We start from the raw sequence: 57,671 nt of genomic DNA, 5'->3' as shown, positions 1-57,671 counted from the left end.
GCCGGCCTTGACGACCTGACCACCGAACCGCTTGACGCCGAGTCGCTGTGCTGCAGACTCACGACCGTTGCGTGAGCTGGAAGCGCCCTTCTTGTGTGCCATTAGTTCGCTCCCTCGCTACTTGATGCCGGTGACCTTGAGCACTGTCAGCTGCTGACGGTGCCCCTGGCGCTTGTGGTAGCCGGTCTTGTTCTTGAACTTGTGGATGCGGATCTTGGGACCCTTGGTGTGCTCCAGCACCTCGCCGGTCACGGCGACCTTGGCCAGGTCGTCGGACTTGCTGGTGACCTTGGCACCGTCGACCACGAGGGCGACGGGCAGTGATACCGACGCGCCAGGCTCGGAGTCGAGCTTCTCAACCTTCACCACGTCACCGACGGCAACCTTGTACTGCTTGCCGCCGGTCTTGACGATTGCGTATGTCGCCATCGTGTCCTCTGCTCTGCTGCTCTCTGCGGGCGCGCGCTACCGGTCGGTGCGTGCGCGGGTCTTGGGTGGCGGGATGCCCCGCCGTCACCGGCCTGCGACTACTACAGGCACTGGAGACAACTGGTCAAGGGTACTTGACCAGCGGGTAGAGGGTCAAACCGCCCTCTACTCGTGGGTGGGCGGCCCTGCGGGCCTGGCTGCGGCGCGTCGACGAGTACGGCCGCGACTGGGCTGCACCTCGGCCACAACGGGCTCCGGTGCCTGGTAGACGTCCTCTTCCGACTCGTCGGAGTCGTCTGAGTCGTCGGAATCCTCGGAGTCGTCGAACTCGTCCGAGTCATCCTCATCCGAGTCATCCTCATCCGAGTCATCCTCATCCGAGTCATCGTCGTCCGACTCATCGTCGATGTCGTCCAGATCATCGTCGTCGTCGTCGAGGTCCTCGTCGTCGAGGTCGATCTCGTCCTCGTCGTCGTCCGATTCCTCGTCAGAATCCTCGTCCGATTCATCCGATTCATCGGGCTCGTCTTCGTCGGACTCGTCGACGTCCTGCGCGTCGAACTCACCGTCGGGAGATTCGTCGGTCACTTCCACGTCCTCGGGCGTGACCTGCTCGTCGCCTTCGCCGTCGGCAGTCTCGGCGACAGCGTGCTCGCCGAACTCTTCGTGGCCCTCATGACCTTCGTGATCTTCGTCGTGGCGACCGTTCGCCGCAGCCATCGCCTTGAACATCGGGTGTTCGCCGGCCGGATGGTCGGGCACCTTGACGACTGGCACCTCTTCGGGCTCGGGACGGGCATTACCCCTCTTGCCCCGCTTGCTGCGGCGGCCGCCGCCACCGCCACCGCCGCCACTGGATTCGGCCTTGCGGCCCGCGTTCGATGACGAGGCCGTGTCGACCGGGTCGCCGTGCAGCACGATGCCGCGGCCGGCGCAGTGCGTGCAGGTGGTCGAGAACGCCTCGACCAGACCGGTTCCCAGCCTCTTCCGGGTCAGCTGCACGAGGCCCAGTGAGGTCACCTCGGACACCTGATGGCGGGTGCGGTCCCGGCCCAGCGCCTCGGTCAGCCGGCGCAGAACCAGATCCCGGTTGGACTCGAGCACCATGTCGATGAAGTCGATGACCACGATGCCGCCGATATCGCGCAACCGCAGTTGCCGCACGATTTCCTCGGCAGCTTCCAGGTTGTTGCGGGTGACGGTCTGCTCGAGGTTGCCGCCGGCACCGGTGAACTTGCCGGTGTTGACGTCGACGACGGTCATCGCCTCGGTGCGGTCGATGACCAGGGTTCCGCCCGAGGGCAGCCACACCTTGCGGTCCAGCGCCTTGGCCAGCTGCTCGTCGATGCGGTGTACGGCGAACACGTCGGGAGCGTCGGCGCCGCCTGCGGGTTCGTACTTGGTGAGCCGGCCCACCAGATCGGGGGCGACGGTGTTCACGTACGAGTTGATCGTGGCCCAGGCCTCGTCACCGGAGACGATCAGACCCGAGAAATCTTCGTTGAACAGGTCGCGGATGACCTTGACCAGCACGTCGGGCTCTTCGTAGAGCGCGACGGCGGCGCCGGCCTTCTTCCCGGTGACCTCCTTGGCCTTGGCCTCGATCTCGGTCCAGCGCTGCTGCAGCCGCTCGACGTCGGAGCGGATGTCCTCTTCCTTGACGCCCTCCGAGGCGGTGCGGATGATCACGCCCGCATCGGCAGGCACGACCTCTTTGAGGATTTCCTTGAGCCGTTGGCGTTCGGTGTCGGGCAGCTTGCGGCTGATCCCGGTCGACGACGCGCCCGGCACGTAGACCAGATAGCGGCCGGCCAGCGAGACCTGCGTGGTGAGTCGGGCACCCTTGTGCCCCACCGGGTCCTTGCTGACCTGGACCAGCACATAGTCGCCCGGCTTGAGCGCCTGCTCGATCTTGCGGTTCGACCCGCCGAGCCCGGCGGCCTCCCAGTTCACCTCACCGGCGTAGAGCACACCGTTGCGGCCGCGGCCGATGTCGACGAAGGCGGCTTCCATCGAAGGGAGCACGTTCTGCACGATGCCCAGATAGATATTGCCGACCAGTGACGCCGACGCCGCTGAAGTGACAAAGTGCTCGACCACGACGCCGTCTTCCAGAACGGCGATCTGGGTGTAGCGGGCGCCCTCGTGCGGCGGCTCGGTGCGGACCTTGTCGCGGACGATCATCGTGCGCTCGACGGCCTCGCGACGGGCCAGGAACTCTGCCTCGCTCAGGATCGGCGGGCGCCGGCGGCCCGCATCGCGGCCGTCGCGGCGGCGCTGACGCTTGGCCTCCAGGCGGGTCGATCCGCTGATCCCCTGGATCTCCGAATCATCGCTGCCCTTGCCGGACCGCTCGGGGCGCGGGGCGCGCTCGTGCACGACGGTGTTGGGCGGGTCATCCGGGGAGCCCGCGTCATCGTTGTCACCCGCGCCGGACTTGCGCCGGCGGCGGCGACGCCTGCGACGGTTGCTGCCATCGCCGCCCGCGGTGTCCTCGTCGTTGCCCTCGTCCGACTCGTCGGAGTCGTCATCGGAATCCTGGTCCGACTCGCCCTGGTCGTCGTCGGCATCGGAATCGGGGCCCGAGTCAGAGCCGTTCTCGTCACTTTGTTCACCGCGGCCACGGCCCCGGCCCCGGCGGCCCCGGCGACGCCGACGCGCGGCGGGGCGATCCGCCTGCTCGTCGTCCGTCTCGGAGTCGGTATCGCTGTCGGTGTCGCTGTCGTCGTCTTCGTCCTCGTCGTCGACATCTTCTTCGACGCGCACCGGCACGAAGCTGACGGGCTGCGGTGCGACGAACAGCGGAAGGTAATCGGCCCGCTCGGTGTGGGCTTCGCGGGCCGCGGGGATGTTCGCGGTCTCCAGGATCAACCGGGATTCGGGCTCATCGCCCACCAGTACGGCGTCCGCCTCGGACACCGGTTCCGCCCCGGCGGCGGGCGCCGTGGCTGGTCCGGGGGCATCGACCGGGGTCTCGACCGGAGCCGCGACAGGCTCGGTCACAGCCACCGTGACGGCCTCGACCTGCGCCGGAGCCGCTTGATCGATCGGATCCGGTTCTGTCGAGCCCAGGGCCAGTGCGTCACGGACCCGCTCAGCGTCGACCTTCTCGATGGTGGAATGCGCACTGCGCTGACGACCGTCGAACTCGGCCAGGGCATCGAGCACGCGCCTGCTGGTGGTGCCGAGTACCCGCGCCAGGGAGTGGACTCTCAGCCGCTCGGGCAGTCCCTCCTGTTGCGGAGTCTGGGTTGATAGGTCTTCATTCTGGGCATCTTCGGCCACGAATTCTCCTCAAGCCCCCGGGCGCGTCGTATCGACGCGGCCACGCGAGGGCTTCCGCTATTGGCCCGGGACACTTTCCCCGGGCTTGTTGTGGTCTCGCTCCGGGCGGTTCGCTACCGAACCCACCCGGTGCCTGGCTGAATGATGGCTGGACGGCCCGCGCCGCACCGGATTGCGGTGGTCGCGCTCGTCGAAGTCTTCATTCGGGTGTTCAACCTCGGTTGAGGCTGAACACCCGAAGCCAGTATCCCACATCACTGACGCGGTACAGACCAGACTGCGAGAAGGTTTATCCGGCGGAGGCTTCGCCAGGGAACCACAGGGCGATCTCACGGGCCGCCGACTCCGGCGAATCCGATCCGTGCACGAGGTTGTCCTGGGTCACAAGCGCCAGGTCACCGCGGATGGTGCCGGGCACAGCCTTCTCCACCGGGTCGGTCCCACCGGCGATCTGGCGGAACGCCGCGATGGCACGCGGGCCCTCCACGATGGCGGCGACGACGGGCCCAGAGGTGATGAACTCCAGCAGCGAGTCGAAGAACGGCTTGCCGTCATGCTCGGCGTAGTGCTGCTTGGCCAGCTCGACGCTGACGTTCTTCAGTTCCAGCGCGGCGAGGGTCAGGCCCTTGCGCTCGATCCGGGAGAGGATCTCCCCGACCAGGTGGCGCTGCATGCCGTCGGGCTTGATCAAGACAAGGGTCTGCTCAGTCACGAGCAGAGAGCGTACCGGTCGGTAACCGCGCGGCGCCATTTCGGGCCCTCGACCGAGCCCGGACTGCGGCACAGCTACGACGCGGCTATTCGCTGGGCGACTGCTGGCCGGGCAGCAGGCCACGGTCCTGCCTGCGTTTGACCTCGCGCCGCAAGTACACGATCAACAGCCAGACCACGGCGAAGATCACGCCGATGAAGCCGATCGCCCCATGGATCAGCGCCCCGGCGATCACCACGAGCTGGATGCCGAGGTTCGCCCAGATGGCCCACGGCCGGCCCTGGATCCCTGACATCAGGATCAACACGATGGCCAGCCCGATCACGAAGCCGCCCGACGCCCAGGTCAGGCCCGCCGCGCTGGTACCCACCACCGGCAGGGCCAGCAGCACGACGATGGCTTCTAGGATCAGCGTCCCCGCCATCACCCCGCGGAAACTCTTCCATGGGTCCGGCGGAGCCGGCTTGTCACTCGGCGTCTGATCACCGGGGGTCTGATTGCTCACTGCGGGTCCCGTCCGAACAGGGTCCGGGCCACGCCGGCGGTCACCACCGAACCGGTGATCACCATGCCGGACCCGGACAGTCCTTCGTCTGCCCCGGCCTCCTCGACCAGGGCGGTGGCGGTCTCGATCGCATCCGGCAGCGTCGAGGCGGTGATCACCCGATCCTGCCCGAACCGCTCTTCGGCCAGCGACGCCAGCGACTCGACGTCCATCGCCCGCGGAGAACCGTTATGGGTGACCACGATCTGATCGAAGACCGGCTCCAGAGCGCTCAGGATGCCGCCGGCGTCCTTGTCCCCCATCACCGACACGACCCCTACCAGGTAGCGGAAGTCGAACTCCTGTTGCAGGGTCTGCGTCAGCGCCGTCGCTCCGGCAGGATTGTGCGCCGCGTCGATGAAAACCGTTGGCGCACTTCGCATGCGTTCCATACGGCCCGGGCTGTGCACCGCCGCGAAGCCGGCCCGGATCGCGTCGACATCGAGCTGACGGTCCGCGCCGGCACCGAAGAACGCCTCGACCGCGGCCAACGCGAGAACGGCGTTGTGGGCCTGATGCTCACCGTGCAGCGGCAGGAAGATGTCGGAGTACACACCGCTCAGGCCCTGCAGCTCCAGCACCTGCCCGCCGATGGCAACCTGCCTGCTCAGCACTGCGAACTCGGAATCCTCGCGGGCCACAGCCGCGTCGGCGCGCACCGCCTCGGCCAGCAGCACCTCCATGGCCTCGGGAACCTGCTTGCCGATCACCGCGACGGTGTCGGTCTGCACCAGGTCTTCCGGCTGCCGGGTGATGATTCCCGCCTTCTCCCCCGCGATCTCGGCGATCGTGTCACCGAGATAGTCGGTGTGATCGATGCCGATCGGGGTGATCACCGCGACCGGGGCGTTGACGACGTTGGTGGCGTCCCAGCGTCCGCCCATTCCGACCTCGATGACCGCGACGTCGATGGGCACGTCGGCGAAGGCCGCGAACGCCATCGCGGTGAGGACCTCGAACTTGCTCATCTTGGGGCCACCGGCAGCCTCGGACTGCCGGTCCACCAGTTCCACGAACGGTTCGATCTCGGTATACGTGTTCACGTATTGCGCTGGGGTGATCGGCTTTCCGTCGATCGAGATGCGCTCCACCGCGGACTGCAGATGCGGACTCGTGGTGCGCCCGGTGCGCCGGTGCAGGGCGACCAGCAACGCATCGACGATGCGGGCCACCGACGTCTTGCCGTTGGTCCCCGCGACATGGATAGACGGATAGGCCCGCTGCGGCGAGCCCAACAACTCCAGCAGGGCAGAGATTCGTGCCGTGCTGGGGTCCAGCTTGGTCTCGGGCCACCGCTGATCGAGCAGATGCTCGACCTGCAGGAGCGCGGCGATCTCGTCCGGGGAAGGAATCGGGTCGGTCACCGGGCCCTCATTCGAGCCCGGCCAGGCGTGCGTTGATGCGCTCGACCTCTTCGCCGGCCAACTGCTGGCGGCCGCGGATCTTGTCGACGACGTTCTCGGGCGCCTTGGCAAGGAAGGCCTCGTTGCCCAGCTTGGCCGTCGTGGTGGCCAGTTCCTTCTGTGCCGCGGCCAGGTCCTTCTCCAGCCGGCGACGCTCGGCCGCGACATCGACGGTGCCCGAGGTGTCGACCTCGACGAGGACCGTGGCCTGCGTCAGACGCACCTCGACGGAGGCCGACGGGGTGAACCCGTCACCGGAGTCGGTCAGCCAGGCCAGCGCGGTGACCGCGGGCAGCTGCTCGGTCAGGCCGGCCTCGGTAACCGCCGACAACCGGGCCGGGACCCGCTGCCGGTCGGCCAGGCCCTGGTCGCTGCGGAAGCGACGCACCTCGGTGATCAGCTTCTGCATATCGGCAATGTGTTGTGCCGCAACCGGATCAAGCGCAATGCCGGATGCCTGCGGCCACGGCGCGATGACGATCGACTCGCCGTCGGTGAGTGCCTTCCAGAGCGTCTCGGTGACGAACGGCATGACCGGATGCAGCAGCTTGAGCAGTGCGTCGAGCACGAAGGCCAGCACCCCGGTGGTGTGAGCCACGCCCTCGCCGAGCTGCACCTTCGCCAGTTCCACGTACCAGTCGCAGAACTCGTCCCAGGCGAAGTGGTACAGCGATTCGCAGGCCCGGCTGAACTCGTAGCTGTCGAGTGCCGCATCCACTTCGGCGCGAACCTCCTCGAGGCGACCGAGGATCCAGCGGTCGGCGTCGGTCAGCTCACTCGCGGCGGGCAGCGGCGCGGGCGCCGCACCGTTCATCAGCGCGAAGCGCGTGGCATTGAACAGCTTGGTGGCGAAGTTACGCGAGGCCCTGGCGTGGTCCTCACCGATGGACAGGTCACCGCCGGGGCTGGCACCGCGGGCCAGGGTGAACCGCAGCGCATCGGCACCGAACTTCTCCACCCACTCCAGCGGGTCGATCCCGTTGCCGCGCGACTTGCTCATCTTGCGGCCGAACTCGTCGCGAATCAGCCCGTGCAGGAAGACGTTCTCGAACGGCACCTGCGGGCCGCGCTTCCCGTTGAACGTGATGGCCGGATCGTCGGCGACGAACGTGCCGAACATCATCATCCGGGCCACCCAGAAGAACAGGATGTCGTAGCCGGTGACCAGCACCGAGGTCGGATAGAACTTGGCCAGATCGGGCGTGTGGTCGGGCCAGCCCATGGTGGAGAACGGCCACAGCGCCGAGGAGAACCACGTGTCGAGCACGTCGGGGTCCTGCTCCCAGCCCTCCGGCGGGGTCTCGTCTGGGCCGACGCACATGGTCTCGCCGTTGGGACCGTGCCAGATCGGGATCCGGTGGCCCCACCAAAGCTGCCGGGAAATGCACCAGTCGTGCATGTTGTCCACCCAGGCGAACCATCGCGGCTCCAGACTCGGCGGGTGAATCACGGTGTCGCCGTTGCGCACCGCATCGCCTGCCGCCTTGGCCAGACCGTCCACCTTGACCCACCACTGCAGGGACAGGCGCGGTTCGATGGGCTCGCCGCTGCGCTCGGAGTGTCCGACGCTGTGCAGGTACGGCCGCTTCTCCGCGACGATCCGGCCCTGCTCGGCCAGCGCCTCGCGCACCTTGACCCGGGCCTCGAACCGGTCCATGCCGTCGAATTGGGTTCCGGTGTCGGCGATCCGGCCCTTGGCGTCCATGATCGTCGGCATCGGCAGCTGATGACGCAGCCCGATATCGAAGTCGTTCGGATCGTGCGCGGGGGTGACTTTGACTGCGCCGGTACCGAACTCGGGGTCGACGTGGGTGTCGGCCACGATCACCATCCCGTGCTCGACGAACGGGTGCGGCAGCGTCTTGCCGACCAGGTGGCGGTACCGCTCGTCGTCGGGATGCACCGCGATCGCGGTGTCACCGAGCATGGTCTCGACGCGGGTGGTGGCCACGATGATGTGGGGCTCGTCGTCGTTCATCGAGCCGTAGCGGAACGAGACCAGCTCGCCCTCGACGTCCTCGTACTTGACCTCCAGGTCGCTGATCGCGGTCTCCAGCACCGGTGACCAGTTGACCAACCGCTCGGCCTGATAGATCAGGCCGGCATCGAAGAGCCGCTTGAAGATGGTGCGCACCGCGCGCGACAGGCCCTCGTCCATGGTGAAACGGTCGCGGCTCCAGTCGACGCCGTCGCCGAGCCGGCGCATCTGCCCGCCGATGGTGCCGCCGGACTCACGCTTCCAGTCCCAGACCTTCTCGACGAACAGCTCGCGACCGAAGTCTTCCTTGGTCTTGCCGTCGACTGCGAGCTGTTTTTCCACCACGGTCTGGGTAGCGATGCCGGCGTGATCCATGCCGGGCAGCCACAGCACCTCATAGCCCTGCATGCGCTTGCGGCGGGTGAGGGCGTCCATCAGGGTGTGGTCGAGCGCGTGGCCCATGTGCAGGCTGCCGGTCACATTGGGCGGCGGCAGCACGATCGAATAAGGCGGCTTTTCGCTGGCCGAATCGGCGGTGAAGTATCCGGCATCCACCCAGCCCTGGTACAGGTCAGCTTCTACCGCGGCCGGATCCCAGGATTTGGGGAGGGCATCGGCACGATCGTCAGGGGTGGGGGTCACCGAGCCATTCTAAGAAGGACGTGCCCGAATACGCGAAAGCCCCCGATGCCCGGTGCGTTCGCTGGGCGTCGGAGGCTCTCGAGCCGGCTGGTGCCGGGGCTACTTCTTGCCGCCGAGCAGGCCGCCGAGGATCTCACCGATGGCATTGCCCTGGCCGCCACCGCCGCCGAGCACGCTGCCGAGGATGCTGCCCAGCGGGTTGTTGGCGGCGGCACCGCCACCGGTCGCGCCGCCCAGGATGCTGCCGAGGATGTCCCCGAGCCCGCCGCCGCCGGAAGCCTGCGCCTGCGCCTCACCGGCCGGAGCGGCGCCCTTCTGGGCGAACTGCTTGCCGATGTAGGCGAGCACGATCGGCGCCAGGATCGGCAGCAGCTTCTTGATCAGATCACCGCCACCGGCACCCGTGCCGGCCAACGCCGACGCGACCTGGTTGCTGTCGTTGCCGCCGAAGATCTTCGAGACGATCTGGTTGCCTTCGTTGGCGTCGACCTGGTCGACACTCACGCCACCGTCGAGCAGGCCGCTGGCGCCTTGCGCGGACACGGCCGACTCAAGATCGCTCGAGTCGATGTTGTCCGCCTGTACGTTCTCCGCCACACCGCCGACGAGCGCGGGCACCAGGGTCTTGATGGCGGCGCTCACCTCGCCTTCATCTGCGCCGAGCTTGCTTGCGATATCCGCCACGGGGATCTGCGCGAACAGATCATCGAGACCGGCCATTTTTCATCCCACCTTCGTTGCTGGCGTACTGGAAGTCCTCGACAACGACACTAGTCGAATCTGATCTTGCCCCACAGGTGTTCGACGCAGGCGGATCCGTTCGTGTTGCGCCAGCTCAGCTCAGTGCCGTGGTTTCCAGCAACACCCCGGCGGCCGGTAGCCGGGTGAGCAGGACATCCCCCATCGCGGCCACCGGTGTCAGCACGCCACGGCGGTCCGACAGCGCGTCACGATCGGTTGCCAGCGCGAGCCCGCACTCGCCGAGCAGCACCGCTGTCGACTTGTATCCGGGATCGCCTTGCTGAGCCATGCTCGTGACGTACCGGGCGCCCGATGTCGTCGTGGTGTAGGTCTCGACGCGGTAGTGGCCCCGCTCGCGGGCCCGCTCGCTGGGACCGGTTCCCGGCTTGGGAGCCAGCTTCGCGACCAGGCCGCCGGGCAGCCGGTTGAAGTAGCGGCCGCCCACACCGAGCGTGAAGGCGTTGGCTCCGGTCACCGCCGCGGCCGCCAGCGGCGCCGCAGGCGAGCGGCCCAGGCTCATCTGCTCGGCGTACTCGAAGCGACGTCCGTAGGCATAGTCCAGTAATGCGTTGCTGCGCCGCACGATTCGGGTGTTCGGGGCGGCCATGGCAAACGCGCCGGTCCAGTACCCGGCGAGCTCGGGAGCAATCTCGCCACCGCGGCGCCACCGCACGTCGGGCTGAGCGCCGAGTTCGGGCTCGGCCCCGCGGTCGGGGCTCAGCGTGTACGGATCGTTCATCAGCGCCCGGGCCTCCGGGTCCGACGACAGCGTGTCGAGCAGTTCCAGCATCGAGGCCACGGTGCCGCCCGACACGCCGCCGGCGAAACTGCGCACCACCAGGTTGGTGTCACCGAGTTCCCCGGCGCCGTCTGCGAGCGCCCGCTGGTACAGCGCATACACCGTGAGATCAGATGGCACCGAATCGAATCCGCACGAATGCACGATCCGGGCACCGGTGTCGACGGCCTGCTTGTGATGGAGGTCGATGCTGTCGCGGATGAATGTCGTCTCACCGGTGAGGTCGGCGTAGTCGGTGCCGGCAGCGGCACACGCCGCGACCAACGGCATGCCGTAGCGGGCGTACGGCCCCACCGTCGTCACCACCACCTGGGTGCGTGCGGCCATCGCGTCGAGGGAGGACTGAGAGGTGGCGTCGGCGGTCACCAGCGGCCACGACTGCGCGCCGGGCCCCAGGCCGTCGCGGATCGCGCGCAGGCGCTCCTCGGAACGGCCGGCCAGGGCGATCCGCGCCGATCCCGCGGCCCTGGCCAGGTACTCGGCGGTCAGTTTTCCGGCGAATCCCGTGGCGCCGTACAGCACCAGATCAAACTCACGCTGCGTCACGATCTCGACGCTACCCGAGCAGTTCGGGCAACTGCACCGGTTCGCCGCGCAGGTGATCACCCAGGAATGCGGTCACCACCTGGTACCAGATCTTGGCGTGCTGCGGCGACAGCACCCAGTGATTCTCCGTCGGGTAATACAGGAAGCGATGCGGGCTTTCACCGTTCTCGTCGGCGGGCAGCCCCGAATGGGTGAGCAGCTCGTACCACAGCCGCAGCGCCTCGCCGATCGGTACGCGGTAGTCCTTGTCGCCGTGGATGACCAGCATCGGGGTGGCGATGTCGCCGACGAACCGGTGTGGTGAATTGCGCTCGGCCATCTCGGGTGTCATCTCGCGGGCCCACCAGTACGCCCCGTCGGTGGTGGGGCCGAACTGGTCCAGCGCCCACAGGCTGGCATGGGTGACGATGGCGCCGAACCGATCGGTGTGCCCGGCGATCCAGTTGGCCATGTAGCCGCCGAACGATCCGCCCATCGCGGCCGTGCGCGTGGCGTCGACGCGCGGATGGGTACACGCGGCATCGGTCGCCGCCATCAGGTCGGTGTAGGGATCGCCGCCCCAGGAGCCCCAGCCGCGTGCGATGAAGTCCTGGCCGTAGCCGGTGGACAGGCCCGGATCCGGCATCAACACGGCATATCCCTGGGCGGTGAGCAGCCACGGGTTCCACCGCCAGTGCCAGGTGTTCCAGCTGCCCAGCGGGCCGCCGTGAACCCACAGCACCAGCGGGGCCGGCTCGTCGCCTTCGGGCAGGGTGAGCCAGGACCGGATCGGGGTGCCGTCGGCGGCGGTCGCGGTCACCTCGGTCACCGTGCCGGGCAGTTCTGGTGCCTCAAGGCACGGCAGCGTGGTGACGGTGCCATCCCGATCGATCCGGACCGGATGCGGCGGCACGGCGTAGGAGCTGCGCAGCGCATAGATGACTCCGCCGGGCGCGGGACGCACATCGGAGTAGGTGAAGTCATCATCGGTCAATTTGGTGACCGCGCCGGATACGGGGTCCACGGAGAAGATCGGACCACGGCCGCCGTCGTCGGCCGTCACGATCAGCGCCGAGGAATCCAGTGTCCAGGTCACCGAGGACGGCCAGCGATCCCAGTCGCCCGTCAGCTCCACCGGATCTTCTCCGAAACGCATGCAGCACAACGTGATCCGTGGCGGCACGGTGGGAGTGGAATGCGTTTCCCGGGTAAAGGCCACCGCGCTGCCGTCCGGCGCGATCGCGGGGCGTTCCAGGTCGACTCCGGGTTCCTGGGCGATCGTGACGCGTTCGCCGCTGACCCGGTCGATGCGCACCAGAGTCACCCGCAGGGCCGTGCCAGGACCCGGCTCCTGCCAGGACGTCACCACGAACCCGCCGTCGGCGCTGAGATCGAAGGTCGTCTCCCGCAACGCGGCGCCCGGGTCGGCGGTCAGATCCCTCGGCCCGTCGGCATCGAAGAGGTGAGGTTGGTCTGGACCCAGGTCATGATCCCAGTGCCGGACCGGGTAGCCGGTGTGCAGGATCGCCGACACCTTGGTGTCCTTACGCGCCTCGCGCTTTGCCTTGTCGTCGTCGACTCCGGCCGATGACGGCAGCAGGGATGCGGTGACGACGGTGGCGTCGGCGGCGCGGGCGCTCGCCGCACCCGCGACACCGCCGGGCATCGTCAGCACCTCGGATGCCTCACCGCCGGCCGCGGGTAGCCGCCACAGGGCCGCCGGCGGTTTGTCCTCGCCCTCCCCGGGACGCACCGCGAGGAACAACACGTCTCCGTCGGCAGTGAACACCGGAGCGGACTCCCCTTTGACCCCTTGGGTCAGCCGGCGCGCGGGTTCGACCCCAGCGGGATCCAATTCCCATATGGCGCTGAGGAATTCGGTCTTCTTCTCGTTGAGCGTGCTGACCGTCGTGACCAGCCGTGAGCCATCGGGCGACACCGCGAGACCGGACACCCGGGGAAAAGCGAGGTAGTCGTCGAGATCGTCAAACACCGTCATGACTCCCCACCGTAACGGCGCGGCCCGCACCGAAGTCCGGTACGGGCCGCGTGATGCGGGTCGGTCAGGACACCTTGATGACCTGTCCGGTGGCGTCGGTCCGCACCTGCTTGCTGCTGCGCTCCCCCTGGACGTTGATGAAGATGATGACGTTCGCGTCGAACGGGATGTTGCGCTTGATGCTCACTGTCTGGACCTTGCCGTCGGGGATCTCGCTGGCCGCCACAGCACCGTCGATCGCCGCGACGATCGCGCTGGTGGGCACGTCGGTGGTGACGAACAGATTCTGCTGGAGGGCCTCGGTGTCGTCGTCGTAGTCGATGGGACGCGACGGTCCGACCGCGCCCGACGTGTAGCTCCATTCGTTCAGCTCGGTCGGCGCGTTCGGGTCGATCGCCTCGACCTTGAGCAGGCTGGGCGTGATGACGACGTCGACCACCTGCATCGGGTTGGCACCGACCTTCCCCGCGATCGCCGCATAGGCGTTGTCGATGCCCTCAGCGGTGAACAGGTTGCCCGAGACCGCTTCGGTGATCTTCTCGGTACCCGAGGAGACGACCTTCTCGGCCGCCCCGGCGGCAGCGTCCCTGATCTCGGTCACCTTTGAGCAACCACTCAGCGCCGAGGCGGCAATCAGTGTGGCGCCGAGCGCGATACCGAAGCGGGTGAGTTTCATCGGGTCCTCTCCATCGTTGTAACCCGGCACTTTCGGCACGGGAACCTGCGTAAAGACTGTGCGAACGCTGGAAGGCTACCGACCCCGGCTCCGGCCATGGTGAGTCACCTCACCCCACCCGTTAGATTCGACCGATGGCGCAGTCCGTTCTGGTCGTCGGTGCCGGTATCACCGGCCTTGCCACCGCAGTCGCAATGCAGCAGCAGGGATTCGACGTATCCGTGGCAGAGGCACGCCGGGACGTCACCCCCGGTGCGGGAATCAGCCTGTGGCCCAACGCGCTGGCCGCACTCGATGAGATCGGTCTCGGCGATCAGGTGCGTGGTGCGGGCGGCCGGGTGACCACGGGAGCACTGCGCCGGGCCGGCGGAGCCTGGTTGCGCCGACCGGCGGCGCAACGGTTCACCCGCGCACTGGGCGAGCCTCTGGTGGTGATCAGGCGCGCCGCCCTGACCGAGATTCTCACGGATGCACTCGCGCCGGGCACGGTCCACTACGAGCTCACCGCCGACAAGATCGAGATCGGCACCTCGGATGTGCGGGTCACGTTCACCGACGGCACGGTCCGCGAGGCGGCCGGTCTGGTCGGCGCCGACGGCGTCGACTCGGTGGTGGCCCGACACCTGAATGGGCCGCTGCCCCGCCGTTACACCGGCTACACGGCGTGGCGCGCGGTGGCCGCGTGCCCGCTCGATCCCGATCTGTCGGGCGAAACGCTGGGCGCTGGTTCACAGGTGGGGCACGTGCCCCTCGGCGACGACCACACGTATTGGTTCGCCACCCAGCGCGCGCCGCGCGGCCAGACCACACCCGATGGCGAGCTGAACCACCTGAAACGGCATTTCGCGTCGTGGTCGGAGCCGATCCCCACACTGCTGGCCACGACCGATCCCGATGAGGTGCTCCGGAACGATCTCTACGATCGTGCCCCCGCCCGCATCTGGGCCCGCGGTCCCGTGGTGATCGCCGGGGACGCCGCCCATCCGATGCGCCCACATCTGGGCCAGGGCGGCTGCCAGGGACTGGAGGACGCGGCCACTCTGGCCGCCCTCGCGGCCAACGGACCCGATCTGGGCAGCGCGTTCGCCCGGTTCGCGGCGATTCGACGCAGGCGGGTCAAGACGATCGTGCGGGAGGCCGAGTTGATCGGCCGACTCGTGAACCTGCGCCCGCCGGCACTCAGCGCGGCAGCTACCCGGGCGTCGGTCCTCATACCTGAAGCTGTATTGACCCGGCACCTGGCCTCCATCGCCGGGCGCGGGGCATTCACCCCGGTGCGCTGAGCTCAGTGCGGCACGCCGAAGGCTCCGAGCGGATCCAGGAAGGTCGTGCAGATCCGGCGTAGGTCGAAGATTCCCAGCACCGAACCGGGGCGCACAGCCTGGCAGCCGGTCGGCGCACTGGGAGTCGCCCAGCCCGCCGGCGTTCCGCCCCGGACGCCGCACTTGGGCCAGGCTCCGATCCCCTGGGTCGCCAGGACGTTCTCGGCCACCCTTATCTGCTCCTCGCGGGACGCGGTGGCAGGCGATCCGATGCCGCCGTGGGAGGCCCAGGTGGCGGGTTTGAACTGCAGGCCGCCGTAGTGACCGTTGCCGGTGTCGATGGACCAGTTGCCGCCCGATTCGCAGTCGGCGATCGCATCCCAGTTCACGGTGTCCGCACCAGCGGTCGCCGTCGAGGCGAACATCGGTGCCAGCATGAGGCCCGCCGACGTCGCAGCAAGCCAGAAAGCCCTGGTCAACGCCCTTCGTATGGTCATCTCACGGCCCTTCCCCGACCTTTGACACCAAGGACCGCTGCAGATGCCGATCACGTTCGTGCAACTGTGCGGTCACTAATGGGTTCGTGTGACCAACGTCACGCGTTACAGAGGGGGCAGAAGTTTTTTCGGAGGTTGTCGAGGCTGGAGCAACCGGAGCGCCTCCTGATGAAACAGAAGCGGCGCCGGGCAGAGGCCCGGCGCCGCTTCGTATCAAGTTGTCAGTGGCTCACGTTGTGAGCAGCCCTGTACTAGCCGCGCTTGCCGCACACCGGCCAGGCGCCGATGCCCTGGGAGCGCAGCACGTTCTCAGCGACCCGGATCTGCTCGGAGCGCGAGGCCTGGTGGGGCGAACCCGAACCACCGTTGGCGCGCCAGGTGCCCATGTTGAACTGCAGGCCACCGTAGTACCCGTTACCGGTGTTGATCGCCCAGTTGCCACCCGACTCACAGGCAGCGACGGCGTCCCAGTTGACGCTGTCCGCATTGGCGGTACCGGCACCCAGTGCCACGGGAGCCACAGCGAGCGCTCCAGCAATGATGCCCAGCCCAAACGTCTTGCGGATGTTCTTCACTTCGTTCCTCTCGCCAAGCGCGCGCCAAACAGCACCCGCCAGGCGGGTGCGGAAGCCTGAATCCAGGCCGGAGGGGTTGGTTCGCGCCGTCTCGGTCAGGCACGAAAGGGAGGGCCACAGTGCCCGGCCCGGGATCAGACCCAGGCCCCCGCGTCGGGCGTAATCGCCACCGCGGCCCCACTCACACGCAGGTTCTTGGTGTTGAAATTATTTGCTCCCTGTGGAGACGCTTTGGACCGTACAAAGGTCTCGGAGAGAAGTCACCTCGATGTAGAAGCGATCGCGGAAAGATCACGGACAGATAACGAGACGCTGAACGAATCGTTTGTGCAGGTCAGCGACGGATGGCAGTCGTTACCGTTTCGTGATCGGCGCAAACGAAAAGTGAGGCAGATCACGCATTTTTTGTGAACTGGCCCACTTGATTCAACTGCGTTATCGCGGGCAAACAACGCTTGGGACAACAAAACCCCTGGTAGACGCCATCGGCGAGTGTCACAACATGCCGCACCAAGAGAATCTGTTCGCTACAGACACCCAGCTGCCCGAGTCCGGGCCGGCATCCGATCATCTTGGCACACAAGGGATATCGCCTCCGTCGGCCACCGCAGACAGGCCGCACCGTCCCGCGTCCGACATCCGCAGAGTCGGTAGCTGAATCGCCAAAAAGACTGAACTACAAGCTCTTTCATCGTTACGACTCGAATCGTCAGTCAGCCCGGCCAACCCCGCGGCACGAGCCCGAATCGCCCGGCTCCGACAAACCGAGCGGTCAGGGGTCTTTTGACACAAACTTAGACATACTGAGCATGTGCCGCAGCGAATAGCGAGCAGAGTTCCCGCACTCGGCGACAAGTCGAATGATCATGAACGCCAGTGACTTTCGCGTACACCCGCCGGCCAGCTACGGATGACGTTTTCTGAATTGATCCGACTTCCAGAGACTCGAATACGGTGAAATAACCTGTCAATTATCTCGGTACGATAAATTCAGCCCAGTTGCCCTGCTAATTCGCAATTTGCTGAGATTTGTCCGTCACACAACTCTGCTCAGGGCAGATCGGCCGCGGTGTTGACGTTGGTCAGCGCGCGCTGCGGTGCCATCACGATCCGTTGCGTATCGACGGACTCGGCGAGCGCCCGCATGCTGCGTCGGCCGTCGCGCACCAGATCAGCGATCGGCCCGGCGAGCGCACTCCGGTAGATTCCCGCCAGATAGTGGTCCCTGCCGTCCCACGGCAACACGATATCCGCAGGTGACCGCTCCGCAGAGGCCACCAGGGTGTCGATCAGCTCCGACGACAGATACGGCATGTCCACGGCGCACACGAAGGCGCGGTCCACGCCGGCCTCCGCTACGGCACGCAGTCCGCGACCCGTCGCCACCAGCGGCCCGACTCCACGCACCTCGTCACGGAGCACCTCGGCGCTCAGCGCGGGCAGTGGCTGGCCGGGCGCCGCGATCACGAAGACCGGTGAACAGCGTCTACTCACCGCGTCGACCACATGCTCGACCATCGTCGAGCCGTCGAACGGCAGCGTCGCCTTGTCGCGCCCCATACGGCGCGAAGCCCCGCCCGCCAGAACTACGGCGGCGAGCGGGGCTGTGCTCAGGTTGTTTTGGTCAGCGGGGTCAGTCGACGGTCCAGGTGTCTTTGCCACGCAGCAAGGATTGCAGAGCCGCGGTGTCATGAGGCTTGGATTCGATGGCCGTGTTGACCTGCTGGCGCGCGGCGTCGTCGTAGGTGGGCCGGCTGACCTTGCGGAAGATACCCATCACCATGTGATCGAGGTTCTGCTCGCTCAGCCGCGACAGCGCGAATGCGTAGGCAGGGTCGTCGATCTCGGCGTTGTGCACCACGATGTCGGCGGCCGCGACGTCGGCGGTCTTGGCGACCTCCAGGCCGTACCCGGACTTGACCACGCAGTACTCGCCGTCGGTACCGAACTTGATCGGCTCACCGTGGGTGACGTTGATCAGCCGTTCCTCGGCGCCTTCCTTGCGGAGCGCATCGAACGATCCGTCGTTGAAGATCGGGCAGTCCTGCATGATCTCCACGAGCGCGGCACCGCGGTGCTCGGCCGCGCCGCGCAGCACCTCGGACAGACCCTTGCGGTCGGAGTCCAGCGCGCGGCCGACGAATGTGGCCTCCGCTCCCAGCGCCAGCGACACCGGGTTGAACGGGTAGTCCAGCGAGCCCATCGGGGTCGACTTGGTCACCTTGCCGACCTCGGAGGTCGGCGAGTACTGCCCCTTGGTCAGGCCGTAGATCCGGTTGTTGAACAGCAGGATCGTGAGGTTGACGTTGCGGCGCAGCGCGTGGATCAGGTGGTTACCACCGATCGACAGGGAGTCACCGTCACCGGTGACGACCCACACCGACAGGTCCGGACGGGCCAGGGCCAGACCGGTGGCGATGGTGGGGGCGCGACCGTGGATCGAGTGGAAGCCGTAGGTCTCCAGGTAGTACGGGAACCGGCTGGAGCAGCCGATACCGCTGATGAACGCGATGTTCTCGCGCTTGAGGCCCAACTCCGGCAGGAAGTTGCGGATGGTGTTGAGGATGACGTAGTCACCGCATCCCGGGCACCAGCGGACCTCCTGGTCACTGGTGAAGTCCTTGCCCTTCTGCGGCTGGTCGGTGGTGGGCACCAGGGCGTTCTTGGTCAGTCCCGCCTCTGTCAGCCCCAGGTCTGCGCCGATCAGATCAGTCATGCGTTCGCTCCCACACCGCTCGCCTCAACCTCAATCGTGGCCGCCGCCAACCGGGCGAACTTGGCCTTGTCACTTTCCTTCTCACCGAGTGTGCCGTCCAGGGCCGCATCGATGATGCCTTCGACCTCGTCGGCGAGGAAGGCCATGCCCTCCACCTTGGTCACCGACTGGACGTCGACCAGATACTTGCCGCGCAGCAGCAGCGCCAGCTGGCCCAGGTTCATCTCCGGCACCACCACGTTCGGGTAGCGACGCAGCACCTCACCGAGGTTCGCCGGGAAGGGGTTGAGGTGGCGCAGATGGGCCTGGGCCACCTTGATGCCCTTGCGCCTGGCCCGCCGGCAGGCCTCGCCGATCGGGCCGTAGCTGCTCCCCCAGCCCAGCATCAGCAGTTCGGCGTCGCCGGTGGGGTCGTCGACCTCCAGATCGGGCACCTTGATGCCGGCGATCTTCTCCTGGCGCAACCGCACCATGAGGTCGTGGTTCTTGGGCTCGTACGAGATGTTGCCCGAGCCGTTGGCGGCCTCAAGACCACCGATCCGGTGCTCCAGGCCCGGAGTGCCGGGCACCGCGAACTGACGGGCCAGGGTCTCGGGGTCGCGCGCGTAGGGGGCGAACGGCTCGCCGGACTTGGCGAACGTGTGCTCGATCGGCGGGTAGGTGCTGATATCCGGGATCTGCCAGGGCTCAGAGCCGTTGGCGACCGCACCGTCGGACAGGATGATGACCGGGGTGTGGTAGTCGATCGCGATCCGCGAGGCCTCCACGGCGATGTCGAAGCAGTCCGACGGCGACTTCGGGGCCAGGATCGCGACCGGCGATTCCCCGTTGCGGCCGAACAGCGCCTGCAACAGGTCGGCCTGCTCGGTCTTGGTCGGCAGACCCGTCGACGGACCACCGCGCTGCACGTCGACGATGAGCAGCGGCAGTTCGGTCATCACGGCCAGGCCGATCGCCTCGGATTTGAGCGAGACGCCCGGGCCCGAGGTGCTGGTGACGCCGAGAGCGCCACCGTAGGAGGCGCCGATGGCCGCGCCGATGCCGGCGATCTCATCCTCGGCCTGGAAGGTCAGCACGTTGAAGTTCTTGTGCTTGGACAGTTCGTGGAGGATGTCCGACGCCGGGGTGATCGGGTAGGTGCCCAGCACCACCTGAATCTGGGCCAGATGTCCGGCGGCCACGATGCCGTAGGCCAGCGCGGTGTTACCCGAGATCTGACGGTATTCACCCGACTTCAGCTTGGCCGGCGACACCTCGTAGGTGGTGGCGAATGCCTCAGTGGTCTCGCCGTAGTTCCATCCGGCCTTCAACGCCAGGACGTTGGCCTCGGCCACGTCGGGCTTGCGGGAGAACTTCTCCCGGATGAATGCCTCGCTGTGCTCGAGCTCGCGGCCGTACATCCAGGACAGCAGGCCGAGGGCGAACATGTTCTTGGCGCGCTGGCCGTCCTTCTTGGTGGCGCCGATCACCTCGACGGCACCCAGGGTCAGCGTCGTCATCGCGACGGAGGTCACCACGTAGTCGGACAACGTGTCATCCTCTAGCGGATTGTTGTCGTATCCGACCTTTGCGAGGTTGCGCTTGGTGAACTCATCGGAGTTGGCGATGATCAGGCCGCCGCGGGGCAGGTCTGACACGTTGGCCTTCAGCGCGGCGGGATTCATCGCCACGAGCACGTCGGGACGGTCACCGGCGGTCAGGATGTCGTAGTCGGCGATCTGGATCTGGAACGACGACACACCGGGCAGGGTGCCCTGTGGCGCGCGGATCTCGGCCGGGTAATTCGGCTGGGTTGCCAGGTCGTTTCCGAACAGTGCAGCTTCAGAAGTGAAGCGGTCACCGGTCAGCTGCATACCGTCGCCGGAGTCGCCGGCGAAACGGATGACGACCTTCTCGAGCTTCTGCCGCGGCGCGGCGCCATTGCCGTTGCCGTTCTCACCCACGGCTACCGCCTTTCACACGTACTTTGACCATGTCTTTCCGGGCCGCTGTCATGTGACGCGCCGCCGGATCGAATGTCCACCGAATTTTGATGTCACTACCAGTACCGATTATTGCACTGCTCTTAGGCTGCGCTTCACCGCGCCGTGCCCCGACACGCGGGTGGGTTCCCGCCGAAGGTGCTGTTCGTGGGCGTGAAGGAGGCCGATTTGAGACAGAACTGTGGTTTTCGTCACGTTTAGGAGAATGTCATTCTCTAAGGAAAAAGCTACTGGCCGGTAGCTCTCCGCTAGCACCGGCAAGCACAAACTTGACACCTGTCGAGTTTAGACCCCGACCTGCGGCTACGCCAGGCCGGGTGCCCCGGTGTGAACCCGCTTGTCCAACTCCCCGGCCACCAGTTCGCTGGCCGCCTCCGCCGAGCGACGCGGATCATGGCCGGCCGCGCGATGCGCGACGTAACAGGCGGTGAACATGTCCCCCGCCCCCGTGGTCTGGACATCCAGGACCCGCCAGGCGGCCGGCACGCGCTCCACCGCACCCTCTATATAGATGTCGCATCCCTCCGAGCCGTAGGTCACCAGGATCTCCGCGACGCCGAGTCGCTCGGCGCTCGACGCGTCGAACGCACCGTCGGCGACGATCACCGCCTCGTCCTCGGCAAGCTTGAGGATGTCGACATCGGCCAGCAGGCCCGCGGGAAAGTGGCGATCCTCGATCAGCGGCCCCAATCGGTCGGCCCGCACCAGGCCCTGCCCGTCATAGGCGACCCGATGACCGCGTGCCGCGAGGGCGGCCAGCGTCTCGGCCGGGAAATCGGTGCGTAGCAGCGGGGCCAGGTGCACCCATGTCGTCGCCGGGTCGGCCGCGTCGATGTCCGCGGCGGTCCACACCGGGCCGATCGCCTGCACACCCATGTGCCGGTGATCGGTGTCGTCGTAGTCGAGGCTGAACGAACTGGTGGCGTCCGAGGGCAGGATCTGCACCAGCGACCCGAACCGCGCGCGCAACCCGTCGAACAGCGCGTGATCACGTTCGGCACCCATCGCGATGATCCGGCCGGGTCCGCCTGCCGCCTGCAGCGCCACTCCCGCGAACGATGCGCATCCCCCCGGGCTCGGCGGCGCCCCGTTGATGATGTCGATCGCGAGGTTGCCGAGCACGGTTACCCCAGGGACTAGCTCTCGTGGCATGGATGAAGTCTCCCGGTCTGGACGATCATCGCGCTCCCCGACCCCGTCCGATCCCCGACCCGACATCAAAATGTGATCCACCTCACATCGCGGACGAGGCGGAATGCCTCTCGCGGGATCCGCATTCAAATCACATAGATAGCCAATGTTGTGACGAAGGGTAGTGCGAAATGCGCATGGATTCGAGGCTGAAACTCCTCCTCTGTACCGCCGGCTTGGCAGCCGCCGCCGTGATGGCGGTACTGGGCCTCCAACCAGACCAGATCCAGAACACACCCGACATGTCCGTGCCCGCAGCCGAATCCACCATGCAGTTCGGCGAGACCGTGACCCAATCCGTACCGCCGTCGGCGCCCGACACACCCGCCGCCACACCACCGGTCAAGGCCCAGCCCGCCCCGACCGCAGAGCCCGGATAAGCCGGACGGCTCACGCCGGCAGGTTGTATGGCGTGATCACCTGAATGGGCACGGGGCGGACCGGCTCGCCCGGCAGTGCGCCGTGTTGCTGCAGGATCAGCCGCATCGCCAGTCGCGCGTCGGCCCGGAGATCGTTGTGCAGGACCACCGAAATCCTGCCTTCCCGTAGCAGTCTGCGGTTGTCCACGTCGAGATCGTGGGCGACGAACACCCGGCACTCTCGTCCGAGCTTCTCGAACGCTGCCACTGTGGCCGCGTTGCCGCCGCCCGGCGAATAGACCGCCTCCACCGACGGGTGACGCTGCAGTGCATCGAGCACCAGCCGTTCGTTCGTCGCGTCGATGCCGTCGCTGTCGGTCACCTCGACGACCGCGCGACCGGAACCGCGCAGCCCCGACCGGAATCCCACCTCACGCTCGCCCTCGCCACGAAACACCGTGCGGCTCAGGGTGATCAGCACCTCGGAGCGGGTGGGGCCCAGCCATTGCTCGATCAGGTAGGCCGCTGTCGCACCGGCGCCGTGGTTGTCGATGCCGACGTAGGCACTGCGGGCGCTGGTGGGGATGTCGGTCGTGTACGTCACCACCGGAACACCGGCGGCGACCAAGTGGTCGACGGCCTCGGCCACCTCGGGTTCGTCGGCCGCCTTGAGCACCACCCCGTGGCTGCTGCGGATGCCCGCCAGCGTATCGACCATCTGGGCAGTTGAGCCGGACTCCCAGAGATGGAAGCGCGCCCGCAACATGGCCGGGGCGAACGTGGGCAACTCGGCCTCGACAGCGGCCCGGAACGCGTCGGAGAACCGTTGTGGGGTCTGCATGACCACGTCGATCAGGTAGCGACGCCCGTTGAGCCGCAACTGCGCCCGTTGCTTGTCCAGATCGGCGATCGCCTGGCGCACCTCGGCTCGGGTGTTCTCCCGCACACCCGGGCGGTCGTTTAACACCCGGTCCACCGTTGCCTCGCTCAAACCGCACTGCTGAGCGATCTCACGGACCTTGTATCGGTGCGCCACTGCTGACCTCCGATGCCTTCTGATGGTTTTTTGATGGCTTTTTGCCGTTGATTGTGCCACAGGACACAGCAAGACTGTCAGCCATGACCACGACACTGCGGACATCGCAGACCGGGCGCCGGGCCTGGATCGAGGAGGCGGACTGCTCCCTCGACGAGTTCCGCGCCCAGGTGTCCCGTACCACCGACGCCGCCGACTACCCCCTCGCCGCCGACATCCGGCACAACGTCCCGGTGTACTCGGCCGCCACCATCGCCGACGCCGACCGCCGCGGTCTGCAGGCCGAGTTGATCGGCGCGTTGGCCGACGGCCCGGGCGTCGTGGTGTTCGAAGGTGCCTTCGATGAGGACGTCGTCGATCGGGCCGGCGCCGCGTTCGGCGCGCTGATCGAAGCCCAGCGCGCCGAAGGCGCCGCCGCCGGTGACCACTTCGGCAAGGCCGGTGCGAACGACCGCATCTGGAACGCCGCGCAGAAGCTGGCCCTGCATTCCCCCGCCGTGTACGCCGAGTACTACGCCAACGACGCGCTGGCCGTCGTGTCGCAGGCCTGGCTGGGCCCGCGCTATCAGGTCACCTCACAGGTCAACGTCGTCAATCCCGGTGGCGCAGCGCAGGTTCCGCATCGCGACTATCACCTCGGTTTCGTCGCCCCGGACCAGTTGGCCGACTACCCCGCACACCTGCACCGGCTGTCACCGGCGATGACGCTCCAGGGCGCGGTCGCGCATTGCGACATGCCGCAGGCCAGCGGCCCGACCATGCTGTTGCCGTACTCGCAGACCTTCGAGGCCGGGTACATCGCGTTCTACCGGCCCGAGTTCATCGAATTCTTCGCCGCCCACCACGTTCAGGTGCCGCTGCGCAAGGGCGATGCGGTCTTCTTCAATCCGGCGCTGTACCACGGCGCGGGCACCAACACCTCGACCGACATCCGGCGCATGGCCAACCTGCTGCAGATCTCCTCGCCGTTCGGCCGCGCGATGGAAGCACTCGATCGCACCGCCATGGTCCGGGCCGTGTACCCCGCCCTGCTGGCGATGAAGTCCGCGGGCCGCTCCGAGCGCGCTCTGGCCAACGCCGTCAACGCCACCGCCGAGGGCTACGCGTTCCCGACGAATCTCGACCGGGACCAACCCATCGGCAGTCTGGCTCCGCCCAGTCAGGTCGACACCGTGCTGGCCGCACTGGCCGGCGATCTGACCCCCGAAGAACTCGACACCATCCTCGATCAGCAGCAAGAACGGAGAATCCCATGACCACGCTCGGCGTTATCGGACTGGGCCGCATCGGCGCATTCCACACCGAAACCCTTTCCACCCTGGACGGTTTGGACGGGCTGGTGATCACCGACGAGCGCGCTGACGTGGCCGCGGCGGTCGCCGCCAAGCACGGTGCCAAAGCCGTCGACACCGTCGAGGAACTGTTGTCCTCCGGGATCGACGGCGTGGTCGTGGCCGCCGCGACACCGGCGCACGCCGAGCTGACACTGGCCGCCGTCGAGCGCGGCATCCCCACCTTCTGCGAGAAGCCGATCGCCTCCACCGCCGTGGAGAGCGCGCGGGTCGCCGAGACCATCGCACGATCCGGTGTCCCCGTGCAGGTCGGGTACCAGCGCCGGTTCGATGCCGCCTTCGCCGCTGCCAAGCGTGCGGTCGACGACGGGTCGTTGGGCATCCTGCACACGGTGCGCAGCACCACGATGGACCCTGCTCCCCCGCCGCTGGACTACATCAAGGGCTCCGGCGGCATCTTCCGTGATTGCGCCGTGCACGATTTCGACATCATCCGCTGGATCACCGGCCAGAACGCGGTCGAGGTGTACGCCACCGGATCCGTACAGGGCGACCCGCTGTTCGCCGAGTACGGCGATGTGGACACCGCCGCGGTGATCGTGCGGTTTGACGGGGGTGCGCTGGGCGTCGTGTCGAATGCCCGCTACAACGCCCGCGGATACGACTGCCGCCTTGAGGTTCACGGATTCGACGACAGTGTGGCCGCCGGCTGGGATCAGGGTGTGCCGATGCGAAATGTTGATCCGGCCAACACATTCCCGACCGGACCCGCACACAACTTCTTCATGGACCGCTTCACCGAAGCGTTCCGCACGGAGCTGGCCGGCTTCGTCGAGGTGGCCAAGGGCGCGCCGGTCTCGGGCGCCACGGTGGCCGACGCCGTCGAGGTGGCCTGGCTGGCCGAGGCCGCCACCGAATCCCTGCGCCGGGGCGCCCCGGTGCGCATCGAGGAGGTTCGCAACGCATGAGCACCAACATCAAGATCGCCGGCGCACCGATCTCGTGGGGCGTCTGCGAGGTGCCCGGCTGGGGTTATCAGCTCGACCCCGAACGCGTGCTCACCGAGATGCGTGACACCGGCCTGACCGCCACGGAGCTCGGCCCGGAGGGCTTCCTGCCCGCCGACACCGCCGAACTTCAATCCGTGCTGACCCGGCACGGGCTGGCCTGCGTAGGTGGGTTCGTCCCCGTGGTGCTGCACAGCGCCGACCACGATCCCGCCGATGACCTTGCCGGACCGCTGGATTCGCTGGTGGCAGCCGGCGCCGGGGTCGTGGTGCTGGCCGCGGCCACCGGATCCGACGGCTACGACTCCCGGCCGGTGCTCGACGACGACCAATGGGCGACACTGCTGTCCAACCTGGACCGGCTGGCCTCGATCGTCGCCGCGCGCGGCCTGCTCGCGGTGCTGCATCCGCACGTGGGAACCATGGTCGAGACTCGCGACGATGTCGACCGGGTGCTGGCCGGCTCGGCGATCCCGCTGTGCCTGGACACCGGGCACCTGTTGATCGGCGGGACCGATCCGCTCGAACTGGCCAAGGCGGTGCCGCACCGAATCGCGCACACCCATCTCAAGGATGTCGACGCGGCCCTGGCCGCCAAGGTGCAGTCCGGTGCGATCAGCTACACCGATGCAGTCAAGGCCGGGATGTACACGCCCCTGGGCACTGGTGACGTTGACATCGCGGGCATCGTCTCGGTCCTGCGGGACAACGGTTTCGACGGATGGTTCGTGATGGAGCAGGACACCATCCTGGACGGCGCACCCGCCGGTGACGGGCCGGTCGCCGACGTGCGCACCAGCGTCGCGTACCTGAGGTCCGTCACCTCGTGACCGGATTGCGCATCGGTGTACTGGGTGCTTCCCGCATCGCCGAGAAGGCCATCGTGGGGCCGGCGCAGGAACTGGGTCACCGGCTGGTGGCGGTCGCCGCGCGTGATCCTCAGCGCGCGGCGGCTTTTGCCCGCAAACACGGCGTGGAGCGCGTGCTCGGCTCGTACGCCGAGGTGATCGACGACGCCGAGGTGGATGTGGTCTACAACCCGCTGGCCAACGGATTGCACGCGCCGTGGAATCTGGCGGCGATCACCGCCGGCAAGCCCGTGCTCAGCGAGAAGCCATTCGCGCGCAACAGATCTGAGGCCGCCACAGTCGCCCGGGCCGCCGAGGCCGCGGGGGTGACGGTGCTGGAGGGGTTCCACTACTTCTTCCACCCGGTGACACGGCGGGCCTTCACTCTGGCCGCCGGCGGTGAGATCGGTCGGCTCACCCGGGTCGAGGTGCGGATGGCGATGCCCGCACCGGAGGACGATGACCCCCGCTGGTCCCTGGCACTGGCCGGCGGGGCCCTGATGGACCTCGGCTGCTACGGCATGCACGTCTTGCGGTCGTTGGGCCGTCTGGACGTCGACGGGCTCCGCGGCGCACCATCCATCGTCGCTGCCCGTGCCGAACAACGCTCGACCGATGTCGATGCGACGTGCGATGTCGAGGTCGGTTTCCCGGGCGGCGCGACGGGGCTGACCGCCAATTCGATGGTAGCGCACGAGTATTCGTTCACCATCAGGATCGTCGGCAGCGACGGCGAGGTGCTGGTTCACGATTTCATCCGGCCCAATGACGACGACCGGATCACCGCGCGGACGGCCGCCGGTGAACGCGTCGAGCGACTCGGCACCCGGGCCAGCTATACGTACCAACTGGAAGCATTCGCCGACCACGTACAGAACGGCGCGGCGCTGCCGTTCGGGCTCGCCGACGCTGTGACCAACATGGCCTACGTCGACGCTGCCTACCAGGCCGCGGGATTGCCGCCCCGGTAAAAGGTTCTAGGAGAATGACAATGACCCACACTTTCGAACTGGCCGTGTGCGCCGAGATGGTGTTCACCGATCTCGACATCGTCGAGCGGGCCCGGCGGATATCCGAACTCGGCTTCTCCGTGGAGATCTGGAGCTTCACCGACAAAGACCTCGACGCACTGGCCGCCACCGGAGCCCGGTTCTCGTCGATGACCGGGTACCTGCACGGCGATCTCTACGACCCGGCGGGTGCCCAAGAGGTGGCCCGGACCGCACAGGAGGCCATCAAAGCCGCTGAGATACTCGGGGTTCCGCGACTCGTCGTGCATCCGGGCGAGCTGATCGACGGTCAGGCCGCCCGCCCCCGCCACCGCGTCACCGGCGACATGTGGTTCTCGGCGTTGCGCGGGCTGGAAGAGCTCGGTGAGCTGGGCGCCGACGCCGGCGTCACGTTCTGCCTGGAAAACCTCAACACCATCGTCGACCACCCCGGAGTTCCGCTGGCGCGCGCCAAGGACACCCTCGCGCTGATCGAGGCGGTCGACCACCCCAACGTCAAGATGATGCTCGACCTCTATCACGCCCAGATCGGCGAGGGAAACCTGGTCGAGCTGGTGCGCCGGGCCGGGTCGGCGATCGGCGAGATCCAGGTGGCCGACGTGCCGGGGCGCTGCGAGCCGGGGACCGGTGAGATCCACTACCCCGCCATAGCAAAGGCGTTGCGCGACAGCGGCTACACCGGGACGGTCGGCATGGAGGCGTACGCCTGCGGAGACAGCGTCGCGGCGCTGGAAGCCTTCCGCGCTGCATTTTCCTGACCCGCCGAAACTACGCTTTGTGAGGGAATTCGGCACCAATCCCACCACAAAGCGTAGTTTCGGCGCGGCCGTCTGCGCACAATGACGGAATGTCCGAGGCATCCTTTCCGCACGGCAACTGGGGGCGTGACGACGTCTCGCCGATGTTCAAGCCGGTGTTCGCGTTCGCCGCGTCCCCATTCGGCTCCAAGGTGATCCGCGCGATCGTGCCACTCGACAGGCGGGTGGTCGACCGCACGAAGGGTCGTTTCTCGTTGTTCGGACCGCTGTCGATGCCCGAACTGCTGTTGACCACGACCGGTCGAAAGTCAGGCCGGCCACGCACCTCCGTGCTCAGCTATGTCCACGAGGGCGACCGCCTACTGGTGATGGGCAGCAACTTCGGCCAGCAGCACCATCCGTCATGGTCGAGCAATCTCGTCGCCGAACCGCGGGCTTCGATATCGATGGCAGGTCAGGACATCCCGGTCGTCGCGACCGCGCTGTCCGGCGCCGAACGCGACGCGGCCCTGCAGCGCTTTCTCGCCTACCCGATGTACCGCGCCTACCAGACGCGCACCGACCGGGACATGCGAGTTTTCGCGCTGACGCGCAGATAGCTCAGCGCCCCGCAGGCCGGATGGCCGACGGGGCGCTGAGGCACAAACTACCGGCGGAGCTCGTGGCTGAGCGCCTCAAGCTCGTTGCCGCCGGCCATCTCCTGGGTCAGGGTTTCCAGAGAGATCTCGTCGTAGGTGCAGTCCAGCTTCTGGCGCCCGCGGTTCAGCAGCACGAAATGGTCACCGACCATGTGTGCGTGGTGCGGGTTGTGGGTGATGAAGATGACCCCGAACCCCTGTTCCTTGGCGGCCGTGATGTAGCGCAGCACCATGCCGGACTGCTTGACACCCAGCGCGGCCGTCGGCTCGTCGAGGATCAGCACGCGGGCACCGAAGAAGATCGCCCGCGCGATCGCCACACACTGGCGCTGACCACCCGACAGCGAGCCGATCGGCGCGTCGACGTCGGGCAGGTCGATACCCATCTTGTGCAGCTCGGAAATGGTGGTCGCGCGCATCGCGGAAATGTCCAGCGACGGCAGGATGCCCTTCTTGCGCAACTCGTTACCGAGAAAGAAGTTGCGCCACACCGGCATCAGTGCGACCACCGCCAGGTCCTGATAGACCGTTGCGATTCCGGCCTTGAGCGAGTCCTTGGGTGAGTCGAACACGGTCGGCGCGCCGTCGATCAGCAGCTCGCCCTCGGTGGGCTTGTGCAGGCCCGCGATGATCTTGATCAAGGTGGACTTACCGGCACCGTTGTCGCCGAGCACGCCCGTCACCTCGCCGGCACCCACCCGCAGGTTGATGTCCTTGAGCGCGATGATGTTTCCGTAGCTCTTGCCGACGTGTTTGAGTTCGACCAGCGGCACCGCGCCGCCCGACGGTGTCTCCGCAATCGGGGCTTCAGCAGTTGTGCTCATCTACTTACCTCTTCACCGCGTAGTTACGGACGACGTTGTTGGCGATCACCGCGAACAGCAGCATCCCGCCGAGGAAGAACTTGAACCAGTCCGGGTTCCACCCGGCATAGACGATGCCCTGGTTGGTCATGCCGAAGATGAAGGCACCGATCAGCGTGCCGATCGCGGTGCCGTAGCCACCGGTGAGCAGGCAGCCGCCGACCACCGCGGCGATGATGTAGAAGAACTCGTTGCCGATGCCCTGACCGGATTGCACCGTGTTGAACGCGAACAACAGGTGCATGCCGACGAACCAGGCGCAGAAGCTGACCACCATGAAGAGGCCGATCTTCACCTTGGTGACCGGTACGCCAACGGCACGGGCACTGTCCTGGTTGCCGCCGACAGCGAAGATCCAGTTGCCGATCTTGGTCTTGAACAGCACATAGGTGGCGATGACGACGAACAGGATCCACCACAGCACGGTGACGCGGACCGACACTCCGAGAATGTTGAACGACGAGGCGAATACGGCTCGGCCGGAATCGAATCCCTCCATGTCCGACACGCTGGGGGTGGCGACCTGGCCGGACAGCAGCTTGGTCACCGCCAGGTTGATGCCGGCGAGCATGAAGAAGGTGCTCAGCGTGATGAGGAACGACGGGATCTTGGTCTTCATCACCATGTAGCCGTTGAAGAAGCCGATCGCCAGGGCCATCACCAGCGCCAGTACCGCACCCGTCCACAGGTTCAGGTGCAGGTTGTACGACAACATCGAGGCGGAGAGCGAAGCCGTGGTGACGGCGACACCCGACGACAGATCGAACTCACCGCCGATCATCAGCACGCCCACCCCGACGGCCATGATGCCGATCGTCGAACTGGCATAGAGCACCGTGGCCAGAGCTTCCGGAGTCCGGAAGGGCGGCGCCACGATCAGGAACAGCACGAAGATGCCGATCGCACCGATCGCCGCACCCATCTCGGGGCGGATCAGCAGGCGCTGCAGCTTGTTCTGTTCCTTGACGCGCTCGTCGCGGACGACCTTGTGCGTTTCGAGATTGAGATCTGCCTGGGTACTCATGTCTAGCGCGTCCCGTTCTTCGCGTACTCGGCGACTGAGTCGATATTGGTCTTGTCGATGAACGACGGACCGGTCAGAGTTGGCTGATTGCCGCCGATGACGTTGCCGTTGTTGATGAAGAGCCACAGCGAGTCGACGGCGAGGTATCCCTGCAGGAACGGCTGCTGATCGACGGCCCATTGGACGTCACCGTTCTTGATCGAGTCGACCAGTGCGGCGTTGGTGTCGAACGTGCCGACTTTGGCCGAGCTGCCGGAATTGCGCACCGACTGCACGGCGGTCGGCGCGAACGGCGCACCGAGTGTCACCACGTAGTCGATCGACCGGTCCTGCTGCAGCTTGGCGGTGATGGTCGACTCCACCGACGGCATGTCCTTGCCGTTGACGTTGAGTGTCTCGGTGCCGGGGAAGGTGTTCTTGACGCCGGCGCAGCGGGCCTCGAGGTCGACGTGGCCTTGTTCCTGGATCACACACAGGACCTTCTTTGCACCCTCTTCGGTGAGCCGCCGGCCCGCCTCCTGCCCGGCGATGTAACCGTCCTGACCGAAGTACTCCTTGACGCCGATCTTCTGCCAGGAGTCGAGGCCGGCGTTGAACGCGACCGTGGGAATGCCTTTGCCCGTGGCATTTTCGATAGCGGTCTTCATGGCGTCCGGCTTGGCCAGCGTCACCGCGATGCCCTGCACACCGCTGTCCACGGCGGTCTGGACCAGGTTGGCCTGATTGGGCGCCTCGGGATCCGAGGAGTACCGCAGTTCGATGTTGTCTTTCTTGGCCGCGGTCTCGGCGCCCTTGCGCACCAGGTCCCAGAAGGAGTCACCCGGCACCTCGTGGGTGATCATCGCGATGGTGGCCCGCGGGGTGTCGACGGTTCCGCCGCCCATCCCGCCACCGGTGTCCCGCGGCTTTCCGCCGGTGCTGGAGCACGCGCCGGCGCCCATGACCAGCACACCCGCCGCAGCTACCACCGCGAGCCGACTGAACCTCATTGCTTCTCCTTGCCATCGACGTCACCGGGTGCTTGTGCGTCTGGGTGACAAGCGACACGGCCTCGCAGTCGATGTAATACCGCTCACATCCGAATGTCAATACTTTGTTCGGACATTAGGACTGCATATCAAATGTCCAGGAGCGCTGCAGCGAACCCCGCACCGGTGGCGGTGAGCCACGCCGGTCCGTCAAAACCTGCAGGGATACAACGACTTTGAGATACCTAGCGATCGACGAGGGTGGTATCGAAGTAATACCGCGATGCGCGGTAAGCGTGGCTTCCGTACTCGACGACGCGTCCGGAATCGTCGAACGCGGTCCGTTCCATCACCAGCAGGGGGGCCTTCGGCTTCTCGTCGAGCAGCTTCGCCTCATCCCGCTCGGCAGCCTTGGCGCCGATGCGCTGCTGAGCCAACCGGATGTGCACCCCACGGGAGCGCAGCGACTGGTACAAACCGACCCGCTCGAGTTCATCGCGGTCCGGCGCGATCGACGCGGGAAGGTAGTTGGTCATCAGCGCCAGCGGTTGACCGCCGGACATCCGCAGCCGGCGCATCGTCACCACCTCGCTGCCCGCTTCCAGGTTGAGCCGTTCGGCGATCTCGTCGGACGCCGGACCCAATGCGTACTCGAGCACCCTGGTGGCCGGTTCCTGGCCGGCCCGCGCAAGATCGTCGAACAGACTGGTGAGTTTGACGGGACGATGCACCGGGGTCTGCACCACCTGGGTGCCCACACCGCGCTTGCGAACCAGCAGCCCCTTGTCCACCAGTTCCTGAATCGCGCGGCGCGTCGTCGGCCGGGACAGACTGAGCCGGCTGGCAAGTGCCAACTCGTTTTCGAAACGATCCCCCGGCTTGAGTTGCCCATCCAGGATTGCCTTTTCGAAGACCTGCGCAACCTGGAAGTACAGCGGCACCGGACTCGAACGGTCGAGCTCCACGGACAACGTCGGGGTCACGCTCACTCCAATCCTCGTGTCCTCCGCGCGCAGTTCGCCGGGAGTGACTGTCCAGACTACCCGCTTATGACTGAAAGTAAGAATGTCCGAACAAAGTCTTGACAGCACATGGTGACGGGGAGCACAGTCGACACCGACACCAGGCGCGCTCGTCGTCGCCGGAACGCACATACGCACATCGCACTCGGGAGTCAGTCGTGACCGATAACGCCAGCCAGCCATTCGACGTCATCGCCATCGGGCGCAGCGGCGTCGACGTGTATCCGTTGCAGGTCGGCGTGGGGCTCGACCACGTGGAATCGTTCGGGAAATTCCTCGGTGGCAGCGCCGCCAACGTGGCAGTCGCCGCGGCCCGGCTGGGCGATCGCACCGCGCTGATCTCCGGGGCCGGCGACGACCCCTTCGGCCGGTTCGTCCGCGACGAGCTGGCCCGGCTGGGTGTCGACAACCGCTATGTCAGCACCCATGGCGAGTACCCGACGCCCGTGACGTTCTGCGAGATCTTCCCGCCGGACAACTTCCCGCTGTACTTCTACCGCAAACCGTCGGCACCCGACCTGCAGATCAGTCCCACCGAACTCGACCTGGACGCCATCCGTACCGCTCGCCTGTACTGGTCGACGGTGACGGGCCTGTCCGAAGAGCCCAGCCGTAGCGCACATTTCGCCGCGTGGGCGGCTCGCTCGCGAGCTCCTTTGACCGTTCTCGACCTCGACTACCGGCCGATGTTCTGGGAAACACCTGCCGCGGCCACCGAACAGGTTCAGCGAGCGTTGCGGCACGTCACCGTGGCGGTCGGCAATCGCGAAGAGTGTGAGATCGCCGTCGGTGAGGCCAGCCCGCACAAGGCTGCCGACGCCCTGCTCGACCTCGGCGTGGAACTGGCGATCGTCAAGCAGGGGCCGCGCGGCGTACTGGGCAAGACCAAGCAGAGCTCGGTCACCGTGCCGCCCAACGAGGTTGACGTGGTCAACGGGCTCGGCGCCGGAGATGCCTTCGGTGGCAGCCTGATTCATGGCCTGCTCCGCAACTGGCCCCTGGAGAAGACCCTGCGCTACGCCAACGCCGCCGGGGCCATCGTCGCATCCCGGCTCGAATGCTCGACCGCGATGCCGACCGCCGTGGAGGTGGCCGACCTCGCCGAACAATCCGCCGTGGAGGCTGTCAATGTCTAAACCCACTGTGTGCACGGACTATGCTGCGATCACCGAACTCCGGGCCTCCGAGCCCGGCACGATCGCCACGGCATGGCAGCACCGCACCGCCCGTCCGACCGTGCGTGGTGACGGCAAGCTCATGATCGTCGCGGCCGACCATCCGGCCCGCGGCGCACTCGCGGTCGGGTCGCGGCCCACCGCGATGAACAGCCGCACCGACCTGCTCGACCGGCTGTGCGCCGCGCTCGCCGACCCGGGGGTCGACGGTGTGCTCGCGACTGCCGACATCCTCGATGATCTGCTGCTGCTCGGCGCGCTGGAGGACAAGGTGGTGTTCTCCTCGTTCAATCGGGGCGGACTGGCGGGGTCGTCCTTCGAGCTCGACGATCGGATGACGGGAGCCACCGCGGCATCGACTGCCACCGCCCGGATGAACGGCGGAAAGATGTTGTGCCGCATCGATCTCGATGATCCCGGAACGGTAGCCACGCTGGCGTCCTGCGCCCAGGCGGTCGACGCGCTCGCCGCACACGGCCTGGTCGCCATGCTGGAGCCGTTCATGTCCAGCCGTGTCGACGGCAAGGTGCGCAACGACCTGTCCCCCGATGCGGTGATCAAGTCGGTACACATCAGCCAGGGTCTGGGCTCGACCTCGGCCTACACCTGGATGAAGCTGCCCGTCGTCGACGAGATGGATCGGGTGATGGAGTCGACGACCTTGCCGACCCTCTTGCTCGGCGGTGATCCGACCGATCCCGACAAGGCATTCGCGTCCTGGGAGAAGGCGTTGACCCTGCCGGCCGTGCGGGGCCTGATCGTGGGACGCACCCTGCTGTACCCGCCCGATGACGACGTCAGTTCAGCGGTCGCGACCGCTGTGAAGTTGGTGAGGTGACCATGAACAGCAAGTGGTACATCCCGGCCCGCAGCGCCGAGCTGCCATTCACCGTCGACGTCACCCCGGAATCCGCCGGTTGGGCCGAATCCTCTTTGCGGGTACTGGAGCTGGACGACAGCCAGACCGCAGAACTGCACACCGGCCACGCCGAGGTGATGATCCTTCCGCTGTCCGGTGGCGGCACCGTCGAATGCGGCGGCGAAACCTTCGAACTGTCACCACGGTCGTCGGTTTTCGACGGCCCCGCCGACATGGTCTACCTCGGCATCGGACAGGAGTACCGCCTGACCGGTGCGGGACGCTTCGCGATCTGCGGTGCGCGGGCAACGCGTTCGTTTCCGAACCGACGGCGCGCCGCCGCCGACGTCCCCGTCGAACTTCGCGGCGCGGGCAACTGCAGCCGCCAGGTACACAACTTCGGCACCGCGACGACATTCGAGGCCGACTCACTGATCGCGTGCGAGGTCATCACCCCGGGTGGCAACTGGTCGAGCTATCCCGCGCACAAGCACGATGAGAACACCGACGTGGAAACCCAGCTGGAAGAGATCTACTACTTCGAGATCGATGACAGCCCGGCCGGGACACCAGGATTCGGCTATCACCGGGTCTACGGCACCCCCGAGCGCCCCATCGAGGTGCTGGAGGAGGTGCGAACCGGGGACGTCGTGCTGGTGCCACACGGCTATCACGGCCCGTCCATCGCGGCACCGGGCCACCACATGTACTACCTCAACGTGATGGCCGGCTCCGGCCCCGACCGGGCCTGGCTGATCTGCGACGACCCGAACCACACCTGGCTGCGGGACAGCTGGGAGCACCAGGACGTGGATCCGCGTCTCCCGTTCCGTCCCTCCACCACTCGCGAAGGAGCCTGATCCCGTGGTATCCACCGCACCGAAGTCGACCGAGAAACTGGTCGACACCGAGGGCACCGTACGACTCACCGTCGCCCAGGCCACCATTCGCTTCCTGGCCAACCAGTACGTGGAGCGTGACGGGGTCCGGTCCAAATTCTTCGCCGGCTGCTTCGGTATCTTCGGCCACGGCAACGTGGCCGGGCTGGGCCAGGCGCTGCTGCAGGACGAGATAGACGCAGCCGAGGCCTCGAAAGAACCCGGACTCAAGTACGTGCTGGGCCGCAACGAGCAGGCCATGGTGCACAGTGCCGTGGCCTATGCCAGACAGAAGGACCGGCTGCAAGCGTGGGCGGTGACCGCCAGCGTCGGCCCCGGCTCCACCAACATGCTCACCGGGGCCGCGCTGGCCACCATCAACCGGTTACCGGTGCTGCTGCTGCCCGCCGACACGTTCGCCACCCGGGTCAGTTCACCCGTGTTGCAGGAGCTCGAACTGCCGTCCTCTGGTGACGTCACGGTCAACGACGCCTTCAAGCCGCTGTCCCGCTACTTCGATCGGGTCTGGCGGCCCGAACAACTCCCGGCCGCCCTGCTGGGGGCCATGCGGGTGCTGACCGACCCTGTTGAGACCGGAGCCGCGACAGTATCGATCCCCCAGGACGTGCAGGCCGAGGCGTACGACTGGCCGGAATCGCTGTTCGCCGAACGCACCTGGCACATCGCGCGCCCGCTGCCCGAACGCTCGGTGATCGCGCGCGCCGCCGAGATCGTCGCGTCGGCCCGCACGCCGCTGATCATCGCCGGCGGCGGCGTGCACTACTCCGGCGCCGAGGAAGCTCTGGCCGCGTTGTGTGAGCAGACCGGCATGCCGGTCGCCGAGACCCAGGCCGGCAAGGGCTCGCTGCGCTATGACCATCCGCAGTCGGTCGGGGCGATCGGTTCCACCGGCACCACGGCGGCCAACGCGCTGGCGTCGGAAGCCGATGTCGTCATCGGAATCGGCACCCGCTACAGCGATTTCACCTCCGCTTCGCGGACCGCGTTCAACAACCCGGATGTCCGTTTCGTCAACATCAACGTGGCGTCGCTCGACGCGGTGAAGCAGGGCGGTATCAGCGTTGTCGCCGATGCGCGCGAGGCACTCGAGGCCCTGGGCACCGCGCTGGGCGACTATGTCATCAGCGACGAATACCGTTCGCGGGTAACCGAACTGGCTGCCGGGTGGGAGGACACCGTCACAGAGGCTTATAGGGTCGACGCGACCTCCGACGACGGCGCGGCGTTGAACCAGAACCAGGTCATCGGCCTGGTGAACGCGCTGTCGGATCCGCGCGACGTGGTGGTGTGCGCGGCCGGCTCGATGCCCGGGGACCTGCACAAGATGTGGCGCACCCGAGACCGCAAGGGTTATCACGTCGAGTACGGCTACTCGTGCATGGGATACGAGATCGCCGGCGGGATCGGCGTCAAGATGGCCGATCCGGATCGCGACGTGTTCATCATGGTCGGCGACGGCTCCTACCTGATGATGGCCACCGAACTGGTCACCGCCGTGCAGGAGGGCATCAAGGTCATCCCTGTACTGGTGCAGAACCACGGATTCGCCTCCATCGGTGGGCTTTCCGAGTCACTGGGCTCGCAGCGATTCGGCACCTCCTACCGCTACCGCAGCGGGGACGGCCGACTCGACGGCGACACGCTGCCGGTGGATCTTGCGGCCAACGCCGCCAGTCTGGGCGCCGACGTCATCAAGGCCACCACCGCCGCGGAGTTCACCGATGCGGTCAAAGCAGCCAAGGCTGCTGACACCGTCACCGTGATCTATGTAGAAACCGATCCGCTGATCTACGCACCCGACAGCCAGTCCTGGTGGGACGTCCCGGTGTCGGAGGTCTCCACGTTGGAATCCACCCAGAGCGCCTACGCACGGTATGCGGACTGGAAGAAAGTTCAACGCCCCCTTGTCAATCCGTCCGACCGCTGAAAGATTTTTATGAGCACAATTCTCGTTGGTTCGGCCCCCGACTCCTGGGGTGTGTGGTTTCCCGACGACCCGAACCAGACGCCCTATGCCCGCTTCCTCGACGAGGTGGCCGCATCCGGATACGAATGGATCGAATTGGGCCCCTTCGGCTATCTGCCGACCGATCCGAAGCAGCTGTCCGACGAACTGGCCAAGCGCAACCTCAAGCTGTCCGCGGGCACGGTTTTCGAGCACCTCCATCAGGACGATTCGTGGGATGCCGTCTGGACGCAGATCGAGGACGTCGCCAAGCTGACCGCCGCGGTCGGCGGCAAGCACGTCGTGGTGATCCCCGAGATGTGGCGCGACCCCGCCACCGGCGCGGTACTCGAGGACCGAAACCTCACCGCTGAGCAGTGGCGCAAGAAGACCCAGGGCATGAACGAGCTCGGCAAGGCCATGTTCGAGAAGTACGGCGTGCGTGCGCAATACCACCCACATGCCGACAGCCACGTCGACACCGAAGAGAACGTGTATCGATTCCTCGACTGCACCGACGGCGAATTCGTCAACCTGTGCCTGGACACCGGGCACATCAGCTACTGCGGCGGCGACAACATCGCTATCATCCGGCGGGCCCCCGAGCGCATCGGCTATCTGCATCTCAAGCAGGTCGATCCCGAGGTGCGGGCCAAGGTCGAGGCCGAGGACCTGCCGTTCGGCGAGGCCGTCAAGCTGGGCGCGATGACCGAACCGCCGCTCGGCATTCCGGAGATGCCACCGTTGCTGGCCGAGATCGAGAAGCTCGGTGTCGACGTGTTCGCGATCGTCGAGCAGGACATGTACCCCTGCGAGGTCGACGCTCCCCTGCCCATCGCCAAGCGCACCCAGAAGTACCTGGGGTCCTGCGGTGTCCCGTCCGTTCGTTTCAGCTAGGAGCACCATGCCCAATTCAACAGCGACGGACGACCTTCGCATCGCCGTCCTCGGCGTCGGCATCATGGGCGCCGACCACGTCGCGCGCCTGACCAGCCGGATCTCCGGTGCCCGCGTCGTCGTGGTGAATGACTTCCTCACCGAGAAGGCCGAGGCGATCGCCGCAGACATCCCGGGCTGCCGGGCCGTCACCGATCCGCTCGACGCCATCGCCGATCCCGAGGTCGATGCCGTCGTACTCGCCACGCCCGGGCCGACCCACGACAAGCAGCTCTTGGCCTGCCTGGAGCACGGCAAGCCCGTGCTGTGCGAGAAGCCGCTGACCACCGATGTCGAATCGGCCCTGGAGGTGGTCAAGCGCGAGGCCGAGCTCGGAAAACGGCTCATCCAGGTCGGTTTCATGCGCCGCTTCGATGAGGAGTACACCCAGCTGAAAGACCTGCTGGATGCCGGTGAGTTCGGCCGCGCGCTGGTGCTGCACTGCGTGCACCGCAACCCGGCCGTGCCGCCGAGCTTCGACAGCTCCATGATCGTCAAGGATTCCCTGGTCCATGAGGTCGACGTGACCCGCTTCCTGTTCGACGAGGAAATCGCCTCGATTCAGATCATGAAGCCCGCCGTCAATCCGGGTGCCCCGGAGGGCATCCAGGACCCGCAGATCGCCATCATGCGCACCGATTCCGGCAAGCATGTCGATGTCGAATTGTTCGTCACCACCGGAGTGGCCTATGAGGTGCGCACCGAGCTGGTGGGCGAAAAGGGTTCGGCATTCATCGGACTCGATGTCGGTCTGGTCCGGAAGGGCTCACCAGGCACCTGGGGTGGCACCATCACCCCAGGTTTCCGGGAGCGCTTCGGCCGGGCCTATGACATCGAGTTTCAGCGCTGGGTCGACGCTGTTCAGCACGGCACCACGACCGGGGATTTCACAGATGGCCCGACCGCATGGGACGGTTACGCCGCTGCCGCGGTATGCGCGGCCGGTGTCGAGGCGCTGGAGACCGGTCGGCCCGTCGACGTGAAGATGGTGTCGCGCGCGTCGATCCCTGGGGCATGAGCGTGAAGATCGCGCTGGATCCGACACCGTTCCACCACGACTACGAGCTACTCGAATTCCCGCGTCTGGTAGCAGAACTCGGCTACGAGTACCTGCAACTGACCCCGCACCGCGACTTCATCCCGTTCTTCAACCATCCGCGTGCCGACGACGACCTGGTGTCCAAGTTCCGCAAGGCCTGTGCGGACGCCGGCGTCGGGATCGCCTCGGTGCTGCCCGTGCTGCGCTGGTCCAGCCCGGACCCCGACGCCCGCGAGGCCGCGGTAAGCAACTGGAAACGGGTCATCCAGATCACCGTCGACCTCGGCGTCAACGTCATCAACACCGAATTCTCCGGCCGACCCGAAAAGGCCGAGGAGTCCGAGCGGGCGTTCTTCCGGTCGATGGAGGAACTGCTGCCGATCATCGAACGCGAAGGCATCGACGTCCGGATCGACCCGCACCCAGACGATTTCGTCGAGGACGGGCTGGAGGCGGTGCGGATCATCCGCGGGGTCAACTCCCCCAACGTCGGCATGGTGTACGTGGCTTGCCATACGTTCCACATGGGTTCGAACATGATCGAGATCATTCGCGCCGCCAGTGACAAGCTACGCCTGGTCCACGTCGCCGACACCATGGACCACCACCGCAGCCATGGATTGCGCTACATCACCAACCCGCCGGGCAACCCGGTGCGGGTGCACCAGCACCTGAAAATCGGTGACGGCGACATCAACTGGGACGAGTTCTTCGGCGGACTGGCCGAGATCGGCTTCTACGACCGGGACGACACCGTCATGGTGTCCTCGGTATTCGCCGAGGACGAGAACGCCCATGACGTGTCGCGATATCAGCTGAAGACCATGTCCGGGTACGTCGCGAAGTACCGCGGATGACCTCCGCTCGCCTGGTCTGGCAGCATCCGCTGTCTCGGTGCTCTAGCCCGGGAGGTCCGTTCGAGCGGGCGAGCCGACGGAGTCAAGACCGTTGAACTGCTGCACCAGATCCGAGAGCTCGGACCGCGACGACACCCCGGCCTTCACACTGGCTTGATAGATGTGGCCCTCCACAGTGCGGATCGACAGCGAGGTTGCCGCCGCGATGTCCCGGTTCGACAGGCCGCGGGACAGCAGTCCGGCGATCTCGTGCTCTCGCCGCGTGAACGGTAGTGGCACTCGTGCCGTGGCCAATGCGGGGCTGACCGCGCCGCCGCACCGCTCGGCCAGCAAGCAGGCCCGCGCGCTTGCGGTGAGCGCACTGCCCCGGCGGCCGGTCACCCGGTGCGACGCCGCCGCCTGCGCTGCGGCGTCGGCCGCAGCCAGGGCATCGCCCATCTGCTCGAACTCGACCGATACGGCGTCCAACGCGGCGGCGTCATCGGCGGTGAGAGCGTGTGCGTAGCGGTGTGCCAGCGGAGCCCTGGGCCCCTGAACCACATCCACCAATTCGGCCAGCCGTTGGCCACCGTGGACGTCGCCCAACTGGACCGCTGTCTGCAGACACCGCACTTCACGGGCCGGCTGTCCGTGGGTCCGGGCGAATTCGGCCGCGTGCAAGGCTGTCTCGCGCGCCTCTGCGGTACGTCCCCGTGCGGCCGACACCCATGCGCCGGCCAGCAGATAGTCGGACGTGACGTATTCGTACGAGGGATGCCGGCTGCGTTCAACATCCTCCAGGGACGCGACGGCGCCGTCGATGTCGCCGGACCGGGCCAGCGCTTCGGTGTGCAGGATCCTGAATCGATAGAAGAGGCCGGAGGTTTGACCATAGCTGCCCAAACTTTCTCCGGCCGAGTTGAATTGGCGTAGCGCAGTCACCAGGTCACCCTTTGCGAGTGCGGTCATGCCCATCGCCGCGACGGCCATCGACCGGGGCACGCCGGGTAACTCTGCACACCGTCGGTATCCGCGCTCGGCGACTGTCACCGCCTCGTCCAGATAGCCGGCAGCGAGCAGGGCGTAAGCGTGGAACTCGGCCAAGCCGGTGGCGTGAAACGAATCCATGGGTGATTCGTCGAGAACACGGTGACCCGCCCGAGCGCGGTCGGCGGCCTCGTCGATACGGCCGAGATCCCCGAGCGCGAGCGTTTCAGCCGCGTAGCCGACGACCCTGCCGTAGTTGTCCAGCCGGTCGTAGTCCACTGCGGTCATCGTCTCGATCACCTCGGTGTGTTCGGCGGCCATGGCGCACCCGACCGCCCGGAACGTGCGCAGCGCATGGTTGCGGTCGTCGTCGCCGCAGTTCAGCGCCGCGTCGAGCACATCACGGGAGCCCTGCGGATTGCGCAGCGGTAGAAGCAGATTGGCGGCCCGGATGATGGCGCCGTCGAGAAAGCCGGGCACAGCGAGCCCCTGCGCATCCAGGCTGTTCAGGATCTCCTCCACCGCCTCGCCGTTTTCCTGCAAGTACAGGATGTGCGCCAACTGGAGCTTGTTCGCCGGGCTCGGTTGCGACTCGACCGCGGCACGCGCCAGCCGTTCGGCGAGGACGAAGTCCAGCCGCAACGCGGAGATGCCGGCAGCCCGAGCCAAGATGTCCGCATCGGGCGGCAAATCAGATTCGAGCCAGAGCAGGCCCAGCCGAAGCGGCTCACAGTCGTTGCCCTGCACCATCGCGGTGGCAGCGCGTCCCCGTAATCTGCGCAGCCGCAGCGGGCCACACTGGCTCAGCCGAATTTCCCCGTACAGCGGATGGCCAACATAGATGCTGTCACTGTCGGGGGCAGCCGCGATCAGGCCTCGTTGTTCGGCGTCCTCGATCGATTCCTGATCGGCCAGGGCAGCCAGCACCACCCGGTCGACAGGTTCCGTGATCGCCACCAGATCCACGACCTCGCGCACGTCGTCCGGCACGGTGCCGATCTGCATGTCCACCAGTTCGATCAACGATGGTGAAACCGATGATGTTGCTGCCCAGCACCATCGGCCCTGCACCTGACTGAGCGCGCCCGATACGTGTTCGTACTCCACCAGATGCCGCAGGAACAGCACGTTGCCACGGCTCAGATTCCACATCCGGTCAGCGCAACCGGCGTCGACCTCGCCGTCTAGGACGCGGCGCAGGAGGTCCACGGTTTCGTCGCGGGACAACGGCTGCAGTTCCAGCCGCTGCAACTGGCCGTCCTTCCACAAGGCCGACACCGCGTCGGGCGCGGATTCACCTGTGCGGATGGTGGCGACGACGGTGGCGACCTGCTGCAGCACCAACTGGTGGACGACGAGCGCCGACAGGTCGTCAAGGAGGTGAGCGTCGTCGACGAGCAAGAGCAGCCGTCCGTCGCCTGTATGGGCTGTCAAACCGGCGAACACCTTGCGCGCCAACGCCAGTGGTGAGGCGTCGGTGTCGTCGACCCATCGGGCGAATGCTCCGAGCGTGACGGCACGTCCGGTGGCGGTGCCGGCGACGCGATGCACGGACCAGCCCGAGTGCGCAGCAGATTCGGCAGCGGCGCGTGCGAGCCGGGTTTTCCCGACGCCGGCCGGACCGGCGATGACGACGCCGGCGTGTTCGCCGGCAGCGAGCGCCTCATCGATGACGAGCAGCTCCTCGGCACGGCCCGTCAGTGGCCACCGCGGCACCATGGCGCAGATGCTATCGGCTTGGTCAGTCCTCGGCCGAAGCTTTGCTGAGTACGGTGTGCAACTTTCGCCGTGCCACGTCGAGCAAGATCGGCAGGCTCGCAGCCTCGATGTGCAGGTAACCGCAGATCACGTCGTCGGCGGCCCCGGCATCGTGCAGGCGCAGAGCCAGCGAATGCGCTTCGGGAAGTCGTCGTAGTGCTGCCTCATAATCGTCGAGCGTGGCCATGCCAGCCGGCTGGCCTATCCGTCAGAGCCGTCGCTGCCGCCGGGGTCACCACCGGTGCCGCCGGCACCGCCGGGCGAACCACCGTTGCCGCCAGATCCTCCGGTGCGGCCGTTGCCGCCGTCACCACCCTTGCCGCCGTTGCCGCCCAATGCGGACGTCGCTGTGCCGCCGTTGCCGCCGGTTCCTCCGACGCCCTTCCTGCTGTCTCCGCCGCGGCCGCCGTCGCCGGCCCTGTTGGAGATGGGCTGGCCGGCGAAGGAATCGCCGCCATCGCCACCCCGGCCACCGGTTCGGTCGGACGCCGAATTGCCACCTCGGCCGCCTGAGCCGGCGACGAGTCGGCCACCGCTGGAGTTCGCGTCGCCACCTCGGCCGCCGTCGCCCGCCGTACCCGACCGCCCGGAATTGCCTCCGGCACCCCCCGTTCCGGCTGTCGTCTGCGAGCCGTTGTCGGCATTGCCGCCCCGGCCACCGTCGCCGGCATCACCGGTCAACGCGCCTCCGTCGCCCCCGGCCCCGCCATTTCCCGCGGTCGCGACGTTCGATGCGGACTGGCCGGTGTTCGCCGCGCCTCCGTTGCCACCCTGCCCGCCCGTGCCGTGCAGGCCGGCGTCACCGCCATCGCCGCCGGAGCCGCCGGTGGAATCCCTGCCGGTGTCGGAGCGCGCCGCTCCGCCGGCGCCACCGTCGCCCGCATCACCGGAGAACAATCCGCTCCGGCCGCCGTTGCCGCCGTCCCCGCCGGAAGCTTCACGCGTGATCTCGGCGACCCCGCCTGCTCCGCCGGCGCCGCCGTTTCCGGACAGGAGCCCACCGTTGCCGCCGTTCCCACCCTTACCGCCGATACCGCTCCAGTTCCCGGGTTGGGTCGCGTCGGTCACCGACGCCCCGTCGCCGCCCGCGCCGCCGTTACCGAACAACCCGGCGTGCCCACCGTTACCACCGTCCTGTGCGACCATCGTTTGTCCGTCGACGGTGACCACCACCGCATTCCCGCCGCGGCCACCGTTGCCGAACAACAGGCCACCGTTGCCGCCATCCTGGCCCGGCCCGCCGTCGGCCCCGTTGCCGATGAGCAGACCACCGTTCTCGCCCGGCTCATCGCCGTTGCTGACGAACACCGCCACCACGGCCGCCAGAAAGTCCGCGGGAGATGTACCTGGACCGATGGCCACCACCGGCACTGAAGACGACACAGAGGATTCCGGGCTGGATAATGTGTTGCGCGCCAACATCACTCGGACCTGGTTCGAGCCCGAGCGCTCCGGCAACACACGCGCCGACGGCTCGAAGCGCGTCGAACTCACCATCGCCAGCGGCCGGACAGCAGTACCATCCCAGGCGAAGCCGAGGTCGCTTCCGACATCGGGCACCCGGATATCGGCAGACACCGGTCGTGCTGCGGCCGCCCTCGCCACGGCCGCGAACAGACGGTTCGGCGTGGCGAACGCCGCAGGAGCCCAGCGCAGGCCGGTCGATTGGTGCCGCTGGATCGCGTTCGGTTCCGGCGGACTGATCACCACGAACGCCCCCGCTGTCACGGCTGCAACAGCGATCAGAGCCGACCCCGACCGTAACCCTGACATTCCGCCATCGCGCTTCCGGCGATGCCGACCACTCGAACCACGGTTTGCCATCACGACCCTCGGTTCACTCGACGCTGCTCCGCAGACGACATTGACCGACGACGCCACCCGGCGACCCCGTAGGGCACTACTTGGAATCGGGATGCACTCCCGGGTGAGCTACTTGGTCGGCCTGAAACTCAACGCCCTCGCTCGGCGGGGGCGTCCCGTCGATCCGGCTGCCAAGGTCGAGAGCGGTGGCCACCTCGACGAGCGCGGCCGCCACTATCGACGCGGGTACCCGGTCGAGCACCACCAGTCCGATCGCCGGGCGCGGACCGTGCTGCACCATCGGCCGCGCGGTAAAGCCTGGAGGCACCCCGAGTTGTGGCAACCACGCGGTGGAGGCGATGGTCGCGCGCGTCGAGTTCGTCAGGTGCGCATAAAGCGCGTCGACCGAATCCGCCTCCACCACAGGGCGATAGCGCACCCCTTCGGCGGCCATGTTGGCATCGAGGATGCGCCGGTTGCGCATCGTGGTGGTCAGCACGCAGAGTTGCAGTCCAGCCGCATCCGACCACGCGATCTCGGGTTGGCGCATCAGTGCGTGATCGGCGGGCGCGATCAGGACATAGCGCTCCCGGTACATCTCCACCGAGGTGGTTCCGGGCGGGGTTTCGTCGTCGAGGTAGGTCAACCCGGCGTCGATCTCGAAATCGGCCAACCGCCGCGCGATCTCACGGGACGACAAGGCTTCGATGCGCACGGACGCCGCCGGGTTGCGGCGCAGGAACTCGGTGGTGATGAACGGCCCGGTGGGCACCGCCGTCGGTATGGCACCGATCCGGGCCGTGACGGTCAACCGTCCGCGCATGCGGTCGATGTCGGCGAGCATGTCGTCGCGTTCCGCGACGATCCGCTGCGCCCACGCCACGACGCGCTGCCCCTCCTCGGTGAATCCCTCGAAGCGATGGCCCCGCTGCACGATGACGATGCCCAACTCGCGCTCCAGCCGGCGGATCGCCACCGACAGCGTCGGTTGACTCACGTGGCACCGCGCGGCCGCCCGGCCGAAGTGCCGCTCGGTCGCCAACGCCAGCAGGTAGTCGAGCTGCTGGAGCAGCACATCACTCGCCATGGCTCCCCGCCTTCATCACGTTCGATAGAAAGCATCTATCACTGCATGTGAAATATCGAATATCGAGGCCCGTCAACCGGCGCAACCCGCAGTTTTCGGGGACTAGATTGGGTTCATGACCCGTGCCAAGGACATCGATGCCGATTACGACGAGCACCACGTCATCAGCACCGGCGCCAAGCACGAAGCGGCCGGGGTCGAGGCAGTCCTGGTCAGCATGCGACGGGGCTTCGAGCAGATGGGTCCGCTGCGCACTGCCGCGGCGTTGACCAGGCTCAACCAGCGGCACGGGTTCGACTGCCCGGGCTGCGCGTGGCCCGAGGAGCACGGTGGCCGCAAGCTGGCCGAGTTCTGCGAGAACGGTGCCAAAGCGGTCGCAGAGGAGGCCACCAAGCGGGTGGTCACACCGGAGTTCTTCGCCCGGCACAGTGTCGCCGAGCTGGGGACCAAACCCGAGTACTGGCTGTCCCAGCAGGGCCGGCTGAGCCGGCCGATGGTGCTCGCACCCGGCGAGGAGCACTACCGGCCGATCGAATGGGATGACGCCTACCGTCTGATCGCCGAGCACCTCAATGCGCTGGCCTCCCCCGACGAGGCGCTGTTCTACACCTCCGGACGCACCAGCAACGAGGCCGCGTTCCTCTATCAGCTGATGGTCCGCAGCTTCGGCACCAACAACCTGCCCGACTGCTCGAACATGTGCCACGAATCCTCGGGCACCGCGCTGACCGAGTCGATCGGTATCGGCAAGGGCTCGGTCACCGTCGAGGACGTCACCGAGGCCGACCTGATCCTGATCGCCGGGCAGAATCCGGGCACCAACCACCCGCGCATGTTGTCGGTGCTGGAGAAGGCAAAAGCCAACGGCGCCAAGATCGTTGCGATCAACCCGCTTCCCGAGGCCGGGCTGATCCGGTTCAAGGACCCGCAGAAGGTGAACGGTGTCGTCGGGCACGGCGTCCCTATCGCCGATGAGTTCGTGCAGATCCGCATCGGCGGGGACATGGCGCTGTTCGCCGGCCTGGGCCGGCTGCTGCTGGAGGCCGAGGAACGTACTCCGGGCACCGTCGTCGATCACGAGTTCATCGCCGCGCACTGCGCCGGATACGACGAGTACGCCGCGCAGAGCCGCCGCGTGGACCTCGACACGGTGACCGAGGCCAGCGGCGTCGACCGGGCTCAGCTGCAGCGGGTGGCCGACCTGCTGGCTTCCTCCCAGCGCACGGTGGTGTGCTGGGCGATGGGCCTGACCCAGCATCACCATGCGGTGGCCACCATCGGTGAGGCCACCAACCTGCTGTTGCTGCGCGGCATGATCGGCAAGCCCGGGGCCGGGGTCTGTCCGGTGCGCGGCCATTCCAACGTCCAAGGCGACCGGACCATGGGCATCTGGGAGAAGATGCCCGACAAATTCCTGGATGCGCTCGACGACCGATTCGGGATCGCCAGCCCCCGCAAGCACGGTTATGACACCGTCGACGCCATCCGGGCCATGCGCGACGGCCGGGCCGGCGTGTTCATCGGGATGGGCGGCAACTTCGTCTCGGCCACTCCCGACACCGAGGTCACCGAGGCCGCGCTGCGCAGTTGTGTTCTGACCGTTCAGATTTCGACGAAGCTCAACCGCAGTCACCTGGTGCACGGCCGCACCGCCCTGATCCTGCCCACGCTGGGACGCACCGACAAGGATTTCCAGGCCGGTGGAAAACAGATGGTGTCCGTTGAGGATTCGATGTCGATGGTGCACCTGTCCCGCGGCAGCCTGACACCGCCGAGCGAGCACTTGCGCAGCGAGGTGGCGATCGTCTGTCAGCTGGCTCGCGCAGTACTGGGCACCGACCATCCGGTGCCGTGGGAGCAGTTCAATGCCGACTACGACCGCGTCCGTGACGCGATCGCCGATGTGGTGCCCGGCTGCGAGAACTACAACCGCAAGGTGCGTCAGCCCGACGGGTTCCAGCTCCCCCACCCTCCCCGCGATTCCCGCGAATTCCGCACCACCACAGGTAAAGCCAACTTCTCGGTTCAGCCGCTGGAATGGGTACCGGTGCCCGAGGGCCGCCTGGTGCTGCAGACCCTGCGCAGCCACGACCAGTACAACACCACCATCTACGGCCTGGACGACCGCTACCGCGGGGTCAAGGGCGGGCGCCGCGTCGTGTTCGTCAATCCGGCCGACATCGAGGCGCTGGGTTTCGCCGAGGGTGATCGCGTGGATCTGGTGTCCGAATTCGACGGACAGGAGCGGCGCGCCAAGGACTTCCTGATCGTCCCGTACTCCACGCCGGCCGGCAACGCCGCCGCCTACTATCCCGAGACCAATCCACTGGTGCCGCTTGATCACACCGCGAAGAAGTCGAACACGCCGGTGTCGAAGGCCGTCGTCATCCGATTGGAGCGGGCCTAGTGGGCCGGGTCACCGCCCGCCGTCGCGCCCACCACCTGACCGGCGCCACGGCTGAGGCCCGCCCTGAGACCCTGGTGGTCGAGGAACCGTTGGAGATCCGCGTCGACGGCTCACCCATCACCGTCACGATGCGAACCCCGGGCGCCGATGTCGAATTGGCCCAAGGGTTTCTACTCACCGAGGGCTTGATCGCACAGCGTGAAGACCTGGTGTCCGTGCGCTATTGCCGGGGCGCCGACGTAGACGGGGTCAACAGCTACAACGTGTTGGACGCGACCCTGGCCGCCGGCGTCCCCAAACCCGACGTTGACGTGACCCGCAACTTCTACACCACCTCGTCGTGCGGGGTGTGCGGCAAGGCCTCGCTGGAGGCAGTGCGGTTGAGCAGCAAGCACTGCCCCGGCGATGACCCGTCGACCGTTCCCGCCGCGGTGCTCTCGGCGATGCCCGCGCAATTGCGCGATGCGCAGAAGGTCTTCAACAGCACCGGCGGCCTGCACGCCGCCGCACTGTTCACCGTCGATGGCACCATGCTCGTCGTCCGCGAGGACATCGGCAGGCACAACGCCGTGGACAAGGTGATCGGCTGGGCGCTGGAGAACAGCCGGATTCCGTCGACCGCCACGGTGCTCCTGGTGAGCGGCCGGGCGTCGTTCGAGCTCACCCAGAAGGCCGTGATGGCGGGCATCCCGATCCTGGCCGCGGTGTCGGCGCCGTCCTCCCTTGCCGTCGATCTGGCCGGCCAGTCCGGCCTGACCCTGGTGGCCTTCCTGCGGGGCGATTCGATGAACATCTACACCCGCCCAGACCGGGTGCTCTTCTGAGTACAGCGTCGAAAATGCACTGAGGGTCGTGATCCGGCTGGGATCACGACCCTCAGTGCAATCTCGGCGAAAAGTCAGGCGCTCTTGTCGCGCCGCTCCGAACGCGACGGCTTACGCGGCACGATGGTCGGCAGCACGTTGTCCTGCACGGTCTCCTTGGTGACGACCACCTTGGCGACGTCGTCGCGGCTGGGGATGTCGTACATCACCGGCAGCAGGACTTCCTCCATGATGGCGCGCAGGCCGCGGGCACCGGTGCCACGGTGGATAGCCTGATCGGCGATCGCCTCCAGCGCCTCCTCGGTGAACTCCAGCTCCACGCCGTCCATCTCGAACAGGCGGACGTACTGCTTGACCAGAGCGTTCTTCGGCTCGGAGAGGATCTTGACCAAGGATTCCTTGTCCAGGTTGGTCACCGAGGCCACGACCGGCAGACGGCCGATGAACTCGGGGATCAGACCGAACTTGATCAGGTCCTCCGGCATCACCTCGGCGAAATGGTCCTGGGTGTCGATCTCGGCCTTGGACCGCACCTCGGCACCGAACCCCAGACCGCGCTTGCCGACCCGGTCGGAGACGATCTTCTCCAGGCCCGCGAACGCACCCGCCACGATGAACAGCACGTTGGTGGTGTCGATCTGGATGAATTCCTGGTGCGGATGCTTGCGGCCGCCCTGCGGCGGAACCGACGCCTGAGTGCCTTCCAGGATCTTCAGCAGGGCCTGCTGCACGCCCTCGCCGGAGACGTCGCGGGTGATCGACGGGTTCTCGCTCTTGCGGGCGATCTTGTCGACCTCGTCGATGTAGATGATGCCGGTCTCGGCGCGCTTGACGTCGTAGTCGGCGGCCTGAATCAGCTTGAGCAGAATGTTCTCGACATCCTCGCCCACATAGCCGGCCTCGGTCAGCGCGGTGGCATCGGCGATGGCGAACGGCACGTTGAGCATCTTGGCCAGGGTCTGCGCCAGATACGTCTTACCGCAGCCGGTGGGGCCCAGCATCAGGATGTTGGACTTGGTCAGCTCGACCGGCTCAGAGCGCGAATCACGCGACTTCTCCTGGGCCTGGATGCGCTTGTAGTGGTTGTAGACAGCCACCGCCAGCGTGCGTTTCGCGGTGTCCTGACCGATGACGTAGCCCTCGAGGAAGTCCCGGATCTCCGCGGGTTTGGGCAGCTCGTCGAGCTTGACGTCGTCAGCGTCGGCGAGTTCCTCCTCGATGATCTCGTTGCACAGATCGATGCACTCGTCGCAGATGTACACGCCCGGACCGGCAATGAGCTTTTTGACCTGCTTTTGACTCTTGCCGCAGAACGAGCACTTCAGCAGGTCACCGCCGTCTCCAATGCGCGCCATGTGGGGGGGTCCTACTTCCTGTTTGCAGTCGGTCGTTACGCCACTTGCTGGGTTACTTCGGGCGTAAACCCGACGCTACCCGTTCGTTCCGTCGCGGTGCGACCGATAAGGCCGAATCGCTCCGGTGGTATTTGTTCGTGTGCAGGAGAACATATCTCTCCTGGCGGCTCCTCACCCGGCGGCACGCTGACTGTGACCTTGGCGTGTCGTTGCGGGGCGCCGGCGAATAGCGGAACGACGTGGCCGCACGTCACATTCGCCGTGGTCGAGGGTACCGGCGCCGCTCCTACGTCGCCGCGACCGCAGGTCAGCGAGGTTTCCGCTCTCCTCCGGGACGACACACGCCCCGCACCGGAGGTCACCGGGCAGGGCGTGTGTCATCGGATCAGAGGTTGCCGCTGGAAATGCCGGCCGGTGCTAGCTGCCCTGCGCGGACAACTTGCGGTACTCCAGGACCGTGTCGATGATCCCGTAGTCCTTGGCCTGCGCCGCGGTGAGGATCTTGTCGCGGTCGGTGTCCTTGCGGACCTGCTCGGGATCCTTGCCGGTGTGGCGGGCCAGGGTGGTCTCCATCAGGGTGCGCATCCGCTCGATCTCGGCGGCCTGGATCTCCAGGTCCGAGAACTGACCCTGGATCACTCCACCCAACGACGGCTGATGGATCAGCACCCGGGCGTTCGGCAGAGCCAGACGCTTACCCGGGGTACCGGCGGCCAGCAGCACCGCGGCGGCCGAGGCGGCCTGCCCGAGGCACACCGTCTGGATGTCGGCACGCACGTACTGCATGGTGTCGTAGATCGCCATCAGCGAGGTGAACGAGCCACCGGGCGAGTTGATGTACATGGTGATGTCGCGGTCGGGATCCAGCGACTCCAGCACGAGCAGCTGGGCCATGATGTCGTTGGCCGACGCGTCGTCCACCTGCACGCCGAGGAAGATGATGCGCTCCTCGAACAGCTTGTTGTACGGGTTCGATTCCTTGACGCCGAAGCTGCTGTGCTCGATGAACGACGGCAGGATGTAGCGAGCCTGGGGCTGCACGCGGGGGTCCAATGACGGATGAATGCGATCGGTCACTTGTCCAGTCCTGCCGTCGGGCCCGAACCATTGAGGTTGGCGCTGGTGATGATGTGGTCGACGAAGCCGTACTCCAGAGCCTCTTTCGCGGTGAACCAGCGGTCGCGGTCGGAGTCGGCCTCGATCTGCTCGACCGACTTGCCGGTGAACTCCGCGTTGAGCCGGAACATTTCCTTCTTGATGACGTGGAACTGCTCGGCCTGGATGGCGATGTCCGCGGCACTGCCGGTGACGCCACCGAGCGGCTGGTGCATCAGGACCCGGGCGTGCGGCAGGGCGTGACGCTTGCCCTTGGTGCCCGCGGCGAGCAGGAACTCACCCATCGACGCCGCCATGCCCATCGCGTAGGTCGCGACATCGCAGGGGGCCAGCACCATGGTGTCGTAGATGGCCATACCGGCGCTGATCGAGCCGCCCGGCGAGTTGATGTAGAGGTGGATGTCCTTGGTCGGATCCTCCGCCGACAGCAACAGGATCTGCGCGCACAGCTTGTTGGCGATGTCGTCGTCCACTTGGGAACCCAGGAAGATGATCCGCTCGGCAAGCAAGCGCTCATAGACGGAGTCGACGAGGCTGAACCCGCTCCCGTTCGAACGCATGTCAGTCACGACTGGATACCTGCTTTCTCTCACGCGTTGGTACTGACGACACTAACGAAACTGGGGCGCCACGCACTCCCGTACGGGGGCACGTTCGCTCACAGCGTCATTCAGCGGCGTCAGCATCCTTGTCGGTGGCCTCGTCGTCCTGCTCGCCCTCGGCCTGGGCAGCTTCGGCCGGGCCGAAGAACTCGGTGGTGTCGATCACGGTGCCGTCAGTGTCGGTCACGGTGGCGGCGTGCACCACAGCGGCGATGGTCAGGCCGCGACGCACGTCGGCGAACATGGCCGGCAGCTGGTTGTTCTGCTGCAGGATCTGGATCAGCTGCTGCGGCTCGATGCCGTACTGACGCGACATCAGCACGAGACGCTCGGTGAGGTCGTTCTGGCCGACCTGGATATCGAGCTTGTCGGCGACGGCGTCCATCAAAAGCTGGGTCTTGACGGCCTTTTCGGCGTTCGTCTTGTTGTCGGCGTCGAATTCCTCACGGCTGCTGCCCTGTTCGGTCAGCTGCTCGGCGAACTTGTCCTCGTCGTGGTCGAGGCCGTGGATCGCGTTGTGCAGGGCGTCGTCGATCTGAGCCTGAACGATCTTCTCCGGCAGCGGAACCTCGGTCTGCTCCAGCAGCGCCTCGATGGCCTTGTCGCGGATCTGCTCGGCCTGCTGCACGCTCTTGACCCGCTTGACCTGATCGGTGAGGCTCTCCTTGAGCTCGCCGATGGTGTCGAATTCGCTTGCCAGCTGGGCGAAGTCGTCGTCCGCCTCGGGCAGCTCGCGCTCCTTGACCGACTTCACGGTCACCGTCACGTCGGCATCCTTGCCGGCGTACTCACCGGCGGCCAGCTTGGTGGTGAAGACCTTGGACTCGCCGACCTTCAGGCCGGTGATCGCGTCGTCGAGGCCCTCGATCAGCTGACCGGAACCGACCTCGTGCGACAGACCCTCGGTGGCGGCCTCGGGCACCTCGGTGCCGTCGACGGTGGCCGACAGGTCGATCGAGACGAAGTCGCCTTCCTGGGCACCGCGCTCGACGCCGGTCAGGGTGCCGAAACGGGCGCGCAGCGACTGCAGCTCGGCGTCGACCTCGTCATCGTCCACCTGGATCGGGTCGACGGTGATCTTGAGCGCGTCGAACTCGGGCAGGGTGATCTCGGGACGCACGTCGACCTCGGCGGTGAACGCCAGCTCCTGGCCGTCCTCCAGCTTGGTCACCTCGATCTCGGGCTGACCCAGCGGCTTGACGTCGGAGGCCGAGACGGCCTCGCTGTAGCGGCTCGGCAGCGCGTCGTTGACGACCTGCTCCAGCACCGCACCGCGGCCGACGCGGGCCTCCAGCAACTTGCGCGGGGCCTTGCCCGGGCGGAAGCCGGGCAGGCGGACCTGCTGGGCCAGCGCCTTGAACGCGCGATCGAAATCGGGCTCAAGCTCGGTGAAGGGCACCTCCACATTGATGCGCACCCGGGTGGGGCTCAGCTGCTCGACCGTGCTCTTCACTGTTCCTGCTCCTAGATAGTTCTCTCGTATTGGCGGAAGAGTCGGGGTGACAGGATTTGAACCTGCGGCCTTCCGCTCCCAAAGCGGATGCGCTACCAAGCTGCGCTACACCCCGTGGTGGTCCATCCGCCGCGGCAAAACCCACGAACGGACCACGCGAGATACTACGTGCTCACGGCACGGAGCATTCAATTGGCTTTGATCGGGGGCACACCGGTACAGTGCTGATGCTGCACATGCGGGCGTAGCTCAATGGTAGAGCCCTAGTCTTCCAAACTAGCTACGCGGGTTCGATTCCCGTCGCCCGCTCCACAAGGACCGCCCTGATGGGGCGGTTTTTTGTTTGTCGGGGCGTATCACCGCCCGCCGAGCCGGAGCCCGATGCGCCGCGATATTTGCTGAAATCCCCGGAGTCCGCTCGCCCAGCGCCGTGCGGGCCTAAAGTAAGGCCACGACGGCCGGGAGAAAACCATGAGGCTTTCGCGCACGGAAATTCTCGCAGCGGTGATTGCTGTGGCCACCGCTCTGGTGACGATAGGTTGCGGCCAACAGCGGGACCACGGCGGACTACGCGCGGACGCAGCCGCACAGCCAAGCATTGCCATTCCCGCGGTGAACGTCGGCATCATGCCGCTGGACCACGAGTCGTTCCCGCTGTTTCCAGTGGAATGCCCGGACGGCAGCACGGTGGAATTCGGGCAGCTCTGTCCACTGCCCCGCATTCAGTGCGCCAACGGAAGCACTGTGTCCATCGGCCAGTTCTGCCCCGTCGGCCCCGCTCCGGCGACGAAGCAAGCGCCGCAGCAGCTGCCCCAGCCGACACCAACCGCCTTACCGCAGCCCACACCTACCGCACCGCTCCCCACCCCACCGGCCTTACCGCAGCCCACACCCGCTGCACCCAAGCCGACACCGCCGGCCGCGCCACAGCCCACACCCGCCGCGCCGCTACCGACACCAACCGCTCTGACAACGTGCAGACAACTCGGCACCTGCTGACGAGCGGCGGGAACGCGATGACGCCGGCTTTGGACGCGGCGATCAGGGCGGATCGATCGGTGCCAGCGCGATCGGCACCGTATGGGTGCCCGGTCCCTCACCCGGGCATCCGGCTGCCCCGATGACGAGGGTCCGCGTTCCGAAGAAGCTGCCGTCAGGGTCCGGCATCCAGTAATCCGAACGTTGGGCCTGCACCGCACTGTTCGGGTCGTTGCGATCGCAGAAGTACGGATACTCACCGCTCGTTTCCCAACGGTCGGTGTTCCACCTGTACTCGTAGGCCACGGGAGCGCCCGGGTTGCGGGCGTGATCGTCCGTATTGTCCATTCGCGCGACACATCCGTTCACGTCGCATTTGGTGGTGAATTCCACCGGCACCGTTATCGGATTCATCGGTGTCGGCATTCCATTGAACGTCTGCTTCGAGAAGTCGATGAGCAAGTTGTAATACCCGTAGAGCGGTGGTGGTCCAGCGCGATCAGCATGAGCGGTCGGAGCCAGGATCGACACGGTGCTTACGGCGAGGGCCCCGACGAGGGTGATTCTCATGGCGCTAGTCGTCCTTGTCCTCGTCACGGTGTGCCGCCTCGATCACCTCAGGCGGTACCGGCCTCGCGAGCCAGGCACGAATCCGCAATAACCCACCGGCAACGACGCCGACGGCGAATACCGCGACAAGTACCCACAGCACGGTGGCCATGGCACCGAATTATCCCGCCCCGAAGCGCGCGACGGCCGTTTACCCACGAGTAGGTCACCGCCCGGTATCACACGAATCTCGGCACTGGCCGACTGCCGAAAATCGGAGGAAAGTGATGTGTATCACACCGATGACAAGAAGTCGGTTTGGACGAAAGGCAACGACATGATCGGAGCGATTATCAGCGCAATCGTCGTCGGCGCGATCATCGGGGCGCTTGCACGACTGATCATGCCCGGCCGGCAGAACCTGAGCACGCTGATGACGGTCTTGCTCGGCATCGCCGGGGCCCTGATCGGTTCCTGGCTCACCGCCGCAGTCGGATACTCCAACTCGAACGGCGGATTCGCCATCATCCCGTTCGTGGTGGGTGTCGTGGTCGCGATTGTGTTGATCGCGATCTACACCGCTCTGTCTGGCCGGCGCGGCACGCCCGTCGGTCACTGAGCACAACAACCGCCGACTCCGCCGATCACGTACCCACGATCGGCGGAGTCACCTTCTGCCGTCGGCAGCCTCCGTGCCACCGTCGCTTCGGCGCCTGGCGCACACGGAAGCCACAGGACCGGGCCATGACGACCTGGAGCCGCACGGAGATTCGGCACTCAGGTGTGACACGCACGATCCGTAAGCGTCGCAACAGGTTTGAGGCTAGTGCCCCGGAGACTTGCGGCCCTTCATCATCATTCCGACAATCGCGGTGACAACGGCGCCCACGGCCCCGCCACCGACAAGTTGCCCGGCGATCTGACCGACATCCATGCCACTGCCCGTCAGCGCTTGGATGACGGCGCCGGTCGCGCCACCGCCGATGGCACCGGCGATGCTGTTCCCCGCAACGCCCAGGCCATTCTTGGCGCCTGCCGCATTTCCACCGATAAGTCCGCCGATCAAGCCCAGTAACCACTCCATCGTGATCTCCTTCGGACGTGCACACCTGTTACGCACGGTCGTGTCGCAACAGGTATGGCATTACGGAACATATGCACATCGCGGCACACCATTGTTGCGTTTGGTCAATTCGTTTCCGGTTTGGAATGTGACCAAAAATCCCTTGCACCAAATTTGCGCGCGACCCGGTAAATGCGGATATCCACCCGGCTTCGGTGTCGCGTATAGGGTTCGTGACTGCACGGTTCGAGTAATTGGACGGGTCAGGTTTTCGAGCGAGGGGGCGTCGATGAACTATCGGCAGGGCGGCAACGGTTGGCGGCAGATGCCTCCCGGCCACTGAACCCGCATCGGTAACCGGGTGATCAGCGTGCGCAGACTGGCCTGCCGGGAACGCCGGGAGTTCGCCGATCTGCTCGACGGGTTGGCTCCAGACGAATGGCAGGCACCGACCTTGTGCGCGGGCTGGGATGTCCGCGACGTCGTCGCCCACACCATCGCCTATCTGGGACAGACCCGGCTGCAGCTCGCCGGGGCGATGCTGGCGGCACGGGGGCAGGTGGACCGCATCAACGACCGCGCGCTGCAGGCCGACGCCGGTGCCGGACCCGACGAACTGCGCATCCTGATGCGGGCCGGCACCGATCCGTCAGGTGCGGGCGCGCTCTACGGCTGCCGGGTGGGTCTGATCGAGTGCCTGATCCACCAGCAGGACATCCGGCGCCCGCTCGGGCGGTCCCGCACCATTCCGGCGGACGCACTGCTCGCTGCCCTGGCCTTTGCGCGGGTCAGCCCGGTGATCGGCGGGGCCCGCCGCACCCGGGGGCTGCGATTGATCGCCGGCGACCTCGGCTGGTCGGCCGGCCGCGGGCCTGAGATCCGTGGACCAGGCGAGGCGCTGTTGCTGGCGATGACGGGGCGCGTTGAGGCGGTCGCCGGCGAGCTGCAGGGACCGGGCGTGGCCCACCTGTACGGACGATGAACCGTCGGGTCTCGATCCGGCGTCGAATCGGCGCAGACCCGACGCCAACCTCGTAACGATCCGACCGCGCCCATCGATTCAGTTAACGAGCCGCCCCTAGCATCGGGCAGTGACGTGTTTCGGCGCTCTGCCGAGTCATCACCCGCGTCCGTTGGCCCCGCTGGAGGACTGTTGAGAAGTCAGCCGATCGATACGATCGACGGCTTCTGCACGTCCGAATTCGCCCGGGTGCGCGAT

52 protein-coding genes, 2 tRNA genes and 1 pseudogene (2 of these 55 only partly in view) are annotated in these 57,671 nt (G+C 66.6%); 21 read left to right on the top strand and 34 right to left on the bottom strand.

The genetic code is table 11. From position 1 onward, the window contains the following. From rpmA to ACNQVK_RS15585, 11 genes are all read right to left on the bottom strand, one after another. Window positions 1-102 carry the 5' end (the start) of a 50S ribosomal protein L27 gene (gene rpmA, locus ACNQVK_RS15635; protein WP_003879727.1) on the bottom strand. Its footprint begins 165 nt before the window's first position, so only the first 102 of its 267 coding nucleotides appear in the window; it begins with the start codon at window positions 100-102; the stop codon falls past the left edge of the window. A gap of 15 nt (window positions 103-117) precedes the next feature. Then, window positions 118-429 (bottom strand): 50S ribosomal protein L21, encoded by a 312-nt coding sequence (gene rplU / locus ACNQVK_RS15630; RefSeq protein ID WP_044522855.1) that lies wholly within the window; start codon window positions 427-429, stop codon window positions 118-120. A 165-nt stretch (window positions 430-594) separates the two neighbouring features. Further along, window positions 595-3,714 (bottom strand): Rne/Rng family ribonuclease, encoded by a 3,120-nt coding sequence (locus ACNQVK_RS15625; protein WP_418030236.1) that lies wholly within the window; start codon window positions 3,712-3,714, stop codon window positions 595-597. 289 nt (window positions 3,715-4,003) lie between these two features. Beyond that, window positions 4,004-4,426 carry a nucleoside-diphosphate kinase gene (ndk, locus tag ACNQVK_RS15620; RefSeq protein WP_418030235.1) on the bottom strand — a complete coding sequence of 141 codons (423 nt, stop codon included), beginning with the start codon at window positions 4,424-4,426 and terminating at the stop codon, window positions 4,004-4,006. An 85-nt stretch (window positions 4,427-4,511) separates the two neighbouring features. Continuing rightward, entirely contained in the window at window positions 4,512-4,850 is a 339-nt protein-coding gene (locus ACNQVK_RS15615; protein WP_418034176.1) for a DUF4233 domain-containing protein, read from the bottom strand. A gap of 77 nt (window positions 4,851-4,927) precedes the next feature. Further along, window positions 4,928-6,334: a bifunctional tetrahydrofolate synthase/dihydrofolate synthase gene (gene folC, locus ACNQVK_RS15610; RefSeq protein ID WP_418030234.1), complete on the bottom strand. Its 1,407-nt coding sequence runs from the start codon at window positions 6,332-6,334 to the stop codon at window positions 4,928-4,930. Window positions 6,335-6,341: 7 nt separating this feature from the next. Next, window positions 6,342-8,993, bottom strand: a complete 2,652-nt coding sequence (locus ACNQVK_RS15605; protein ID WP_418030233.1) for a valine--tRNA ligase — start codon at window positions 8,991-8,993, stop codon at window positions 6,342-6,344. A 99-nt stretch (window positions 8,994-9,092) separates the two neighbouring features. Then, a complete protein-coding gene (locus ACNQVK_RS15600) occupies window positions 9,093-9,713 on the bottom strand; it encodes a DUF937 domain-containing protein (protein WP_418030232.1) in 621 nt (206 codons plus the stop codon). Window positions 9,714-9,828: 115 nt separating this feature from the next. Then, window positions 9,829-11,079 carry a saccharopine dehydrogenase family protein gene (locus ACNQVK_RS15595; RefSeq protein WP_418030231.1) on the bottom strand — a complete coding sequence of 417 codons (1,251 nt, stop codon included), beginning with the start codon at window positions 11,077-11,079 and terminating at the stop codon, window positions 9,829-9,831. A gap of 10 nt (window positions 11,080-11,089) precedes the next feature. After that, a complete protein-coding gene (locus ACNQVK_RS15590) occupies window positions 11,090-13,057 on the bottom strand; it encodes a prolyl oligopeptidase family serine peptidase (protein WP_418030230.1) in 1,968 nt (655 codons plus the stop codon). Between the two features lie 64 nt (window positions 13,058-13,121). Further along, window positions 13,122-13,733: a hypothetical protein gene (locus ACNQVK_RS15585; RefSeq protein WP_044522809.1), complete on the bottom strand. Its 612-nt coding sequence runs from the start codon at window positions 13,731-13,733 to the stop codon at window positions 13,122-13,124. Between the two features lie 134 nt (window positions 13,734-13,867). Between ACNQVK_RS15585 and ACNQVK_RS15580 the strand changes: the two genes are divergently transcribed. Further along, window positions 13,868-15,016: an FAD-dependent monooxygenase gene (locus ACNQVK_RS15580; RefSeq protein WP_418030229.1), complete on the top strand. Its 1,149-nt coding sequence runs from the start codon at window positions 13,868-13,870 to the stop codon at window positions 15,014-15,016. Window positions 15,017-15,018: 2 nt separating this feature from the next. Here ACNQVK_RS15580 and ACNQVK_RS15575 read toward each other — a convergent pair whose 3' ends face one another. The 6 genes and pseudogenes from ACNQVK_RS15575 to ACNQVK_RS15550 all read right to left on the bottom strand — a co-directional run bounded on the left by ACNQVK_RS15575 (window position 15,019) and on the right by ACNQVK_RS15550 (window position 21,917). Next, window positions 15,019-15,492: a transglycosylase family protein gene (locus tag ACNQVK_RS15575; RefSeq protein ID WP_418030228.1), complete on the bottom strand. Its 474-nt coding sequence runs from the start codon at window positions 15,490-15,492 to the stop codon at window positions 15,019-15,021. Between the two features lie 251 nt (window positions 15,493-15,743). Continuing rightward, a pseudogene (locus ACNQVK_RS15570) lies at window positions 15,744-15,977 on the bottom strand (transglycosylase family protein); the annotation flags it as partial. Between the two features lie 1,140 nt (window positions 15,978-17,117). Continuing rightward, complete coding sequence (mobA, locus tag ACNQVK_RS15565; RefSeq protein ID WP_418030227.1) at window positions 17,118-17,729, bottom strand: molybdenum cofactor guanylyltransferase; 612 nt, start codon at window positions 17,727-17,729, stop codon at window positions 17,118-17,120. Beyond that, window positions 17,701-18,783, bottom strand: coding sequence for a 2-oxoacid:ferredoxin oxidoreductase subunit beta (locus ACNQVK_RS15560; protein WP_090431751.1), 1,083 nt, complete (start codon window positions 18,781-18,783; stop codon window positions 17,701-17,703). Before ACNQVK_RS15560 ends, mobA begins: the two co-directional genes overlap by 29 nt. Further along, window positions 18,780-20,726, bottom strand: a complete 1,947-nt coding sequence (locus ACNQVK_RS15555; protein ID WP_044522767.1) for a 2-oxoacid:acceptor oxidoreductase subunit alpha — start codon at window positions 20,724-20,726, stop codon at window positions 18,780-18,782. The genes ACNQVK_RS15560 and ACNQVK_RS15555 overlap by 4 nt, the downstream gene beginning before the upstream one ends. A gap of 342 nt (window positions 20,727-21,068) precedes the next feature. Further along, the gene (locus ACNQVK_RS15550) at window positions 21,069-21,917 is read right to left on the bottom strand and encodes a PfkB family carbohydrate kinase (protein WP_418030225.1); all 849 of its coding nucleotides are present in this window, start codon (window positions 21,915-21,917) and stop codon (window positions 21,069-21,071) included. 176 nt (window positions 21,918-22,093) lie between these two features. Here ACNQVK_RS15550 and ACNQVK_RS15545 point away from each other — a divergent pair, with 176 nt between their 5' ends. Next, window positions 22,094-22,336, top strand: coding sequence for a hypothetical protein (locus ACNQVK_RS15545; RefSeq protein ID WP_418030224.1), 243 nt, complete (start codon window positions 22,094-22,096; stop codon window positions 22,334-22,336). A 10-nt stretch (window positions 22,337-22,346) separates the two neighbouring features. Here ACNQVK_RS15545 and ACNQVK_RS15540 read toward each other — a convergent pair whose 3' ends face one another. Then, complete coding sequence (locus ACNQVK_RS15540; RefSeq protein WP_418030222.1) at window positions 22,347-23,351, bottom strand: LacI family DNA-binding transcriptional regulator; 1,005 nt, start codon at window positions 23,349-23,351, stop codon at window positions 22,347-22,349. An 83-nt stretch (window positions 23,352-23,434) separates the two neighbouring features. Here ACNQVK_RS15540 and ACNQVK_RS15535 point away from each other — a divergent pair, with 83 nt between their 5' ends. From ACNQVK_RS15535 to ACNQVK_RS15510, 6 genes are all read left to right on the top strand, one after another. Then, window positions 23,435-24,607, top strand: a complete 1,173-nt coding sequence (locus ACNQVK_RS15535) for a phytanoyl-CoA dioxygenase family protein (RefSeq protein ID WP_418030221.1) — start codon at window positions 23,435-23,437, stop codon at window positions 24,605-24,607. After that, window positions 24,604-25,611 (top strand): Gfo/Idh/MocA family oxidoreductase, encoded by a 1,008-nt coding sequence (locus ACNQVK_RS15530; protein WP_418030220.1) that lies wholly within the window; start codon window positions 24,604-24,606, stop codon window positions 25,609-25,611. The genes ACNQVK_RS15535 and ACNQVK_RS15530 overlap by 4 nt, the downstream gene beginning before the upstream one ends. Then, window positions 25,608-26,480, top strand: a complete 873-nt coding sequence (locus ACNQVK_RS15525) for a sugar phosphate isomerase/epimerase family protein (protein ID WP_418030219.1) — start codon at window positions 25,608-25,610, stop codon at window positions 26,478-26,480. The genes ACNQVK_RS15530 and ACNQVK_RS15525 overlap by 4 nt, the downstream gene beginning before the upstream one ends. Further along, entirely contained in the window at window positions 26,477-27,469 is a 993-nt protein-coding gene (locus ACNQVK_RS15520; RefSeq protein ID WP_418030218.1) for a Gfo/Idh/MocA family protein, read from the top strand. Before ACNQVK_RS15525 ends, ACNQVK_RS15520 begins: the two co-directional genes overlap by 4 nt. Window positions 27,470-27,489: 20 nt before the next feature. Then, window positions 27,490-28,266, top strand: a complete 777-nt coding sequence (locus ACNQVK_RS15515) for a TIM barrel protein (protein WP_418030216.1) — start codon at window positions 27,490-27,492, stop codon at window positions 28,264-28,266. 89 nt (window positions 28,267-28,355) lie between these two features. Continuing rightward, the gene (locus ACNQVK_RS15510) at window positions 28,356-28,865 is read left to right on the top strand and encodes a nitroreductase family deazaflavin-dependent oxidoreductase (RefSeq protein ID WP_418030215.1); all 510 of its coding nucleotides are present in this window, start codon (window positions 28,356-28,358) and stop codon (window positions 28,863-28,865) included. Between the two features lie 47 nt (window positions 28,866-28,912). Here the strand turns inward: ACNQVK_RS15510 and ACNQVK_RS15505 are convergent, their stop codons facing one another. From ACNQVK_RS15505 to ACNQVK_RS15490, 4 genes are all read right to left on the bottom strand, one after another. Further along, entirely contained in the window at window positions 28,913-29,728 is an 816-nt protein-coding gene (locus tag ACNQVK_RS15505; RefSeq protein WP_276127227.1) for an ATP-binding cassette domain-containing protein, read from the bottom strand. A gap of 4 nt (window positions 29,729-29,732) precedes the next feature. Continuing rightward, window positions 29,733-30,791 (bottom strand): ABC transporter permease, encoded by a 1,059-nt coding sequence (locus tag ACNQVK_RS15500; protein ID WP_168441759.1) that lies wholly within the window; start codon window positions 30,789-30,791, stop codon window positions 29,733-29,735. A 2-nt stretch (window positions 30,792-30,793) separates the two neighbouring features. Next, window positions 30,794-31,780, bottom strand: a complete 987-nt coding sequence (locus ACNQVK_RS15495; protein WP_409551417.1) for a substrate-binding domain-containing protein — start codon at window positions 31,778-31,780, stop codon at window positions 30,794-30,796. A 224-nt stretch (window positions 31,781-32,004) separates the two neighbouring features. Further along, window positions 32,005-32,742 carry a GntR family transcriptional regulator gene (locus ACNQVK_RS15490; RefSeq protein WP_409551661.1) on the bottom strand — a complete coding sequence of 246 codons (738 nt, stop codon included), beginning with the start codon at window positions 32,740-32,742 and terminating at the stop codon, window positions 32,005-32,007. A gap of 197 nt (window positions 32,743-32,939) precedes the next feature. Here ACNQVK_RS15490 and iolC point away from each other — a divergent pair, with 197 nt between their 5' ends. From iolC to ACNQVK_RS15455, 7 genes are read left to right on the top strand one after another with little or no spacing between them, the layout of a single operon-like run. Beyond that, the gene (gene iolC, locus ACNQVK_RS15485) at window positions 32,940-33,917 is read left to right on the top strand and encodes a 5-dehydro-2-deoxygluconokinase (protein WP_418030213.1); all 978 of its coding nucleotides are present in this window, start codon (window positions 32,940-32,942) and stop codon (window positions 33,915-33,917) included. Further along, complete coding sequence (locus tag ACNQVK_RS15480) at window positions 33,910-34,794, top strand: aldolase (protein WP_418030212.1); 885 nt, start codon at window positions 33,910-33,912, stop codon at window positions 34,792-34,794. The genes iolC and ACNQVK_RS15480 overlap by 8 nt, the downstream gene beginning before the upstream one ends. Before the next feature lie 2 nt (window positions 34,795-34,796). After that, window positions 34,797-35,675: a 5-deoxy-glucuronate isomerase gene (gene iolB, locus ACNQVK_RS15475; protein WP_418030211.1), complete on the top strand. Its 879-nt coding sequence runs from the start codon at window positions 34,797-34,799 to the stop codon at window positions 35,673-35,675. A 4-nt stretch (window positions 35,676-35,679) separates the two neighbouring features. After that, complete coding sequence (gene iolD, locus ACNQVK_RS15470; RefSeq protein WP_418030210.1) at window positions 35,680-37,641, top strand: 3D-(3,5/4)-trihydroxycyclohexane-1,2-dione acylhydrolase (decyclizing); 1,962 nt, start codon at window positions 35,680-35,682, stop codon at window positions 37,639-37,641. Between the two features lie 9 nt (window positions 37,642-37,650). Further along, window positions 37,651-38,556, top strand: coding sequence for a sugar phosphate isomerase/epimerase family protein (locus tag ACNQVK_RS15465; protein ID WP_418030209.1), 906 nt, complete (start codon window positions 37,651-37,653; stop codon window positions 38,554-38,556). Window positions 38,557-38,563: 7 nt separating this feature from the next. After that, window positions 38,564-39,613, top strand: coding sequence for a Gfo/Idh/MocA family protein (locus ACNQVK_RS15460; RefSeq protein WP_418030208.1), 1,050 nt, complete (start codon window positions 38,564-38,566; stop codon window positions 39,611-39,613). A 2-nt stretch (window positions 39,614-39,615) separates the two neighbouring features. After that, a complete protein-coding gene (locus ACNQVK_RS15455) occupies window positions 39,616-40,491 on the top strand; it encodes a sugar phosphate isomerase/epimerase family protein (RefSeq protein WP_418034175.1) in 876 nt (291 codons plus the stop codon). Window positions 40,492-40,533: 42 nt separating this feature from the next. Here ACNQVK_RS15455 and ACNQVK_RS15450 read toward each other — a convergent pair whose 3' ends face one another. The 4 genes from ACNQVK_RS15450 to ACNQVK_RS15435 all read right to left on the bottom strand — a co-directional run bounded on the left by ACNQVK_RS15450 (window position 40,534) and on the right by ACNQVK_RS15435 (window position 46,105). Beyond that, window positions 40,534-43,176, bottom strand: a complete 2,643-nt coding sequence (locus tag ACNQVK_RS15450) for a LuxR C-terminal-related transcriptional regulator (RefSeq protein WP_418030207.1) — start codon at window positions 43,174-43,176, stop codon at window positions 40,534-40,536. Between the two features lie 22 nt (window positions 43,177-43,198). Beyond that, window positions 43,199-43,402, bottom strand: coding sequence for a hypothetical protein (locus ACNQVK_RS15445; protein ID WP_418030205.1), 204 nt, complete (start codon window positions 43,400-43,402; stop codon window positions 43,199-43,201). Window positions 43,403-43,416: 14 nt separating this feature from the next. Beyond that, window positions 43,417-44,943, bottom strand: coding sequence for a PGRS repeat-containing protein (locus tag ACNQVK_RS15440; RefSeq protein ID WP_418030204.1), 1,527 nt, complete (start codon window positions 44,941-44,943; stop codon window positions 43,417-43,419). Window positions 44,944-45,115: 172 nt separating this feature from the next. After that, on the bottom strand, window positions 45,116-46,105 hold the full coding sequence (locus ACNQVK_RS15435) for a LysR family transcriptional regulator (protein ID WP_418030203.1): 990 nt from the start codon (window positions 46,103-46,105) through the stop codon (window positions 45,116-45,118). A 115-nt stretch (window positions 46,106-46,220) separates the two neighbouring features. Between ACNQVK_RS15435 and ACNQVK_RS15430 the strand changes: the two genes are divergently transcribed. Beyond that, on the top strand, window positions 46,221-48,512 hold the full coding sequence (locus ACNQVK_RS15430) for an FdhF/YdeP family oxidoreductase (RefSeq protein WP_418030201.1): 2,292 nt from the start codon (window positions 46,221-46,223) through the stop codon (window positions 48,510-48,512). Beyond that, the gene (gene fdhD, locus ACNQVK_RS15425) at window positions 48,512-49,336 is read left to right on the top strand and encodes a formate dehydrogenase accessory sulfurtransferase FdhD (protein WP_418030200.1); all 825 of its coding nucleotides are present in this window, start codon (window positions 48,512-48,514) and stop codon (window positions 49,334-49,336) included. The genes ACNQVK_RS15430 and fdhD overlap by 1 nt, the downstream gene beginning before the upstream one ends. 74 nt (window positions 49,337-49,410) lie before the next feature. On the opposite strand, the gene clpX is transcribed toward fdhD, so the two are convergent. From clpX to ACNQVK_RS15400, 5 genes are all read right to left on the bottom strand, one after another. After that, entirely contained in the window at window positions 49,411-50,691 is a 1,281-nt protein-coding gene (gene clpX / locus ACNQVK_RS15420) for an ATP-dependent Clp protease ATP-binding subunit ClpX (protein WP_044522656.1), read from the bottom strand. Between the two features lie 417 nt (window positions 50,692-51,108). Next, window positions 51,109-51,744: an ATP-dependent Clp protease proteolytic subunit gene (gene clpP2 / locus ACNQVK_RS15415; RefSeq protein WP_209447138.1), complete on the bottom strand. Its 636-nt coding sequence runs from the start codon at window positions 51,742-51,744 to the stop codon at window positions 51,109-51,111. Between the two features lie 20 nt (window positions 51,745-51,764). Next, window positions 51,765-52,367 carry an ATP-dependent Clp protease proteolytic subunit gene (locus tag ACNQVK_RS15410; RefSeq protein ID WP_418034174.1) on the bottom strand — a complete coding sequence of 201 codons (603 nt, stop codon included), beginning with the start codon at window positions 52,365-52,367 and terminating at the stop codon, window positions 51,765-51,767. Window positions 52,368-52,473: 106 nt separating this feature from the next. Beyond that, the gene (gene tig, locus ACNQVK_RS15405) at window positions 52,474-53,862 is read right to left on the bottom strand and encodes a trigger factor (protein WP_418030199.1); all 1,389 of its coding nucleotides are present in this window, start codon (window positions 53,860-53,862) and stop codon (window positions 52,474-52,476) included. A 41-nt stretch (window positions 53,863-53,903) separates the two neighbouring features. Then, window positions 53,904-53,977, bottom strand: a tRNA-Pro gene (locus tag ACNQVK_RS15400). Window positions 53,978-54,100: 123 nt separating this feature from the next. Here ACNQVK_RS15400 and ACNQVK_RS15395 point away from each other — a divergent pair. Then, window positions 54,101-54,174 (top strand) — tRNA-Gly (locus ACNQVK_RS15395). Window positions 54,175-54,903: 729 nt separating this feature from the next. Here ACNQVK_RS15395 and ACNQVK_RS15390 read toward each other — a convergent pair. Further along, complete coding sequence (locus tag ACNQVK_RS15390; RefSeq protein WP_418030198.1) at window positions 54,904-55,410, bottom strand: hypothetical protein; 507 nt, start codon at window positions 55,408-55,410, stop codon at window positions 54,904-54,906. A 4-nt stretch (window positions 55,411-55,414) separates the two neighbouring features. Then, a complete protein-coding gene (locus tag ACNQVK_RS15385; RefSeq protein ID WP_418030197.1) occupies window positions 55,415-55,561 on the bottom strand; it encodes a hypothetical protein in 147 nt (48 codons plus the stop codon). Window positions 55,562-55,726: 165 nt separating this feature from the next. On the opposite strand from ACNQVK_RS15385, the gene ACNQVK_RS15380 reads away from it, so the two are divergent. After that, entirely contained in the window at window positions 55,727-56,008 is a 282-nt protein-coding gene (locus tag ACNQVK_RS15380; protein WP_418030196.1) for a GlsB/YeaQ/YmgE family stress response membrane protein, read from the top strand. A gap of 204 nt (window positions 56,009-56,212) precedes the next feature. Here the strand turns inward: ACNQVK_RS15380 and ACNQVK_RS15375 are convergent, their stop codons facing one another. Further along, entirely contained in the window at window positions 56,213-56,473 is a 261-nt protein-coding gene (locus tag ACNQVK_RS15375; protein ID WP_418030195.1) for a hypothetical protein, read from the bottom strand. 349 nt (window positions 56,474-56,822) lie between these two features. On the opposite strand from ACNQVK_RS15375, the gene ACNQVK_RS15370 reads away from it, so the two are divergent. Together ACNQVK_RS15370 and ACNQVK_RS15365 are read left to right on the top strand one after the other, a co-directional pair. Then, the gene (locus tag ACNQVK_RS15370) at window positions 56,823-57,434 is read left to right on the top strand and encodes a maleylpyruvate isomerase family mycothiol-dependent enzyme (protein ID WP_418030194.1); all 612 of its coding nucleotides are present in this window, start codon (window positions 56,823-56,825) and stop codon (window positions 57,432-57,434) included. Window positions 57,435-57,605: 171 nt separating this feature from the next. Then, a protein-coding gene (locus ACNQVK_RS15365; protein WP_418030193.1) for a serine hydrolase domain-containing protein crosses the window boundary here: on the top strand, window positions 57,606-57,671 show its 5' portion. Its footprint extends 1,122 nt past the window's final position; 66 of the gene's 1,188 nt are visible here — the first part of the coding sequence; it begins with the start codon at window positions 57,606-57,608; the stop codon falls past the right edge of the window.

The organism is Mycobacterium sp. 134 (genome assembly GCF_048282715.1).
Classification (GTDB): Bacteria; Actinomycetota; Actinomycetes; order Mycobacteriales; family Mycobacteriaceae; genus Mycobacterium; species Mycobacterium septicum.
This window is presented reverse-complemented; position numbering and strand designations above follow the sequence as displayed.

Bases quoted from the DNA above. Each gene is read 5' to 3' on its own strand.
- iolB (WP_418030211.1), top strand. From the start codon at position 34,797: ATGAACAGCAAGTGGTACATCCCGGCCCGCAGCGCCGAGCTGCCATTC.
- ACNQVK_RS15495 (WP_409551417.1), bottom strand. From the start codon at position 31,780: ATGAGGTTCAGTCGGCTCGCGGTGGTAGCTGCGGCGGGTGTGCTGGTC.
- ACNQVK_RS15445 (WP_418030205.1), bottom strand. From the start codon at position 43,402: ATGGCCACGCTCGACGATTATGAGGCAGCACTACGACGACTTCCCGAA.
- ACNQVK_RS15385 (WP_418030197.1), bottom strand. From the start codon at position 55,561: ATGGCCACCGTGCTGTGGGTACTTGTCGCGGTATTCGCCGTCGGCGTC.
- rplU (WP_044522855.1), bottom strand. From the start codon at position 429: ATGGCGACATACGCAATCGTCAAGACCGGCGGCAAGCAGTACAAGGTT.
- ACNQVK_RS15545 (WP_418030224.1), top strand. From the start codon at position 22,094: ATGGATTCGAGGCTGAAACTCCTCCTCTGTACCGCCGGCTTGGCAGCC.
- ACNQVK_RS15580 (WP_418030229.1), top strand. From the start codon at position 13,868: ATGGCGCAGTCCGTTCTGGTCGTCGGTGCCGGTATCACCGGCCTTGCC.
- ACNQVK_RS15575 (WP_418030228.1), bottom strand. From the start codon at position 15,492: ATGACCATACGAAGGGCGTTGACCAGGGCTTTCTGGCTTGCTGCGACG.
- ACNQVK_RS15515 (WP_418030216.1), top strand. From the start codon at position 27,490: ATGACCCACACTTTCGAACTGGCCGTGTGCGCCGAGATGGTGTTCACC.
- ACNQVK_RS15465 (WP_418030209.1), top strand. From the start codon at position 37,651: ATGAGCACAATTCTCGTTGGTTCGGCCCCCGACTCCTGGGGTGTGTGG.
- ACNQVK_RS15600 (WP_418030232.1), bottom strand. From the start codon at position 9,713: ATGGCCGGTCTCGATGATCTGTTCGCGCAGATCCCCGTGGCGGATATC.
- ACNQVK_RS15375 (WP_418030195.1), bottom strand. From the start codon at position 56,473: ATGGAGTGGTTACTGGGCTTGATCGGCGGACTTATCGGTGGAAATGCG.
- ACNQVK_RS15585 (WP_044522809.1), bottom strand. From the start codon at position 13,733: ATGAAACTCACCCGCTTCGGTATCGCGCTCGGCGCCACACTGATTGCC.
- ACNQVK_RS15510 (WP_418030215.1), top strand. From the start codon at position 28,356: ATGTCCGAGGCATCCTTTCCGCACGGCAACTGGGGGCGTGACGACGTC.
- ACNQVK_RS15410 (WP_418034174.1), bottom strand. From the start codon at position 52,367: ATGCGTTCGAACGGGAGCGGGTTCAGCCTCGTCGACTCCGTCTATGAG.
- ACNQVK_RS15530 (WP_418030220.1), top strand. From the start codon at position 24,604: ATGACCACGCTCGGCGTTATCGGACTGGGCCGCATCGGCGCATTCCAC.
- ACNQVK_RS15460 (WP_418030208.1), top strand. From the start codon at position 38,564: ATGCCCAATTCAACAGCGACGGACGACCTTCGCATCGCCGTCCTCGGC.
- clpX (WP_044522656.1), bottom strand. From the start codon at position 50,691: ATGGCGCGCATTGGAGACGGCGGTGACCTGCTGAAGTGCTCGTTCTGC.
- ACNQVK_RS15430 (WP_418030201.1), top strand. From the start codon at position 46,221: ATGACCCGTGCCAAGGACATCGATGCCGATTACGACGAGCACCACGTC.
- ACNQVK_RS15450 (WP_418030207.1), bottom strand. From the start codon at position 43,176: ATGGTGCCGCGGTGGCCACTGACGGGCCGTGCCGAGGAGCTGCTCGTC.
- ACNQVK_RS15480 (WP_418030212.1), top strand. From the start codon at position 33,910: ATGTCTAAACCCACTGTGTGCACGGACTATGCTGCGATCACCGAACTC.
- ACNQVK_RS15550 (WP_418030225.1), bottom strand. From the start codon at position 21,917: ATGCCACGAGAGCTAGTCCCTGGGGTAACCGTGCTCGGCAACCTCGCG.
- ACNQVK_RS15505 (WP_276127227.1), bottom strand. From the start codon at position 29,728: ATGAGCACAACTGCTGAAGCCCCGATTGCGGAGACACCGTCGGGCGGC.
- ACNQVK_RS15615 (WP_418034176.1), bottom strand. From the start codon at position 4,850: ATGGCGGGGACGCTGATCCTAGAAGCCATCGTCGTGCTGCTGGCCCTG.
- ACNQVK_RS15435 (WP_418030203.1), bottom strand. From the start codon at position 46,105: ATGGCGAGTGATGTGCTGCTCCAGCAGCTCGACTACCTGCTGGCGTTG.
- ACNQVK_RS15560 (WP_090431751.1), bottom strand. From the start codon at position 18,783: ATGACTGATCTGATCGGCGCAGACCTGGGGCTGACAGAGGCGGGACTG.
- ACNQVK_RS15590 (WP_418030230.1), bottom strand. From the start codon at position 13,057: ATGACGGTGTTTGACGATCTCGACGACTACCTCGCTTTTCCCCGGGTG.
- ACNQVK_RS15525 (WP_418030219.1), top strand. From the start codon at position 25,608: ATGAGCACCAACATCAAGATCGCCGGCGCACCGATCTCGTGGGGCGTC.
- ACNQVK_RS15380 (WP_418030196.1), top strand. From the start codon at position 55,727: ATGATCGGAGCGATTATCAGCGCAATCGTCGTCGGCGCGATCATCGGG.
- ACNQVK_RS15535 (WP_418030221.1), top strand. From the start codon at position 23,435: ATGACCACGACACTGCGGACATCGCAGACCGGGCGCCGGGCCTGGATC.
- ACNQVK_RS15390 (WP_418030198.1), bottom strand. From the start codon at position 55,410: ATGAGAATCACCCTCGTCGGGGCCCTCGCCGTAAGCACCGTGTCGATC.
- ACNQVK_RS15500 (WP_168441759.1), bottom strand. From the start codon at position 30,791: ATGAGTACCCAGGCAGATCTCAATCTCGAAACGCACAAGGTCGTCCGC.